Raw genomic sequence first — 54091 nt, 5'->3', positions numbered from 1 at the left:
AGAACGTAACGAAAGCGACAACCAATATGGCCATCCACGGTGTCAGATCATAACCCACGAACAAACCCCACCGCACCGCCTACGAGCGCCGCTGCGATGATGTTCCATCCCGCCGGTAGCCAACCCAAAGTCAACACACTCACACATGCAGCGATGCCCGCCGGTAGGATAGAGGACCACTGTCTCAGTCTTTGCGTCATTACCGTTGCAAAGAAACATACCATCACAACGTCGAACCCAAAGGATTGTAGTGACCCTGCGTAGGTGCCTGCATAGGTGCCGATGCCCGTTCCCAAGATCCAATTCAGCCACAAGATCAATCCACCACCTAGGAGGATACCGACGTCTCTTTCACCCGATTGCAATGCCCGTTGACTGTCGGTGAAATTTGGGTCGCTAAGCAACCCAAGTGCCAAACATCTCTTAAACAAGGGCAAGTGGTTCAGCCAGGGAGAGAGAGCAGCGCCAGTGATCACATGGCGACCATTGATGGCAAAAATCACCAAAGCTATGGAGAACAGATTTGACGGATGCGGCCAGAAATCAAGCGATGCAAACTGGGCAGCGCCTGAGAAAACTGCCGCACTCATTACAAGTGCCTGTGGACCGGTCAGCCCTTGTTCAATCGCGGCAACTCCAAAGCCAATACCAAATGGAATGACAAAAAGGGACAAAGGCGCGAGTCGCTTGACGCCAGACAAAACCCCTATCCACGTCAGCGTGACGCCGTCGGCAGGGTGGGGTGTGTCTGGCAGCTTCGATCTTACCATAAATTAGCTGTCTATTTACCAATCAGAACGCTGCGACGTTCCATCATGACAACATCACGCCAACGACCGGCGTGTGGTCCATAGGTCATCCGCCCTAGCCTGGACCGGACCCCAAGGCGCTTAAAACCACAAGCCTCGTGTAAGGACAGGCTTGCCTTGTTTTCGGGAAATATTTGCGCGACCAGCGTCCAATAGCCCTGCTCCTCAGCTCTTGAAACGAGTGCTAATAGCAATTCCCGGCCCAAACCCTTCCCTTGCTTCTCTCTCGATACATAAATTGAGACCTCGCCTACCCCTTTATAGACATCGCGGGCGGAAGTCGGGCTGACCCCAGCCCACCCCGCGACATGTCCACCATCCATTGCCAAAAGAGAAATCCCGCGTCCCGTCTCGTAGGCTTTTTCAAAACTACTCCAATCATGGGGCTTCTCTCGAAACGTGGCATGACCCGTTGCTAGACCTTCAGCGTCTATCCGGGTGATTGAAGGGGCATCACCCTCGTTTGCGCCGCGCAGCTCTGTCATGCCCAAAGCGCCACGACAGCCAGCAGGAGGGCCAAACCGACGCAGGCTTGCAAAACCGCTCCACCGGTCAGAATTCGGATTGCACGCGCCTCGCTTGTTTCATGTTCAAGGGCATCGCGCCGGACCAGCCAATAGTAGCTGTCATTGGGCAGGATGGCGATGAAGGAACCAAGGCAAATGGCAAACACAGCTGCAACGGGTTCCGCACCGCTCGCGACTACGATAGGGGCGGCCACAGGGGCGACTGCTGCAAAAGTGGCCATCGACGATCCTTGAGCGAGCTTAAAGATCACCGTCAAAGCAAATAGTGCCAGCAGGGTTACAAGCCCGCTTCCATTTGGCACAAGGCGATCCAGAGGGACCAACATGGTCAATACCCCACCAAAGGCGCTTGCTGCGCCGATCACCAGCAAGAGAGACCCAGTGCGCCGCACGGCGCTGTCCAAACATTCGCGCCTTGCAGTTACGGGTGTTTGCAACAGCGCCAGGATCGCGGCGCATAGCAGCGCGCCTTTCGGCATCAGGAGAAAGTCGATGATACCGTTGCCAGTCTGCCCAACCACACCTCCAACAAGCAACAATGCGGCCATCACCGAAAATGGGGCGAAAGTCAGGAAAAGCCCCGCCTTCTTTTGCTCAGTCGCTGCCACAAAGCCGCTTTCCGCCGGTTTGTAGGCAAATCGCGCCCAGATGACACCAGCCATCCATACCGGCACCGTCAGCATCACCCCAGCTAAGAGCAGTGTGATTGGCGGCACCGCTTCTGTCACTGCCGCGCCCAATCCGGCGGCGACAATTAGCGGCCCCGCCGGGTAGAGCAGTTTGAACCCTGCATATGCCCCAAAGGCTAGTTCTAGCTTGTAGCGCCCTGCCGCGGGTGAAAGTGCTGCATATGCTGTATCAGGACAAATCATCCCTGCCCCTGCAACGGGCGATGCAAATGCCGTTGCGCGTCCCGCGGCTTCGGAGGCGACGTTCTGCCGGGACAATGCGGCAGCCAGCGTAAATGACGGCAAAAGGATCAGTGCAAACTCACCCAATGCGCGTCCAAAACCCACATTGTAGGCGGCGACCAAGTCGGCCGACGCCATGCCGCTGCCCAATCCGAGTATCAACGTCAGTACGACCATCCAAACAACGAGTGGGAGGTCGGGGACCCAATGAGAACGACTGGAGGTTTCGGCGTGTGTAGTTGCAGCATCAGTCATTGGTCAGCGAACCTTTCAAAAGTATCCGCAGTCATGGTAGTAGATCGAAAGTCTATGACAAAATGAGAAGAATCCGACCCTATCATGCGTATAAGTCATGCACGGCCTTCACTGCGTTCTTTGCAGGTTTTTGAATCTGCCGCCCGATGTGGCGGCTTCACCGCAGCAGGTGCGGAATTGGGAATTACGCAAAGCGGCGTGTCACGACAGGTCGCCGACCTGGAAGCGATCTTGGGTGTTTCGCTCTTTGTTCGAAACGGCGCAAGGCTCAGGGTGACGCCTGCAGGACAGCGGCTGGCAAACCAGCTTGCTGAAGCCTTCTCAGCCACCTGGACAGCAGTTAGCGAAGCTGCTCATTCAGATCATGTGGTAACCTTGTCTATGTTACCATCGGTTGCCGCACGCTGGCTCGCTCCACGTCTTGAACGGTTCATGACAGCCCATCCAGAAATTGACTTGCGCATCACCGCATCTCGGCATTTGGTCGATTTCGCGGTCGAAGGTGTTGACGCTGCAATTCGTTACTGCCCTGCGCCTCCGTCGAACCTCGATGCGGTCAAACTAGCGGATGAGACAATCAGCCCAGTCTGTACAGCAGAATATGCTCATAAACACGGCATAAGCCATCCAGATGATTTGTCGCGCGCGACTTTGCTTCATGGGGATCTGCCGGAAAACTGGGAGGCATGGTTTCGAGAGGCCGATTGCGCCATCCCGCCTCAGGCGGGACCGCGATTGGGAGATGACACCGCAATTCTACAGGCGGTTCTAAACCACCAGGGTGTGGCCCTGGGGCGGTCCTTGCTTGTTGCAGATGAAATTGCCAATAGCCGCCTGATCATGCCTTTCGACGTGACTTTGAAGGCAAGCTATGGGTACTGGTTTGTGCGCCCAAAAGAAACGCCAAACGTCGCGCTGACTGCCGTGCAGAACTGGGTTGGCGAGGCGTTTGGAGAAGCATGATGACCCCACATCATGCCAACCATTGGTTCATAAAGCGCTTAGTCAACATTCATTCTATAGACGACGAAATTGGTATCCCTGCCGACTTGATCATAGAGGCGCCGCGCCACGGTGTTTTCTGCCTGCGTATGCCAGTATACATCACCGACCCGCCTGAATCGGCATAATTGTGCAACGCCATCGATCAAAGCGCGCGCAACGCCCAAGCCGCGGGCATCCGGCACAGTAAAGAGGTCCTGCATGTAGCACGTCTTTTGCAACTGAATCAGGTTGTCATGAAAGGCGACATGGGCAAGGCCCACCAGTTTCCCGCCCACCGACGCAACCAACCCGTCTATCGAACTTTCAGGGTCCAGAATGCGTTTCCAGGTCGCATCGATCACGTCCTGCGGCAGCGCGGTATCACCCTTCCGGCCATAAAAGGCGTTGTATTGCGCCCAAAGGTCCATCCACGCACCTTTATCAGCGGAAACAGGTCGAGCAACGTCGACAGTTTTAGGGGTGGCTTTCGACATCATAGTCCTTTCATGTCACTTATGCCGCTCAATATCAGTGAAACGCCAATCACCCCGAATACGCCAGCAAACACCACCTCGGTAACGCACCAAATCCTTTGATTGGCAGCAACAGCGGCTCGCATTGAAAACAAGATGCCATAGAAACCATAGACCATGAAAGCCGCGATCGAGAAAACCGGGCTTAACCCTGCCACCTGCCAGGCGGTCAGACCGGATCCAAACAAAAACGTTGCTATAGCTGCCCACATCAGCGCGGCGGCGGGGTTGGTCAGGACAACCAACGCGCCATGCCGAAAGCAAACCCATGCCTTCGCACCGTGATGGAAATGATCAAACGCCACCTGTTCTTGACGTAGTACAGCCCGAAGACTCTTAAGCGTCAGCCATAAGAAGTAGCTCCCCCCGAGCACTTTCATGGTGCCCAGCAACACTGGGGCAGTCTGCAAAAGCACACCAAAACCGCAGGCGACCAATATCGTCCACATGAACACACCTGCTGAAATGCCCGCTGCTACGTGCAGGGCCGCAAGGCGGCCTCTGTTCAGCGCAGCAGATGCAACTGCAGCAAGGCTCGGACCGGGCATGGCGAGGGTTACAACGACGCTTGCAAGCGCGAGGATGACAACTTCAAACGGATCAGCAGGGTCAAGCATCACGTGCCGCTTGCCGCAAAGGTGGGCATGATTTGAGCGCAGGATCGTCTCAATAAACCGCGCATCACGATTATTGGCGAGAAAAACACCGACGTGATGACGATGATCTGGCGAAACCCTAGATCCTGATCGACGTTTCTGAATTGGCAGCTCACGTTTCAAGGATCAGTCGATTAAGATCAAACAGAAAATGCTGCCCACGATCAGTAAGCAACCGATAAGCTCTGGCCGGTTAATCGCTTCTTTGAAGACTAAAACGCTCGATCCAAAGGCAAACAACATCTCAACCTGCGCAACCACCTTCACCAGAGCCGCTTCTTTCAAGGTAAACGCCGCAAACCAGCACAGCGTGGCAGTCGCGCCCACAAAGCCGACCATCAAAGAGGTCTTCCACGCAGCGATCACATGGATGATCTCTTTGCGGTTCATAAAGAGCAGCATCAGAATGGTCTGAAAGACAATTCCGACGAAGAGCGTTGTGGCGGCCTGAATGACAAAATCCTCGGATCCCACACTGCGCGCGGCTGTTTGAAAGCCAATCGCCGCGAGGGCGAACAAGGTACCAGAACCCAAACCAATCAGTGCGGTCTTGCCAGCATCGGAAGACATAAGTTGTTGGCGAGAGATCCCAGTACGCGCAACGGAAATCAAAGCCAAGCCAACAACCGCCATGAGTATCGCGAGCATCGACGACAGGCTGAACTGAACGCCGAATAACACGAAGGCAAACAGGGCCGTTTGGACAGGTTCGGTGCGTGCATAGGCATTGCCGACAGCAAAATTACGCAAGGAAAAGAGATGTATCAAAAGGAAAGTGGCCAAGATCTGTGAAATCGCAGCGATCACCACCCAAACCGCAAATCTGCTGTTCAAGTGAGGCAGGCCCGCATCAAATCCCCAAATCAACAACACCCAATAGAGGGCTGCAAATGGCACGCCAAATCCAAAGCGTACAAAGGTAGCTCCGGTTGTTCCCATCACGCCTTTGAGATGTTTCTGAAGCGTGGATCTCAAATTTTGAAGGAACGCGGCCGTAATGGTGATGGGGATCCAAAGTTCCATAGTGTCGCAGATGTCTCACTAAAAGGATGAGTGGCAACGGCACCGATAGCCGATTGGACGAAGCGCGATCCGAAATGCCGAACGCAATCGGTCGAAGGTTGTTACCGAGAGAAAACCGCCGTCAGGACGGCAGTATCAAGTGTGTTTGCCCGGGTCAAAAAACCAACCAAAGCCGCACTGGCGTTTTCATCAAGGTCAAGTTTTTCAACACCAAGCGCATGTACCCGGAACTGGTAGCGGTGCACGGCCCCCTCTGGCGGACATGCGCCACCGAAACCTGCCGTTCCAAAATCTGTTCGACTTTGAATTGTGCCATCGGGCATCCCACCGTCTTCGGTTCCAGCGCCTTGTTTCAATGATGTCACCTCTGCGGGGATGTTGAATGCGACCCAATGCCACCAGCCTGAGCCTGTTGGCGCATCAGGATCGTACAGGGTCACGACATAGCTTTGTGTCCCTTCTGGTGCGCCGCGCCACTCCAGCGCTGGGGACATATTGCCGCCGTCACACCCAAAGCCCTGCAAAACAAACTGCTTATCCAGTTGCTGGCCTTCCGCAATATCAGGGCTATTGAGTTCAAAAGAGCCTTCCGCATGTGCTGGCACGCAAAGCATTGCAAAAAGCGCTGCACCCAAAAAACTTGTCTTCATCGCTATGTCTCCGAAACAACGTCTGTAGATCAGTTAGAGACAAAGCGTTGCGAAAGGTATTGCGCGAGGCGGTCAATTTTTTACGCTATGCGCTCAATTTTCCCGAGCGTACCAGCAGGTTTCTGGGAGAAACTGCAAAGCGCGCTTTGAAGGCTTCATTGAACCGAGATTGAGAACTAAAGCCACTTGCGAATGCGATCTCTGACAAGGAACGATCTGTGGTTTGAATGAGCATTAGCGCTTTTGATAACCGTGCATCACGGAGCTCCTGGGAGAAGCGTGTATTCTCTTTGCTCAGCTTCCGTCTCAGGGTCGACTCGCTCAATCCAAGCGCCTGCGCTGCGTCCTCAGACCTCCATGCCCTTTCAAGATCAGCCTCAAGCAAGTCTCGTAGTCGGGCAGTCACGGCAGAGGGTGATGTCGGTTCAAGAGCTACTCCCGCCTCTTGCATCCAGATGGTCAACTCTTTGAACCGGTGCAGGAGGATACGGTCCGATACGGTACCGTTAGTCAGGACGCCGACCAGTCTGGAGAAAGCGTAGCTGAATTCCTCATGCATTGCCCCAGCTCTGGATTTGCACGACAGATCATCGACTTGCGCGTCTTTCCGACAGTTAAGCATGGCCGCTTCGTTGATCACGAAACCCTCAGCCCGGTAAAGCCCCTCATCGTCCACAAGGTTCGACACAGTTAACCGCTCTCCACGGCGTAAATATGCAAACTCCCCCGACCTAACCCGAGTCTTCTCTCCGGCTTCGTCAATGATGACCTTTTCGCCGGAACAAATCCTGAGCAGCAGAAAATGCGAGGTATGGAGCTGCCGAAACGTTGCACTGCTAGACTGCTGCACCTCGAGGTATTTGATCTGAGCTTTGGTTTGCGTTGGATTCGTCATGAAATGTTTTGTCGTTGTCCCAAGTCACTTTGGCAAGTCAGCAGTCTAAGTCACGGGGGCTTGTGGTTCTTGGAAGAGAGTCTTTCGGTGTGCGACTTCTACCTTGGTTGCTGCGTGCGGTGGGCGCAACGATATCCTGCGGACACTCCCGCGATCGAGCCACATGAGCTCAAGAAGATGGCGAACCTTACAGTTACCCTGACTGCGCTCCAAGAGCGCGCTTCTGTAAAACACGCGATGACGAAGGAGGGTTTACCGGGAAGTGCATTTGTCGGCGTGCATACCGAAGATGCAGTGCCTCGCGTTCTTGAAGCTGCAGGCAAAGGAATGCCTTAGAGATTGAAACTACGGTGTTGATTGCCGTAACTTGCGTAAGCGGTCATACGTTCACTGTGGCCCCCATCCCTCAAAAGGGGAAAAGTCTTCTAGAACGATGTTTTGCTGTATGGAACCGTGAGTAGGTGATCGAGGCAATCTCTATTCGCCTGTAATCTGCAAGAACCGTCCATATTCTTCACTTACCTCGCGCGCCTCCTCGAAGGCCCGCGCTCTCTCTTCTTCAAGGCACCTAAAGTAACTCTGGATGTCCGCGATGTACGTTTCGAAATCGCGACCGATCAAATCGCGGTATTCCTGAACGTCTTGGGGATCAGTCGGAACAAAAGGTCTCTCCGGCGCGTAGCAGGTTTGCCCATATGCCTGCCCCGCGAGCAAAATCAACAAAAGTACAGGGTTAAGAATGTAGCGCTTCGTCCGGTTGAGCATGTTCAACGTCCTTCAATGCTTGAGAAATCCTTGGCTGCGTGCGTAATACTGTGCGCGGGTTAAAGCACATTCGAGGTACAACGCCGTATCTTGCGCACATAACCGTATTATTGTAACTATGGTGCATCGAAGCAATAGCCTCGGTGCGCCCAAAGACAGAAAGAGCGCAGCCGTGGACATGGATCTAGAAAAAGAAGCGCCAAATGTGGTTACAGAAGCCGGTTTCCGCGACCTCATCGAGTCCGGATATCACGTCGAAGTCGTTTGCAAAGAAGATGCATACCGAAAGAATTCGGTATGGCATGGCATCTGGATACTCCGCGCCGTTAACGATGACGGCGTCGAGAAACAGCTTGTCACTGCGCGTGCCCGCACCGGCGGCGACTACATTAAGGTCAGAAAGTTCAAGACTGTCACCGGGCTTGTCTCTTTCCTCATCGACCTCGGCTTCTCCGTTATCGCGTTCCCAGTTTATGAAGGTCAGCGTTGGACCTTTACGCTATCTCAAGAGGAAGACGGCGACAGCAACGGCTAGCGCCTTCCTACTGCTGATTGCGCCTCACACCGCAACAGCACAAATGATCTTCACGATGGAATCCGATGGCTCTCTTGTGCCATCGCAATCTCAAGACCGTTTCGCAAGAAATTACAATGACGGTATTGGGCAAGGTGACGCAAACGCGCCCTTGAGCATCTTTGGCGACGGCGAAGCTGCTGAGACTGAAGGTGACGCATCTACAACCGAAGACGGCTCATTCCGCGTCGCTGCTGTTGCGCCCCGTGTCGCCGTTCCCCGCCCCGATATCCTCGCTGCAATAGATGACACCGCCTTGCGGTATGGAAGCCACCGAGGCTTGCGCGCCGCCGGTCTCACGGTGACTGAATGGCGGTTGCTGTTCCGCTCAAACATCGAAATCGAAAGCGCCTACAATGTGAGCGCCCGGTCGCATGTCGGCGCGATTGGCCTTGGTCAGCTCATGCCGGGAACCGCCGAAGACCTTGGCGTCGATCCCTTTGACTGGCGGGCAAATCTTGACGGCTCCGCGCGATACCTGGTCGCACAGCTTGAGACCTTCGGTGACGCGCGGCTCGCTCTGGCCGCCTACAACGCCGGTCCCGATGCCGTCAGGCAATACCGGGGCATCCCCCCTTACCGTGAAACGCAAAGCCACGTTCAGCGGGTGCTGGCCGTGTTCAACAGGCTAGAAGGAGAAAACTCATGAGGCCGCTACCACTACTGATGACCGTCTTGACGGTCTTCGTCGTCATGGCCGAACCGGCTATGGCGCAATCTATCGACCTGTCGCCTATCCAAAACCTCTTGCAGGGCATCGTTGATGCCCTGACCGGCCCGCTTGGTGTCGTGATTGCCACGCTGGCCGTCATCGGCGTCTTTCTGAGCTGGTTCTTCAACATCATCGACCTGCGCCAAGCCCTATGGGTTCTGGTTGGTATTGCGGGTGTCGCCGCAGCGCCGACGATCGTTGCAGCAGTATTTGCTTAAGGGGGTGTAGCGTGGCTGAAAGATCACCTTTGTTCCTAGGCCTCGTCCGCCCTCCAAAGCTGTTTGGTTTGCCGATCATGTATGCCGTTGTCTGGCTGTTCGGCTCCGTGCTGCTGTTTGTGTGGATACAGAGCTTCCTGGTGCTTGGCATAGCGGCAATTCTGTATCCGGTGCTTTGGAAGGCGGCGGATTGGGACCCTCGGTTCATCGACGTTGCGATGACCAGCCTTCAGGAAACGCCCCCTACCAGAAACAGGAAAATCCATGGCGGAGATAGCTATGCCCCGTGATGGTTTGGATGAGCGCACGCTGATGCCCAAGTGGTTTCAGCACGAAAAGCAACTGGCGCACATGCTTCCCTATGTGAGCCTCGTTGATAATCGGACCGTGCGCACACGGGTTAACGAGTTGTTCCAGTGCATCCGCATCACCGGAATCAACAGCTACACGACCGATGACGACTATCTCGATGGCATTCGAGCGAGCTTCGCCCGGATCGTTGCCCAGCTTGGCGAAGAATTCAGCTACTACGTCCACAAGGTCTCAAAAGGGATCAGTGTCGATGTTGAGCCCATCGAAGGCGATACATTCGCCGCGATAGTCGACAAACAATGGCGCGGCAAATTGTCAAATGGAGGATTGCGCGACAAGACACTGACGCTGACGATCATCCATCGCCCGCCGTCTAAGAGCTTCTTGAAGTTCATGCGGCGGCCATCGCCAGAACGCTTGCGGGAAGAAACCGCCAAGCGGATGCGTCGTCTCAATGAAGCGGTTGGCATTTACATGTCTGGCTTAGCACACCTTAAACCCTCTGTGTTGTCGGCTGAGAAAGGCGAATTGGTTGGGTTCCTCGGTGCCTTGAATACAGGTCAGGAACTCCCGCTCCATCACACGTCGAAATTCGGCTTTTTGGCGTCTTCTGCCTCCAACACACGGGCCACATTCTTCGGTGATCATTTTGAGTTAAGCGAAGGTGTTGCGGGCCGACGCTTTGGCAAAAGCTACAGCATCAAGGACTATTCTGAGCAGACCAACTGCATCATGTTCGACCAGCTCAATCTGCCGGTCGATATGATCGTCACGCACTCGTTCACGCCGGTGAACACCAACATGACTATTTCGCGGATCAAACGGCAGGTGAAGCAAATGCAAGCGGCCGATGACGCCGCAGTGTCTCTACGCGAGAGCCTTCTCTTTCTCGCTGATGATCTGGAAGCGAAACGCGCCAGCATGGGCGATCATCATATGGTGGTGACGGTCTTCGCTGAAACCCGTGAGGAACTGGAAACACTCGGCGCGGAAATCGTGAATGCGGCCGCATCCGAAGGCGTCACAATGGTGAGTGATCGCTTTGGCGCGAATACGCATTATTTCAGTCAGCACCCTGGCAACCAACCCAAACGGCTGCGCGCCAGCACCGTGACGAACCGCAACTTTGCCGACTTTGCTGCGTTCCACCGGACACAGCTCGGCAAGGCAGGTCGCGAAGTGCCTTGGGGCAAGGTTATCTCGATCTTCCCGACGCCAGAAAAGAGCGCCTATCGCTTCTCCTACCACGAGGCCGGTTCGCCAGAGAAAGAGCCCACCAGCGGTCACACCTTGATCATGGGTCGTCCCGGCTCGGGTAAGTCGGTCATCTCTGCGTTCCTCATGACACAGGCTGTCCGTGCTGATGCGCGTGTGTTTGTCTTTGACTACCGGCAGGGCATGGAAATGGCCGTGCGGGCCAATGAGGGCCGCTACACCACGATCCAAGGGGGTATGCCGACAGGTCTCAATCCGCTTTGGACCGAAGTGGACAAACGCGGCGTCGCGTGGCTGGCAGACTGGTTCGGCTCCCTGCTCTACCGCGAAGACAAGCCGCTGACGCCTGCCCAGACCAATCGTATCATGGAATGCGTTCGTCAGAATGCGCAGGCAACAGACCCAGGCTTGCGCGATTGGCAGAACTTCGCGTCCCTTTTCATGTCGATGGACGATGACGGCGATCTGAACCAGCGGGTTCTCGAATGGGCGGAAAAAGGCCGCTTCGGCTGGATTTTCGGCCATAGCCTCGAAGATACCTTCTCGCTGGATGGCAGTTTGGTGGGCTTCGATCTGACCGGAATCCTCGACAGTGAAAGCGAAAAGGAACGGATGGCCGTTCTCAGCTATTTGTTCCGCCGTATCGAACGGAAGATCGAAGATCGCCGCCCCACAATCATCATCATTGATGAGGCATGGAAGGCGCTCGACAACGAGTATTTCGCAGAGCGGCTTTCGCAATGGCTGGTGACAGCGCGGAAGCAAAACACTGTGGCCGTGATGATGACGCAATATGCCAGCCAGCTTGAAAGGACCCGCACCGGCAAGACCATCGTTGAGGCGGTACCGACGCAGGTTCTTCTTCCGAACATTCGGGCCAATGCATCGGACTATCAGATGCTCAATCTCTACCAGAAAGAGCTGGATACGCTTCTCAGCACCGGAACGAATTCACGCTTGGCTCTCATTCGAGATGACCAAGGCTCAGTCGTGGTGGACGCAGACCTTGGCGCTCTTGGCGACAACCTGACCATCCTCGGTGGGATGGAAGCAGGTGAAAAACTCGTCGGCTCCGATTACCGGGATCGGCCAGACTTTTGGAGGCTCAAATAATGCGCAAACTTACCTGTTTCCTGGCGCTGTGTCTGATCGCAGGTTGCTCGAACTATCAAGAGCCACAAGCCAACTGCTTCAGCTTCGTGTCACGCGGTCCTGCACCAATGGACTGCAATTTTGAGGCACTGGACGCCCCTGATTTGGAATATATTGCCAATGAATAGGCTCACCTTCGCAGCGGTATTATTGATCGGGGTATCCACCGGCGCGCTCGCCCAGGGCGTGCCGGTTGTGGACTCCGGGCTAACGGCGCGTGACCTGATTGAAACGGCGGACCGGGAGGCAGACCTTGCGGTCCAAGGTGACACGCTCGCGGTCGAAGAGGCGATAACGGAAATTGAGCGGGAACAGCTTGCTGTTCTCGATGCAATTCTTGACGCGCAGACCAGCTTTGAAGCTGGCGGCGTTGCGATATCGGGCATGGTCTCTGACCTTGAAGGTGGCAGCGGGAATGCTGACAGGTCTGTAGAGGCGGTCTACGGGACCGCTGACCTCGACCCTAACCCTGCTGGCGACCAGATGTTCGGCGACGCAGCCGAAAACATTGAACAGCTCATCATCCGGGTAGCGCAGGAAACCCATGGTCATCCTGGCGTCTCAGCGGCGGGTCTTTCGGTCGTGCAGTGGCGCGCCCTGATCCAAGCCCTCATCTGGCAGGAAAGTCGGTTTGTCATCCGCGCCGAAAGCCCTGTCGGGGCTTACGGTCTCACGCAGATTATGCCGGGGACGGCGGGCGATTTGGGCATCTTTCCTGAGTATCGCACAATCCCTTACCTGCAGGTTGAAGGTGGCGCACGTTATCTCGCGCAACAGCTCAATCGCTTTGATGGAAACATCATCTTCGCGCTTGCGGCATACAACGCGGGACCAGGACGCGTGATCGAGTACGGCGGCGTGCCGCCTTTCCAGGAGACGCAGCATTACGTCACGGTCATTCCGCAGAAATACAACGAGTATCTGGCGCGGATCGGCGGGATTGAAGCACTTGGCACTATCGACCCTGCCCTACTGGCAAACTCGAACCTCTCGATGATGGGTTCAGGGGCTGCGTTCTATGGCAGCAATTCCCCGACCGCGATCCGCCAAGCGGCACTTCGCGTGCGGGATATCGTAACACGCATCGGCTCCACCACCGATGTGCAAGAGTCCATGGCATTGAACACCTATGCCCGGGCTGAACTCGTCCGCCTCATTGCAGCAATGACAAGACTGCAAGCCGCGCGGACCCAACCCCTTAGTGCTGAGCAACTGCGACTGGCTGCTGCCCGGATGCAAGAACAAGAATTCATGAACTTCACCATAGAGGACTTAGATTAATGCGCACTTCAACGCTTCTCACCAACTTCGTCCGCAAGACCCTTCGGACTTCCGCAGTCGCATTGCTTCTGCCGCTCGGCGTAGCTGCCCCCGTCACCATGATTGCATCCCCTGCCCTCGCGCAGGGTGTGCCTGTGGTGGACACGCAAAACATTGCACAGAACATCCAGCAACTTCGCCAGATGATCGAAGACGAGCTTCTGCAGAACGAACAGCTTGTGCAGCTTCGTGAACAGCTCACCACCCTGACTGATCAACTGGCACAGCTTCAGGAAACCTATGCAGCTCTGACCCGGCTTGCCGAGTTGCCTGAAATCATCGGCACTGAAATGGAAGACGAACTCAACGGGATCCTTGATCAAGAGTTTGGCGATATCCAATCCACCATCGCGGCGATCCGCAATGGCGACTTCTCAGGTCTCAGCGGATCAGGCGCGAGCGAAATTGAAACCCAGATGGACCGCGTTCTCGCGGACCTGGGCTTTGATGAGGACACGCTTAGCGAAATGGCTTCCAGCGGCAACGCGGGCGCGGAACGAATTGCGACACAAGCCACCACTGGTGCCCTCGTCTCGGCGGCTGCGCAAAACAGCTACGACGATGCAGGCCAGTCACTTGAGCGTGTGGACCGCCTTGTCAGCCTGATTGATGACATGGACGAACTCAAAGAGAGCGTCGATTTGAACACACGCGTGACGGCTGAATTGGCCATTGCACTCGTTGCCATGTGGCAACTGGAAGCCGTTCAGACCGTCAGTGACGGCACCGGCGGTGTCATCGACGCAGCCACCATCGCCGAAGAACAGAACTTCATGGAGTTCACCATTCCTGACCTCGGCGACTAACACTAGAGGTAGCGATTTTGGACGATGAGAAAGAAATCATTGAGGAAGAACTGGTTTACGGCGCATTGCGCCGCGAACGGTTGTGGCAAAAGCTCGGTCTAACCGGGCTGGCATTTGGTGTGCTCGGTTGCCTGGGTGCCGTGGCAGTTGCCATCCTCGATGTAGACCCGCCCCCCGTGGTCGTGCCCTACGATCCTGAGACGGGATTTGCATTGCCTGAAGTCTCTGTTGACGCAAGCACTGTCACTGCCAATCAGGCGGTGATTGAGGCGGAAATCTTCCGCTATGTAACAGATCGCGAGGTCTACAACCAGCTAGACAACGATGTGCGTATCAACAGCGTTTTGCAGCGTTCCGATGGACGTGCGGAGGCCTCCGTGCGTGCCCAATGGAACAGCGCAAACCCGCAATATCCCCCAACGGTCTACGGCAGCAATTCCACTCTGGATGTTGAAATCCTGAGTGTGAACCTGATCGGAGAGAACCGCGCGACCGTCCGGTTACGCAAGCGGCTCACCTCCATTCAAGGCGTTCAAGGCGGCCTGTTCACGGCGACGTTGCTCTTCGAGTTCCGGCCCGAAGAAGCGCGGACGATTGATCAGGTCTGGACGAACCCCTTTGGCTTCACCGTGATCGAATACTCGATCCGTTCAGACAGATTGGAGAATTAAGATGCGTCGATTTGGACTTGCATTGCTATGTCTGTTTGTTGTGGCTTCCACGGCATTTGCAGAGAACACGCCTCGGCGCGGCCCGAATGACAGCCGGGTCCGTATTGCCACCTATGTCGATCAACAGGTTTATCGCCTGAATGTGTCGCTCACCCACGTGACAACTGTGGAATTCGGCGAAGGCGAAACGATCCGCTCGATTCTGGCCGGTGATACTGAAGGCTTCGAACTGGACGGCGTGCCCGGTGGGCAAGCCTTCGCGATTAAACCTCTTGCGCGTGGGGTTCATACCAACGTCACGGTCTACACCAATCGGCGCAGTTACTATTTCAACGTACAGGAAGTGTCTTCGCCAACCTTCTACGTGGTGCAATTCCGTTATCCTGAAGACGAACGCCGCCCTGCAAACGCAATTGCTTCGCAAGCTCCAAACTACAACTACGGGGCCAACTCGCGCACGGAAATCACACCCACGCGCGTCTGGGATGACGGAACATTTACGTACTTTCAGTTTGATCGAAACGCGCCAATCCCGGCGATATTCCGTTACTCAAACGGGCGTGAGCGGACAGTCAACACGCAGCAAACCGAACCGGGGGTGATCCGGGTTTCAGGCGTCAACGCTCAATGGGTGCTGCGGCTCGGTGATGAAATCGTCTGCATCGAAGAAAACACTCCGACGACAGGGGGCACGTCATGACCGATGATCCAAATCAAGCAGACGTAAGTGAACGTCTCGCACGTCTCGAAGCTGGCAATGGCGGTGGCCCGGTGACGGCCACCCGCCGCTCTCCGCTCATGGCACTTCTTGTCGTGGCACTAATCGGTCTGGCCGGGGCTATTTTCTACCTTCTCAATCAGCCGGAAGAGGAAGTTGTCTTACCAACGGCAACGCCCGACGAATTCCAACCGGAAGGTGATGGGTTTGGAACAATCGAACCGTTTGTTCCACCCGAGCCGGAAACGCGCATTGTCGAGGCCGAACCTGCACCTGTAGAGCCAAGCGCCGAATTGCTGGCGCAGATCGCGGCGCTCCAAGCGCAGATAGAAGCTATCCAAAATGCACCCGAACCCGTGGTTGAAGACGACACGTCGGCGGCTGAGGCAATGAATGCGCTGACAGACCAGCTTGCTCAACTGCAAGCGGCCTCGGAAGCTGCACAACAACAATTTGCTGACGAATTGGCGGCGCGGGATCGTCAGCTTCAGGAACTTCGCATGGACCTTGATCTGGCGCGTCTGGAAGCCCAAGCACCCTCCCCTGCCCCGGCTGGCCCGACTGAACAAGAATTGCGCTTGCGGGAAGAAGAACGCCTGCGTCGCGAGGAAGAAGCGCGGCGGCTCGCTGAATTGCAGCAACGGGCCGAACAAGAGCGTGCGTTCCAAGAGCGTCGTATCCAATCCCCCACAATCGCCTTTGGCGGTACCACGGGTGGCCTCGGTGGAGATGGCGCAGAACTCGCTGAACGCACCTTTGGTGATGTAACCGATTTCGTGCTGAATGGCGCTCTGCCGTCTACCGTCACGCAATCTGAGGTCATCGCGAACCCTGCGAATACGGTTATTCAAGGGACCGTCATCCAAGCGGCCCTTGAAACCGCCATTTCAAGCGAGTTGGCGGGTCAGGTGCGTGCAATCACGTCTGAAAACGTCTACAGCTTTGACGGCACGCGGCTGCTGATCCCTGCCGGGTCGAGGCTTATTGGCCGTTATCGTTCTGGCGTGGAAATCGCGCAAAGCCGCATCACGGTCGCGTGGGACCGGATCATCTTACCGACCAACCAGACCGTGCAAATCAGTTCATTTGGTGCTGACGAACTCGGCCGATCTGGAACCACGGGCTTTGTGGACACGCGCTTTGCAGAGCGCTTCGGTTCTGCTGCACTCATCTCTCTCATTTCCGCTGCGCCAAGCGTCGCGGCAAATCAAACTGAGGATGAGATTGCAGAAGATGTCCTTGAAGACATTGGCGATGATTTGGCCGACGCTACGGACAGCGTCGTAGGCGAATACCTTTCGATCGGACCAGTGATCTATGTCGATCAAGGCGCTCGGATCACTGTCATGGTGGACCGGGACTTGGAGATTTTCTGAACCAATGTCCCTTAGCTACCTCCAATCCTCCATAGACCGGCTTGATGATGCCAAACGCGATGATGTCATTGAAATATGCATCAACCCGGATGGCTCGTAAGCGTGCGGCCACGCTGCTCTGACGCCTCATAGAGTGGGTTGATAGTGTCCACTAACGATAGTGGACATCTTGAGGGCAGATATGGCGGGTAAGAAGGGTCAAAAGAAGCGGTTTTGGTCTGATGAGGAGAAGGTGTCGATCTGTGCGCAAACATGTGCGCCGGGGGTATCGGTAGCGCAGGTCGCGCGGCGGTACGCGATGAACACCAACCTGATCCACAAATGGCTACGTGATCCCAAGTTTGCACCTGATCCGGAGATCATCGAAGACGAGGTTGGTGAAGCGCCATGTTTTCTGCCTGTGGAGATTGTTGACCGGCCAGGTGCTGAAGAACCGGTTCCCGCGCTTGCGGCAAATGCCACATCCGGCCATAGCGCGATTGAGATCGACATCGCGGGCGGTCATCAGCTGAGGATTGTCGGTAGCTACGATCCCGAAGCATTGGCTCGGCTCATCCGAGGTCTTTCTGCATGATCCCTGTCCCGGCGAACACGCGCGTCTGGCTGGCTGCCGGTGTGACCGACATGCGTCGTGGGTTCACGACGTTGGCTGCGCAGGCTGAACAGACATTGAAGCAAGATCCGTTTACCGGGCATCTGTTTGTCTTTCGTGGACGGCGAGGTGATCTGATCAAGATTATCTGGTGGGACGGGCAAGGTGCATGTCTGTTCAGCAAGCGCCTGGAGAAAGGTCGGTTTGTTTGGCCGTCGGCGAAAGAGGGCAAGATCGCTCTGACCGCGGCCCAGTTGGCGATGCTGCTCGAAGGGATCGATTGGCGTTTACCACAACGCAGCTGGACACCGCTCAAGGCAGGATAAATGCGCGTGTGGGATTCCCGCCGGATCGTTGTTTTGCTATAGTCTGGCCATGCTGGACGTCGATAAATCACTGCCGAAAGACCCTGATGAACTCAGGCAGTTCACGGCGATTTTGCTGGCCGAGGTGAGGTCGCAGGCTGTTTTGATCGAGAAGTTGCGGCATCAATTGGCCGGTCAACGCCAATGCCGCTTTGGGTCGTCATCAGAAAGCATTGAACAACTACAACTGGCCTTGGAAACAAGCGAGATCGCGGTTGCCAAGATGACCGTGAAGCTACGCCTTCCCGATGAGGAGCCAAGAGACAAACCAAAACGCCGCCCGATCCCCGATCACATCCCGCGCATGGAAGTTGAGCTGACCACCGGTGATGATGATTGCGCTCAGTGCGGTGGTGGCTTGCGCCGTCTGGGCGAGGATGTGACCGAAGAGCTTGAGTATGTTCCTGGACGCTTCATCGTGAACCGCATTGTGCGTCCACGCTTTGCATGTTCTGGCTGTGAGGCCTTCACACAAGCAGCGTTACCTTCGCGCCCAATCGAACGGGGCCGTCCCGGCCCGGGCCTGCTGGCCCATGTTCTGGTCAACAAATACGCTGACCACCTGCCGCTGTATCGCCAAAGCGGCATCTTCGAGCGCGACGGGATCGACATTGACCGTTCAACGCTGGCCGACTGGGTTGGCAAATCCACAGCTCTGTTGGAACCACTGGCTGATGCCATCGGGCGGCATGTGTTGGCTGGACAGGCTATCTTTGCAGACGACACGCCGGTAAAGATGTTGGCCCCCGGCACTGGCAAAACAGCGACAGCGCGTTTGTGGGCTTACGGTCGAGATGAACGGCCCTGGGGCGGCGATGCCCCTCCCGCCAGTTGGTATCAGTTCTCGCCGGATCGCAAAGGGCAGCACCCCAAGGATCATCTCGCAAAATATCGGGGCTGGATGCACGCGGACGGCTATGCCGGGTTCGAAGATCTCTATCGTTCCGGCGACATCCACGAGGTCGCCTGTATGGCGCATGTCAGACGCAAGTTCGTAGATGTTCATCGCGCCCAAGGCTCTGCCATCGCCAATGAGGCCATCCAGCGCATCGCGCAGCTCTACGCGGTCGAGAAAGAGGCACGCGGGTCACCACCAGATCGACGCGCCGGTCTCCGACAGGCGCATGCAAAACCGATCTTCGATGATCTGGAAGTCTGGCTACACACCCAACTCCCAAGTATCTCTGGCAAATCGCCGCTTGCGGGTGCGATCCGCTACGCTCTGACGCGCATGGCGCGGCTCCGGCCATATCTCGACCACGGCATCCTGGAGTTGGACAACAACACCGCCGAACGGGCCATGCGGTCTGTTGCAATCGGGCGCAAAAACTACCTGTTCGTTGGATCACAAACCGGCGGCCGCGCTGCCGCCATCGCCTACACCTTGATCGAAACGGCCAAACTGAACCGCATCGATCCGCAGGCTTGGCTGGCCGACACCTTGGCACGCATCCCAGACTACAAAATCAACCGCGTCGATGACCTGCTGCCATGGAAAACTGCCTCATAGGGCGGTCAGACCGGACGCTTACGATGGCTCTTGCTGGGGCGAGTTTCAAGGTGACCATTTCATGCGTCGTCTTGAGCAAACTCTGACTGAGGATCAGATCAAAGACCTCGGAAACCAGATCGCATCCGACGCCTCCACTCCCCTCTCTAAGGACCGGCCTATCGTGTCGGTCTCGATCACCTATCGGGATCGGCCGATCAGGGCGCAGGTCATCACGCCGCCTGCTGTGAACCGTGGCATGTCGATCAGTCTACGCTTTTTCTCAAGCCTGGCACTTGATTCAATCGAATTGGGCTTCCTTTATGGGAAAGAGCGCAAGCTGGAAGAGCTACGGCAAGAAAAGAACCGCCAGCTTCGACGGGTTGTTGCAAGCGGCGACATTGACGCTGCCATCCTTCACTGCGTCGAAAACAAGCTCAACATGATCGTCTCCGGCGGCACGTCTACCGGTAAGACCGTGGCGGCCCGTAAGATCCTTTCCTATGTCAGCGACGAAGAAAGGATCCTCACGATTGAGGAAGCGTCAGAACTACTGCCGACACAGCCAAATGCTGTCACCCTCATCTCAAACCGGGATGCGAGCCACCAAACTGCTGATATCTTGTTGACCGCCACTCTGCGGATGCGTCCAGATCGCATTATCCTGGGTGAGGTGCGCGGAAAAGAGGCGATGACGTTCCTTGAGGCCATCAACACCGGCCATGGCGGTTCGATGACGACGCTTCACGCCGAAACGCCCCAATTGGCGGTCCAACGCCTAGCCATCGCTGCACTAAAGACAGAAGTCCCGATACCTTACCGCGATATGATAGATTACATCGAAAGCTCTATCGACGTGATCATCCAGGCGGGCCGTGAAGACGGCAAGCGTGGGATTACGGAATTCTATTTGCCTGGAACAGAACTAGGAAAGGAGGCTGACAAATGAAAAGCTATGCACCCAAAATCCTCACTTTCACACCAAGCAAAAAATTCAGCTATCAAGATATGGAAGATGAGATTGCAAAGTACACTCTCAATGGCTGGAAGATCATCTCCATGACGCACTTTCAGGGCTATCAGCCCGTTTATACGGTGCTTTTGCAGTACGAGTTCTCTGAACAAGAAATGCAAGAAAACGCGGAGAACCGAGCATGAAAAAACGAGCGTACATTCTCGCTGCTGCCATCGCCACATCGCCCGCCATCACATCTGCTCAGGGTCTAGTTCCCACTATCGAAAGCGAGTTCGACTTTTGCCAAGATCGACCGGTCGAACCCGAGTGGATGTCAGAGCTGCCGTCCCGAGAGAAATACAAGCGTCTCGTGATCCAGACGATCTATCGCGCTCAGGGTCTAGAAAGGGTGGTCGAAGCCCAGGAGTGTTCTTGCGAGACACGCTTTCCGCCTTGGGACGCTGCTGTCCAACACTTCAACGACAATTTTCTCGGTGGAGATCGGAATGCGCTGAGAGAAGCGGAAGAAGAACACTTGGACCGTTTCAATGAGTTGCGTTCAACAGCACGAGAAATCTGTGAAGCTGAGGGCCTCTGGTAGCATAGGAGCAAAGTATGAGCGTCGTTTCTTTCATTGTAGATGAGGCCCAAGGCTTTCTGGATGACGCAGCCGAAACCCAATTTGGTGCCATTGCCGCGACCGTAGGCACAGTCACCACAGTGGCGGTCACTCTGGTTCTCATCCTCGTCTGCATCAACATGGTATTCCAATACCGATCTATGGACGGTCGCGCAGCGTTTTGGTTAGGTGTAAAGATTGTCTTAATCGGAATATTCGCCCAAAACTGGACCCAATTCAACGCCCTCTCTACCGCTATACTAAGCGGCATCGACAGCATCGCAGGATCGCTTATCACGGCTGTCGGTGGCGGCGCGCCAGGGCCCTCGGGTACCTATGCCGAAGAATTTGACAGGATGATCGCTCGCTTTGGCGATTACTTGAACGCAGCCGGTGAAGAACTGAACTGGATGGCCGGTGCCATTCTTTCCAACCTGGGAGTCTTCCTGCTCTCGCTTCTCGGGGCGCTCGCTGCTTTCCTTATGGTCGCATCCCGTCTGATGATCGCACTTCTTCTCGGTCTCGCCCCAATCATGATCTTCTTGACGCTGTTTGATGTGACGAAGGATTACTTTGCTCGATGGCTAACCGCTGTGGTCTCTTTCGCAATGTATCCCATCATTATTGCGGGTGTATTCTCGACTATCACGGGCGTCTCCGCCTCCTTGCTCGGCGAGCTTGGTGATCCCACCGCTGCACCCAACATCGGCGCACTCGTGCCGTTCTTCATGATGGTACTGATGGCGAAAGGATTCATCCTTGCGACGCCGTTCATTGTTCGCGCCGTTTCAGGCAACATAATGATGCCCGCCATCTCTGGTGGACTTGGAGGTACCTATGCGTTTGGCCGCGCTGCTTTCGGCTCCGCCCAAGCACGAAACCGCTACCTAATGGGCAATGCAAGCGGTGCTGAATATGCCGCGCTCCGCGCTCGCTCGATGGTGGGAATTGATCCAATGCCTGTTCGCAACAGCTACGGCCAGCCGGCGCAACAACAACCGGCGAATACCACTGGCCCTTCTAATCCGAATGCGGGCACCGCTCCCGACTATCAGGCCCAGATGGACCGCAACCGGCGCATCGGTCGATAATCCTGCCTGCCTAATACACTCGACGATCCGCAAAGCGGGCCGTCATTCCTTCCAAGAAAGGCCTGCTATGGACCTAGGACAGATTGTAGTCGACCAATACCTTATCTTGCTCCACGGCATGCCGCTCTCGCTGATCACAACGTCCGGATTGGCTACATGGGAGAACGAAGGTCAGAGTTTTTCGTGCCACTACGATCAGATTACGCACGAGGGAGAACACCTCGGAAAGTTCCGTTGTCTTTATCAGAAGGAAGGATCGCCTGAGATTTTCCTGCTCGTGGAACCTCCTTCATCGCCCGAAGGTTTCAGCGTGATCCTGCTCGATCACCCTCCGCGTACGTTGCATTGAGCGCCGAAGCCCCTACTCTCTCATGCCACCCTGACCATTGGAATCAACACCGCGTTCCTCATTGAACTCGCGCAACTCGCGTAGTTCATCCTAGGTCACCTTTCATGCTTTAACGGCGCTGCCTTCATCGCGATAACCCAACTTCTCGGTGCCCTCAGATGTAACACGCTCCCATTCACCGTCCTCGCCTCGCTGGACACGCGCATGTCCGTTGGCGAGGTCCTGAGCAAACTGCCGCTCCTGCTCTGCAGCAAAGGGCGGAACAGGATTGATCGCTCCGTCTGTATCTTCGACTGCGGGCATACTGTCCCTCAACTGCTCCAAGCCATCCATCATGCCGCCAAGCTCGGCGACATCGGCATCCGTTGGAGTTTCAAGGCTCAACTCCACTTGCGTGGCAAGGTCCATCTCGATCTGGCGCTGCTGATCCGCATCGACGGCGACAATGGTTTTTGCCCGTTTCCGCTTCGACGTGCGAATTGTAGGCCGACTTGTGTCCTCCAATGCTGCTCTTTGAATGGACTCGCGCTTTGGCGCAGGCCGATCAACAGGCTCAATTGGCAGCTTCCCTTGCTCGGGCAGTGCAGCCGGCGTCGCAGCCTGTGGCGATGCAGGCGCCGGTACCCGCGGCTCAGGCGCGGGTGCCGGCGTTTCAACCGCGGCCGCGACCTCTGGCTTGTCTTCGTGCTCGGCCTCGTCCGGCGCAGGCAGCGATGTGGCGACCTCCTTCTCTGGGAAAGGAAGATCCCCGGTCTGCTCTCCGTGAATGCGCTTGAAATACGGATCGTTGAAATACTCAATGCGCCTTGCCCGGACCGGCATTTGCGCGTCGATCACCATAACGATTTCTTCAAGCGGCAAACGCCTGGCTTCGTCCTCCGGAAGCAATGAGACTTCCTCCGTCCTCACCGACTGGCTGCGACCCTCGAACGGGTTCTTGCCAATCGCGCGGGACCGCGTGACCACACTCTTCGTCGTCTTACCCACGGCCTTACTCAATTCTTCGACTGTCTTTTCATCCGATGGCGTGAGGTAGAGCTTCACACCGGCGTTGCCCTGTAGGGCGCGGCGGGTGTTCTCGCCATAGATTTCGTCCAGCGCCGGGATCGTCTGAGTGACGATGGCCAGGTGCCCCTTATAGGACCGCAACGTCTCGATGCTCTCAACCACGATGGGCATTTTGCCAAGGCGGTTGAACTCATCGAGCATGATCATGACGGGCCATGGTTCATCCGGCCCCGGCTCCTTGTCCTGCATCGACGCCAGAAGGTCCGAGAAAAACAATCGTATCAGTGGTGCCAGAGGTTTTAGCATCAGGGGCTGCACGACCAAATAGACGCTAAACGGCTCCTTCCTGATCTTGCGGAAATCAAAGTCGGACACCTGTGTCGCGACGTCGATGGCTGGGTTCTGCCATTGGTCCAGGCCCGATGTCATCAAGAGAGAGACATAGGATGTTAGCGTGTCGTTGTTGGTCGATGCAAGCCGAGTGAAAATCAGCTTTGCGGCCTCGTTCTCAACCTCAACACCGCGCGCCATATATTCCTTCTGCTTGTTCCCGCCCGATGCGGCGATGCGGTAGATTTCGCCAAGCGTGGGGTTCTTACGCTGGAAGGCTAACAGACCGGCAGCAACGAACAGGTCGATACCGCCTTTCAAAAGCCCCTGAACACGGTCGTTCTCGTTCTGCAAGAACAGCGACGCAAGAAGCTGCAACTCCATCTGTTGCTGCGACGGGTCCTTTAGCTCAGAAATGCGCAAAAGCGGGTTGTAGCGATGCGTTCGCCGGTCTTCGAAGTCAGTAGGTGCAAAACGGAAGATCCTGTCGCCATTCCCGTGCCGATGCCGTGCCGTCGCCTCGAAGCACTCGCCTTTCACATCCAGCACCACGGCTGAACCCTCCCACGTCAAAAGATTGGGAATGACAAAGCCTGTCGTTTTACCACGCCCCGTCGGTGCGACGATCAGGGCGTGGGGGAACTTCTTTGCGACCAAATACTTGCCTCTGCGCTTCGGCTTGGTGAGCTTCCCAAGGATGAAGCCTGTGCCTGGCTTGCCAAAAAACCCGTTCTTCGACATTTCACCCATCTTCTGCCAATGGGTCAGCCCGAATTTCGTCAGCGCCGACCCCGACACCGCAATGCTCATTAACAAGCCACCAATCCCGAAACCGGCCATAATGAGGTTCACAAGGCGGAAGTCGTCCGGGCGATAGTCACGTAGAGAGAAGTAGTTTTCAGCCAGATGGAAAAAGTCGATGTCCGCCTGAAAGCCCAAATCCTTGAATGTCAGGACAGCAGAAGACACAACATAGCCAATGGCGATAGCCACCAGCGTCAATAGAAACACGCCAAATGCGATGCGACCCTTACCCATGGACTGGCCCTCCTTCGCGCTCAGAGTCGACCAACCGGTCTTTCTGCAATTCGTATTGCTCTTCCGCAATCTCCTGTACGACCTCTCGATAGGCTTCCGAATTCGCCGTTGCAGCGTCTGATTGAAGATAGGCTTTCGCCGCGTAGAGCCGGTCTAGCCTCTCGTCGGACACGTTCTCCAAGGCGTCACTGTCGCCGTCACGCAGGCGCTCGATCTGCTCGTCATCAAGCTCTTGCTCGATCTGCTCACGATAGCTGAGACGCTGTTCGTCTGTTGCCAGCGACGGCGACACATCGTCGGACCTCTCATGCTCGACCACGCGTCGGATTTCTTCATTCTCGATGCGATTTTCCGCATACTCACGGACGGACTCCCTGTCCCTTGCTTCACTCGCGATTTCATACGTCCGGCCAAGGCCACGGGCCAAATGGTCCGGCATGTCGGGGTAGCGGGCGCGGAAGTCATCGGCGACGGCTGTTGAAACGTCGCCACGGGTATCGCGGACGGCCGAAACCCGATCCACTTCGCGACTGATTTGCTCAACGCGCTCGCGGTCCTCGATCTTCGCGCCGAAGGGAAGATCCGAATATGGCAGAACCCGCTCCGCTGCCAACTCCGGTCTTTGACTGAAGTATTCTTCACGCTCTTGCAGTATGCGAGCGCGCGCAGTCTGTTCGATAGCACCACTCGCGGCCATAGCTTCCGCGCGGTCATAGCGTTGATCGAAACTCTCTGTGTCTGAGTTTTTAGCCATGATTTCGTCACGCACCCGCGAACTCATCCGATCCAAGCTGGTTTGATCAATCTCCATCGCACGCAAGCCACGCTCCGCCGTGACGCTACCCTGAACGCGGGTCATGTCTGCATCGAACCGCTCCAACCGCTCCGCCTCAAAGCGATCAGCCATTGCACGCTCACCCTCTGGGTCATTCGTTTGCCAGTCTTGGAATTCACGGGTGTCCTCACGAACCAACCCGTCACGCATCTGGATGCCATAGCGATCCGCTGTATCATGCAACAACACATCCGCCCGCTGCGCCTCATCGGCAGTAAGCTGGCCGCTCTGGCGCGCAGCAGATAGCGCGGAAAACTCTGTCGCAAGCGCCACGCGCTGTTGGACGCTTGCCCCATTGACTTCAAGCCGGTCACGCTCGATCACCAGTTGCTCAAACCGGTCATCGGCATAGGCCCGGTCACCGTCGTTTGCACCTTCCCGCACATTCGTCTCAATCTCAGACACCAGCTCGCGCCGTTCTGCCGTTGAAATACCATCGGCCTCGGCCCGCGCGATCCCGTTGTCCAGCCTGCGCGCGTATAGCGCCTGCTCACGGGCTGTCGCGGTTTCAGCAGCTTCAATCTCTGCCTCTCGCAACTCCTGCTCGTTATTCAAACGGAAGCTGGTCTCATAGGTATCACCCAAGCCTCGGGCGACGTGATCCGGCATGTCGGCGTAGCGGTCCTTGAAATCAGACGCGACGGCCTCGGAAATACTCTGATTGGCTGGCGCACGGTCAAGGATGACCTCAATCTCCCGATCAAGCCGATCTGCTAGCTGCTGATCCGTGATGCGGCCCCTGCCCTCTTCGTCGGTGCGATAGACCGCGCCAGGATCAGACAGAATTTCAGGCCGCGTTTCGAGATAGGATTGTTGCTCTGCCTCGATCCGGTCGAACGTACGGTTTTCAATCTCGACGGCACGAGCCTCAAGCTGTGCCTCGTTGACCCCCTGCCCTCGCAACTCCTGCCGGATCGCACGCGCCGCGTCGTCAAACTGCTCTTGATCGAAGTGGAAACGAATTTCCCGCGCTTCCTCAATCACACCGTCATCACGCAGCACCTCTGCACGCTCTAGCGTCACGCCTAACTCAACATGCACTTGGTTCAACCGCTCGCGCGCCGCTTCAAGATCGACCTTGCGCTCAAGGTTCAAACCCTGCGCCTCTGCCACCTTCGCAAGATCATCGGCCACCCACTGACGTTCAAGGGCTGCATTCGGTGCGCCGGTCTCGATCCGGTTCACGACTGTCTCAGCGTTAATCCCAGTGCCGCGCAGGGCATTGTCGATCTGCGCCCGCGTCGTCCCGTCATGCAAGCGACCAGCAAGCTCGCTATTGATGTTCATCTCTGAATAGATGCCGCCCTCGGACGGCTTTTGCTCAAGCGTCGCAGATCGAAGCCCAAGGGGCTGCATACGCCGAACACCCGCCTGAAGCTGGTTCAACTCGCGCTCCTTCTGCGCCCTCTTTCCTTCAGGAAGACCCGCAATCCGCGCCTGCACTTCTCCTACAGTGTCGGCATACCGGCTTCTCAGATCGTCAAAGTCTTCAACGGCTCCCATGTATACATCTCCATCTTGTTCGACTTGTGATCCCTTACCCAAAAGCGCGGCGGCCTTTTGGAGGGCTTGCGCAATTTCTTCTCGACTGTCCTGAGACGCCTCTACGGCAAGCGAATGATAAACAATCCTCGTGCTGGCAATCTCGGCCAACGTGCGGGCCAAATCTCTGCCGACACGCTCGCGCGGCGCTGGCTCACGAATGACGCCCTTCTCAGCGTCTTCCTTGACCGCATAGATCTCTCTCGTTCTCGGTGGATAGTGTACCTCACCGCGATCTATTCGGCGCGTAGCCTCCAGCTTTACGCCATATTTTTCAGCCTCTTGGACCATCGCGAGGCGGAAATCGTCATAGTTAAAGCGATGATCCCGGCCCAGGTAGAAAAACTCACCCTCCTGCGACCGCCTGTTCAACACAATGTGGGCGTGCGGGTGGTCTCGATCTTTGTGAACGGCAATCACATAGTCAAAGTGGCCCTCGTCCGTCTCAAAGAACCGCTCACACACATCCGACGCAGTGTCGCGAACGTCCTCAGACTTCGTGCCTTTAGGGAACGACATGAGCATGTGCGTTGTGTTTCCCATCTTGGGCCGGAAACCACTGTCCCATCGCTCCGCAAACCGATCCGTGAGCTTCTTGATGTCCTTGTCTTCGAACTTCGTCTTGCCGTCGAATGTCCCGCGGCTATCCACGAAATGTGAGAGCTTGTTGTCGCGCGTGATGTAGGAAAGCTGATTGCTCAGCTGGCCCTTGATGTGCGTCCCGCCGTTCTTAATCGCTTTAAACACCGCCGCTCGATGTCCCCGCGCCGCCCGGTAAAGCTGACCAGCCTTCTTACTGTTCAATCCCTGCATAGAACCGCGAACACGGTCCCAACCTTCGCGGAAAACCTCGCCTGTGACAGCCTCGACTGCGCTATTCCGTGCCAAAAGCAAACTCCCTCAACACATCATCGACCGTCACGGCCATGACAGAATTCCGACGTCTGACCAGTAAATCAATCTGGTCGCCCATCTCCAAAATCATACCCGCAAGCGAGCGGACTTCCTCATACTGCCTGTCAGACCAGGGCGCGGGCATCCCCCGTTTCTTCGCTTCATTCATCCGACGCGCAATCTGGGTGATGTTGTTTCCGACACGATTGAGCGCCGCACGGAAGCTCATAAGGTCGCTGGAAAGATGTTCATCCGGCACGAAAATGCCACTGGACGCCTGCATCAACGCTCGCAATCCATCCGCTCGACTACCGAAACCATGCTTCGCAAGTACCGCATCGAACGCGTTCATTTCGTCTGGGGTCACTGTGACGCTTGCCGCAGCGGTTCGAATGCCCGTGTCACGGCGTCGATCTTTTTCCCGTTTGATCGTGTAGTCGATTGTTCGCCTTGTCACACCAAAACGCTGCGCAAGGTGCTGCTTCCCAACGCCTTTTGCCGCTTCGCCGGCAATCACGAGGCGTTCAGATTCAGTGAGGATGCGACCTTTGGGCATAAGAACAAAGAACCCCTATTTCCTGCCATCATCATAACTGATGTTGTTACAATAATGCGGTCGTGAATACAATGCCTTATTATTGTAATGTTATCTGTTATTCCGTTTCTCGCCGAGCTTCATAGAAGCAAGGCCGTCGAGGCCACGGCGAGACCAGCCCAAAAACCGAAGATGACGGCCGAAAGTCCAAAAATGGTCCACACAGGGCCTCAACTCGTCTTCGGCCACTCTACTCTATAAAAACGCGAGTTCGGGCTGTATGGTCGCTCTGTGCCGCTCCAGGAGCGCATTTCGACTTCAACCGCAGTCCGCGACACCGAGCTGCCACTGCCAAACCGCCCAAATGGTTAGTAAGATGCCTGAACAACATACACTGCACACTATGCACTGCACCTCCGCTACTATGCCTGATACCTTGAACATGTTACATCTTACCTAATGCACTATACCTTCAACACTGTGCCTTCGACACTGTGCCTTTTACACTGCGCCTCCGACACTGGCCCGCGTTCCGCTTACCTCAGACACTGCTTCACTGGCAACCAACACTATGCCGCTGACCTCTGTCACTGCACCTCTGCACTTATACACTACACAGTAGTTACTGCACACTTGACACTGTACCGCGTTCCGCTGACAACCTACACTAAACAACCAACACTGAGGCAAAGCAGATGGCAAATGAAGACATGAAGGTCGTCGCGGTAATGAGCCGGAAGGGCGGTGCCGGAAAAACGACACTGATCCGCGCACTCGCAAGTGCCGCCATGCGCGACGGAAAGCGCTGCATCATCTTTGACACCGACCCACAACAAGGAATGATGAATTGGGCCACAACGCTGGGGATCAATGATCCTCTTTTGGTCGTCGAGCATTTAGAATTTTCAGACGAGCTTGGCACAAGAACTGACCAAGCCTACGAAGCTGGTGATGTTGACTACATTTTTGTGGATACGATGGGCGCGGCAGGGGCCTGGGCCGATGATCTGGCTGCTGCTAGTGACGTTATCATCCTTCCAATGAAACTAAGCATGGATGATTGGAAAAGCACCAACGACACATTCGAATGGTACAAAGGCCTTGCCGACCGCGCCGAAGACCCCGAAGCGCTCCCATCCTTTCACGTCGTCCTTTCTGATGTACCCGCCAAGCAGAGCAAAACCGAACTCGAATTCGAAGACCGGGCGTTTGATGAATTTCCAGTTGTTTCGCATTTCTTCATGTCACGCAAACAGCACCGCGAAGCATCGAAAGAAGGATTGTTACACACAATCGCTCAAACCAAACGCAGTGGGATTAATCCGCTTGGCCGCATACATGCCAAGTATTTTGACGAAGCCTTAGACGAAGCTGCCGCCATCCTCAAAGAAGTAACGGAGGCCACATAATGCCCCGCAAGCAACGAACGGCCATCAAGGGTAGTGACCCGAAGTATCACTCAAACCTACCGAGAAAGTCTGATCAACCGTCCGAGACCACACCTACAGCTATCGCAGCCAAAGCCCAGGCCGCCCCAAAGAAGATCGAGAGCGACCAAGGCCTAAAACGCCATAGCAAGACCGAAGCGCCCGCACCAAAGCCCAATGCCACACGAAAGCCCAAGGTAAAGTCTCACGAACCCGCAACACCGGCGCAATCCGGCGCTACGCGGGAGGTTCATCTAACGGCAGCAATCACACGCGCGCACGGCGCTGCAATAGACGACCTTGCCGCAAAAGGGATCGACCGCAAAGTTCCAATCCGCTTAGCAGGGCGCAAAGCCGTCCAGCTCTTCGACCCAAAACGTGAGTTCATCGAGAAGCCGGATGCTGACCGCCTACCAATCCGCGACGGCTACCAGACAACAAAACGGATCAACACGGACTTGATTGATCATCTGCGCGCCGAGAATGATCCATATGGGCTATCTTCTGACACGGCGATGTTACGAGGGCAGTTTGAACCGTTATTCTGGAAATGCTTGGAAGAAGTTCTGCAAGAGCTATCCCGAGAATAACTACAGAAACACCGCGTGAAACGCGGTATTGCATTGAATAAAGACAACACGCCTTCCGCTTCGCTCTAGGCGCGTCGGCACTTTTCCTTTTCTTGATCCGCCTGCCATCCGGTCCCGGCTCTCAACAGGGGTTGTGATGTCGCGCAAGCGCGCCAGCCTCCGGACAGAAAATCGGCTCCCCCACGCTTTGCGCGGTCCCCCAATTTTTTGCCCTCTGGCCCCCTGTCTTCGATCCGTCTCCGGACGCAGGACGGGCTGCGCCCTCTCTGCTCTGTCCAGTCGAATGGCATGAGGCCATTCGGCTAGTCAGTTCAGCCGAGGCTTCGCCACTGGCGGAAGGGGGCGCAAAACCCAACCGCATCGCGAAAGGATTTGATCATGATGCGAAAACGGAAGATTGAAGGAAAAGCCGTAGCCCGCATTCTCGATGCCAAAACGCGGGATATCATAGGATATCTTTATGAATGGAACACCGGGGCGCGAACACCGAAATGGAAAGATGATATCGTGCGAGAGGACGTGATTTACGATTATGACTGATATGTTCTCCATGCGCAGCGAGGATGACGCCGTCGATGTCGGCGTTGTCTACTCGCCATCACCCGAAACCCTCCGGGTGTTTGGGGCGTCTTACATGCTGAATAAAGAGACCTCTAGCACGTTGAAGATCCTCGACCCGCAGGGCACTTTATTTGCCACCTTTGATATCTGGCAAAGTAAGTGGGTTCTCGCCGCTGAACGAGACGCGTGACCTTCCAATTTCGCTGAAAAAATGCTAAATTGGCTCCGAAAGGACGTCAGCCAATGCGTTTCAAAAACCGCCTTGTTTTTATGCTCATCGCTGCCCTTGCCGCGACACCCGCCGTGGCATGGGAACATGATTTTACGCGCGGTCTTGATCTATATTCCACCACAGACAATGGGGCCACCATCCGCCTCGTCTGCGATCCCAACCGTGTCTATGGCGGGACCGAAAGCATGGTTCTGATCGTGTTGGGGGGAGACTCCGATTTGACCACAATGGCCACGCTCGCCTTTCCCGACGGTCAGACGATCACCGCACCACTTGTCCATGGAAGGTTGGCAAAGCGTGACCTGGCTGAAAACGTCTGGCATCCGATCCTTGAGGGCCTGCGCAACACGCAACGTGTTGAGTTAACCGTAGGGGACACAACCCGGGCAATGAACCTGGGCGACGCGCCAGCCTTCACCTGCATCTGAAAAACAAGCCTCCGCTGCAACGGTAGGGCAGGGGCCTAAGCGACCTCTGCAATCTCTCCAGCTTTCTCCATGAGATAATCCGCAGATCGCTGCGCCGCCGCCGCTGCTTTGACAATAGCACGCTTGTCGTCGCGCATTACTTTCAACCACGACTGAACGTAAGCCGCGCTGTCCTCGATGTGGCCCGGTTGAAAACCAAGCTGCGCACCCACCATTGCCGATGATATTTCGGCAACAAGTTCTTCCATCGCATAGACCGCATTCCCAAACTTGGACCCGGCCTTATCCTTCGTACGGTCGCACCGGCGCTTGTGACCTGTGGCATGGGACAACTCATGAAAAAGCGTTGAATAGAACAACTCTGCCGCCTTGAACTTCGGCAGTTCGGGCATGTGAACCTTATCCAAAGACGGGACATAGCATGCCCGGTCCCCACCTTCCGCATAGCCCATGCCCATACTCTCGACCATGTTGGCGGCAATGTGCGAAAGCTGCTCAATAGGCCGCGTTGCCAGCGGCTCGGCCTCGTCAGGTGTCGGGAATTGATCGTCCAGCCCGTCGATTTGCTGCACATTGAACACGCGATAGGCTTTCAGATACCCCCGCGTCTTGGCCTCCATCCCGCCTTCCGGTGCTTCGTCCTTCGCTTCGAACGTGCCATATTTGACCACAAGCGATGACTTCTCGCCCTTGCGCACCATTCCACCCAAGTCCTTTGCCTGCTTGAACGTCATCCAGACTGGATTGCGATAGCCTTGCGCCCATGCTTTTAGGTTCAACAGAACATGGTTGATCCCGCGATAGCTGTCTCCGGTGACCCGCAATGGCAGGGCAGCGGCGTTCTTCTGCCACGGGCATTCCCACGGCTTCACACCTTGTTCCAGTGCCTCAATGATCTGGTTTGTGACTTCCGTATAGACATCATATTTCGACATGACGGTTCTCCTTTGCGGTGTCGCTTGGGTCTGTTGCCCAATGGATCGGGGTTAAGGGACAGCGCGAATGCGCCTGCTCCTGAAACCTCGAATGCGATGAAAGGAAGGATTGGGAGGAATTGAGCGAAATCGACGGACTGGCGCGGGCAGGAGGCGCAGCCGACAACACGGGTCTGTCTATTTCGCTTAAATCCGGCGGCATCCCTGCCGCCAACGTCCCGCAGTGGCGTTCGGCTTGTCCGAACCCCAAGGGACCAGGTTGGGCGTGATCGCAGATCGCATTGCCCTCTGGATCAACGCTATGTGTTCTGCTTATGTTCTCCGCAATGGGGAGTAAATCACCACACCGCTACGACATCATGGATCGGGAATTCCCTGTCCGTCTCAGCGTGCGCGCAGACCCCGCGACAAACGAGCTGACCCGACAATGGCTGCAACGCCATGTCGGGACCGGGAACTATGCCAGCAAACCCCATACACTATGGTCAGCGAGCAAAGCACATTGCATCTATTTCCGTTCGCTGCACGCCGCGACCAGCTTCATCTTGGGATGCCCGCATATCCAGCTTATTGGGGAACCGTATCGTGGTCCGTATAGGTAGGGAGGGGCTGTCTGCCCCCGCGCCCTTCGGGCGCTCCCCCGAGGATATTTTTGGCAAGATGAAAGCCCATGAATTCATGGCTGACCTAAGCGACGATCAAATCCTAGCTGGGGCGCAACAGGCCGAACGGCTCGGATGGATCAACCTGCAAGCGGCCCTCGACTAGCCCATCATCGGTGTGACGATCCTTGAAGCCGGACAAGCCTACCTCGACGACATGGAGGTCTGGCCTTAGCGCCAAAACCCAGGGGAGGGATGCTGACGCATCTCAACAATGAAGGCGGCGGCGAGGATAGAACCAAAGATGATCGCAGATGTCATGGGGCAGCTCCAAATGTTTGGATGACAATCCGGCATTAAGCGCGAATGCGCTTGCCGGGATTGGGACCAAACTTGGGCGCTTAGTTTGAATTGTCAGGACCATCTCAAGCGTTGGTGCAAAAGCGTGATCATCGGCGAAGCTCGCCGTGATCGCGTCGAAACAAAGACGGACGGTGTGAATTCGACACGGCTATGGTACACTGGACCTATGAGGAACCCCCTTCGATCTTTGCTTGAACTTCGCCAGCGAGTGGTCGCTCAAAGAAACGCGCATGAGGACTGGCAGGGGCGTGTTGTTGAACCAATCCTCGCCAGCGGCCACGATCAACTGCTGACAGAAGCCTATCGACACAGAACCCGCGCGGTTCTTTCGTCGTTGCTGATTGGCTGTTTCGTGGTCATTGCCATGTTGGCCTATGTGATGTGGGACATTTCATGGCTCACAAATCGGGCATTCTATATGGTGTTAGCCGTGTGCGCCTTCGGCACATTTTGGACGGTGCGCGAGACTATGCACCAAGTCAGATCGCACCTAGAAAAAATGCGCCAATGGCTCGATCATAACGAGGCGTTTTATCGGGGCTAAGAAGGTTTGGCAGTGTCTAGGGCGAACTCATCAACCATAACGGCGACAAGCTGCTTGCCGTCGTTGATCCGCCATCGAACAACGCCGACGACGCCCTGAAAATCGTCTATGTGAATTTCATCTCCCACCCGTGGCAATGCCCCCAGAATGTCGAGACGGGTTGCATGGATCAACTCGTGGTCGTCGCCTCGCGGCGTGTAGAAGTTCACAAGCATAGCGGATGCCTCTTTGATAGCGGGGAAGGGGCTTTCGGCCCCCGGTGCTGCACGCCTCCTCGAAAGGATGTTTTATGCGATAAGGCCTTGTCTCAAGGGCTTATCAGTTTGTTAGGCCATTGGCTTCCAATAGATGCAATAGCCGGTCGGCACATTGATGCCGGAACTGGCAAAGCTGCCAACCGGTAGATCGCGCCAGTCGCCTACGGCCTCGTCGTGATCAGCCGAAGGCGAGCGCACGGCCCCGTCAATTTCACTTGCGCGTCGCGGCATCCCTGCCGCCGACGTCCCGCTGTGACGTTTGGCCTGACCGAACCCCAAGGGACCAGGAAATACCGGATCTGTTGAACGTCAGATGGCTTTGACCTTTACGTCACGCTCCGACCCAATTTCATGAAAATCGGCAAAGCTGACCTTCACGCTGATCGCAGCGAAAGAGGAAGAAGAGCCCTGACCTACCAAAATGCCGCACCATGGCGAAGGTCTGCTTTTGCACTTAGCCATTTGACTAAATGAACCGTCTGACCTTCGCCTTGTAGTCCTTAAACGCTGATCCATATTGCTCTTTAAGCCACGGCTCTTCGGCGAAGGGCGCAGCTATGAGAACGATAATTCCAGCTAAGCCGACAAGTGCAGCCCCTGACGATGCACAAAGCATCATCCAGCCGATAATCATTGCGATATCCGCCACGTATTGTGGATTGCGGGAATAGCGGTACATACCTCTTGTTCGAAGCGATCCTTTTGCACCGCCAGTCTGGGCAACACCAAACTTTGCAGCTTCTGACCAAACAACCACGTTTCCCGCGACAATCAGGAAAACGCCTACGCCAAACCGCAAGAAAATTGGGATTGGCAGGCTTCCCCATTCCATAACGCCGAGGGCAATCAGGATCCCAAAGAGGGTGAATGTCGGAACCCAAACCAGAATAGGGGTGGCCATGGTATAGCGCTTTGGCGGCCAAAACCGGCGGTTAGGATATGCGATGGACCAGAGCATCGTTGCAAACGTAGCTGCTGCAATCATAAGGCCGGTGAAGACTAAGACAGACGGCATCATACAGCCTCATGTTCATTCTGGGTCATTTCGCGTCGCTCTTTCAAGGCTTGGCGTACGATTTGGAAGGCAGATGACAGGAACAATCCGGCCATGATGGTTGCCACGATAAGGTCAGGCCAACCCGTTGCCGTGCCCCACACACCAAGTGCTGCAAGCATCACGGCGACGTTCCCAATGGCGTCATTGCGCGAACACAGCCAGACCGACCGGACGTTGGCATCCCCATCTTTGTAACGAGCCAACAGCAAGACGCTCGCCAGATTGGTGAGCAGCGCAAGAAAGCCGACAAAGCCCATGATCTCTGCGGTGGGCACGCCAGCATAGAAGACGTGGTAAACCGTCGATCCGAACACCCAAAGGCCCATCAACAGAAGGCTGACGCCTTTGAACAGAGCCGCATTCGTTCGCGCGCGAAGCGAGGCCCCGATGACCGCAAGAGAAATTCCGTAGGTCAGCGCATCGCCCGCAAAGTCGAGCGCGTCGGCCTGCAAAGCTTGAGACTTGGCCAGATGGCCTGCTGTCATCTCGACAAAAAACATTGTCGCGTTGAGGGCAATTACGATCCAGAGCCGTCTTTTGTAATCATCTGAAACGCCGTCAAACTTCGCGTCATGTCCGCAACAACCAGCCATCACACGGCCTCCTTTTCCATCGAAATGGACTTGGCAGGCACAAGGTTTTTGTCCCCACCGGGTATCGTCGGGACACGTCCCGCACGCATCTGCGCAACCCGTCTGTTCATCCAATGTCGAATGACCAGTCGATAGACTAGCCCGCGAAATCCAGTAAGTTGCCGATGGTCTGCATAGAACGTATCTGGGCTATCAAAGACCCCAAAATCCCGATTGATCCCCGTCTTTTGGATATAAGTGCTTTGACCGCTCCAAGCGACGTTCGGCGCTTGCAGGCAATCGGTCCCAGCTCCGTAGGCGCAAAGCGAAGAACGCTCTGGAAACGCGGCTTGAAGCGCCGTCAAAACGCCCTGATCCAGAATGAAGCCCTCAAGCTCTAACCATTCTCCGCGATACTGTACCTCTACCCATGAGTGGATGATGTTGCGTGGCGCAAGCGGATAAACCAGCTCTGGCACCACGCCACGTTGCAACCCTTTGTCGATAGTAAAGCCGCGAAACCGACAAGGGATGCCCAAGGCGCGCAGCAACGCCATGAGCAACGTGCCCTTGGTGTTGCACTGCCCGTAACCATCCGCCAGCACCTTTGAGGCGGGCAAGGCATCGTCAGAATTGTAGCCGAACAAGACGTCGTCGCGCACAAAGTCATAGGCTGCGCCGATACGTTCGCCTTTTGCCAGCGCTGCCCATCCGCGTTGTGCGATGAGCGCCTTTATGGCGGGGTTCTGGTAGTCTAGGAGCGGCGTTTCAGTTAAATAATTGTGGGACATTTTGAACTCTTCTTTTGTCGTTCCAACTCATATACAATCTCTAGTAGCTAGAGGTTCAAGAGGTTTCTTTATGTTTTCTATCGGCGAGCTTTCAAAGCGCACGAAGGTCAAGGTGCCGACCATACGCTACTATGAAGAAATGGGGCTTTTGCCCGAAGCTGAGCGCACATCAGGCAATCAGCGGCGATACGACAAAGCAGGGTTGGAGCGGCTGAGTTTCATCCGACATGCCCGCGATCTTGGGTTCTCCATTGAAGCGATTTCGTCATTGATTGAACTGCAAGATCACCCAGATCGGTCGTGCGAGGCTGCAACTGACATTGCCACATCTCAACTCGAACAGGTACGTGCCAAGATTAAACGTCTCAGAACGCTTGAGAAGGAACTCAGTCGGATATCAAAGGGCTGCGACGGTGAAGGCGTGTCGGAAGACTGCTATGTATTAGCGTCACTGGCCGACCACGATTTGTGCCACCGCGAGCACTAAAATCCAGTTTTTCTGTCGAACGAAAACGACTATGCTAGTCACGTCTTTTCGCCAGTTCCCGGTAAAGTGCCGGAGCAGATACACCGATCTGGTTGGCCACATTGATCCACTCTCCTTTGGCCGGTTCGCCGTATAAATCCAACCAAGCGTCCAGCCGTTCAGCCACCCGCCGCAATCGCAGGATTTCAATTCGCGTCCGTTGCGCCTGCACTTCCTTGGCATGTGTCTCAATGAGACTTAGGGCTGCGTCTGGGTAGTCTCGGATTTCGGCCAGAAACGTTGCGCGCGGCAGGCTGGCAATTTCGGCGTCTGTACGTGCAACTGCATCACAGTGATAAGTATCTGCAAACAAGGATGCTTCGGCCAAAGCCATATCAGCATTGGCGATATGCAGCGTCAGCGCGATGCCATCCGTCATTGGACGCTCCAGCGCGACCGTCCCGGATCGCACCAGATACATAGACAGCACACGGTCTCCCTGGCGAAACACCGGTCCACCTTTCGCAACCTTACGGACAGGTGCGGCGTCGAAAATATCAAGCCACTGCAACATGATAGAAATCATATAGCTGATAAAGCGTCGCGGATAGTCTGTAATTGTAAATTGAAAGGCAGGCGAACATGCGAACAAAGATAATTCTCACTGCAACGGTTTTGATTGGCGGCGCGGCATTCGCAATCGCGCAAACCAGTCATACAGGGCACAGTGATGGCATGGATCATTCTGCGCATCAGCAGGAACAGGCAATGACTGGTGCTGCTTTGTCCGAACCCGGCCAAGGCGCTTTTGCGGCTCTTTCCGAACTCGTGCGCGTGTTGGAAGCCGACCCGAACACGGATTGGGCGCAAGTTGATCTGGCCGGGCTGCGGGCGCATTTGGTCGATATGGACCGCTTGGTCATGGACGCAGTTGTCATTGAAACTGACCTACCGGACGGGATCAGTGCAATCGCCACAGGCGATGCGGACACTATCGCCACGCTTCGGCGTATGGTTCCTGCCCACGCCGCACAGCTTGCCCGCGATGATCGCTGGACGGTCGACGCAACAGAAACGAATGATGGGATCGAGCTGAGGGTGACCAGTGAAATTCCGGCTGTTGTGGCCCGGATCAAAGGTCTTGGATTTTTTGGACTGATGGCGAGCCAGGATCATCACCGCGAGCATCACTTTATGATGGCACAGGGAAAAGATGCCCACGGTCATTGAACTGCCAAGATAGCAAGTCACAGACATGCGACTTGCCAAATCACGTATACCCCGTATAGGTATATTGCATGTACTTGGTCCGTATCCTTCTGGTCGTCCTAGTGACGTTTTCCACCTCGCTCACCAATGCGATGGACGCAGGACACATGCCAGTTTCAGACCATGATCACGCGACTGTTGAAGCGATGGAAGATGCCCGACCCTTGTGCTGTCAGGACAGCACGGAACGCGCGCAGACTTGTCATGCACTATTGGCTCTTCTTCCGACTTTGTCATTCAGTGGCGCTGCGCCCGTAGCGGGCGAGGATGTGTTTTGCAAATCCGGCGTGCTTTTGACCGGTTTTGAACCGTCTGGCCCTCTCGATCCGCCCCGCACAGTGTGATGCCTGCTGTGCCTTTCAATGGTGCGGCGCAGACTAGAAATCACATCAAAGCGGGCTCTGCCCGATGCCCAGATCCTTGGGCGCACCCTTTCGAGAGGAAAACCTTATGAAACCGATCAAAACACTTTTGGCCTTCACACCCGCCGCCGCACTCACATTTGGGTTGGCGTCCTTTGGCTGGGCTGGCATGGCTCATGCGGACGACCACGGGGCCATGTCCCATCACGGCACCATGCACGTCACAAAAAGCCCCACCTGTGGATGTTGCGGCGCATGGGTCGGACTAGCCCGCCAAGAAGGCTATGACATCAAAGTGACTGACACAGCAGATTTGACGTCCGTTAAGCTGGATGCAGATATCCCTGGCAATATGTGGGCCTGTCATACCGCGACGGTTCACGGCTACGTCGTTGAAGGCCACGTGCCGTTTGAAGCTTTGGCAAAGCTTCTGGACGAACGCCCCGACATCACTGGAATTGCTGTGCCCGGTATGCCCAGTGGCTCTCCCGGCATGGGGAATGATCCGACTGCGCGCTATGACGTGATCGCCTTTGGTGGCGATGCGGGCGATGGCGAGGTCTTCTATCAGGCCGGTCTGTGAACCGGATCGCTTTAACAGCTGTTGGCGGAGCGGCCCTATTTGGGGCCGCTCTCTATACATTTAGCAATGTTACGGGTGAAACCGACCGCGTCGTCTTGCGCTACGACGATCACGCAACCATCGCGCTCGGTACCAGCGTCTATGAGGTAAACTGTGCCTCCTGCCATGGTGCCAATCTAGAAGGTCAGCCCAACTGGCGGTCTGCTGGTGAGGACGGGCGGCTTCCGGCCCCGCCTCACGATGAGACTGGACACACGTGGCACCATGACGGTGACACGCTGTTTCAGCTGACCAAATACGGCGTTGGTGCGTTGATCAATGATCCTGACTACGCCTCCAACATGCCGATCTACGAGGGTGTCCTGAGCGATGAAGAGATCATCGCTGTGCTAAGCTATATCAAATCAACTTGGCCGGAGGAAATCCGTGCCAGTCATAATGAAATGGAAAACAGACAATGAGACAGATGACCTTTGCGCTTCTCGTGCTGGCCGCAACTACAATCGGGGCCTTTGCACACTCAAAGGCCGAACAAACCACACCTGCCAATGAAGCGACGGTCGCAACGGTTGAAGCTATTGAAATGCGCTTTGATGATCCAATGCGCGTGACCGCAATCACGCTGACCGGACCGGATGGTGACGTAAACATCGAGCAAGAAACCGGCATGGACGCGGTGACAGAATTCCGTGCGCTGCCACCTGCCGACCTGCCGGACGGAGCCTATACCGTTGATTGGCGCGGCCTGTCTTCGGACGGCCATCCAATGCAGGGCACGTTCGGTTTCACAATAGCTGACTGACATGGAAGGTCTGGCACCAATCGACGGATGGGCCATAGCGGCGATCATTTCGAAGGCGGCGGGCTATGGCGCTGCGCTTCTTGCAATGGGCGGGCCACTATTTGTTTTGGTTTTTCCAAGCTCATCCGCTGATGTGCGGCAACTGGCTCGGAAAGTCGCTGTTGTCGCAGCTATGATCGGGCTTGCGGTGCTGGCTCTGCGCTTTGGTATTCGTGCAGCCCGCATATCCGGAATGGGTCTGCCGGGAGCCGTCGATCCGATGATGCTTGGCTTCGTCTGGGACAGCCCACTTGGGGCGGCTGCGATCTGGCGCGGCGCGGGCGAACTGTTGGTCGTGGCATTGCTGATCAGAGGTATTGTCGGCCTCTCGGCCGGGCTGATCGGTGCGCTACTGATCGCTGTGTCCTACACGTTTGTGGGTCATTCTCTTGGTGATCCCCGCTGGCTGCTTGCGTCATTGTTGACCCTGCATTTGCTGGCAGTAGCGTTTTGGATCGGCGCACTGTTCCCTTTACGGCACGCGGTCGGCCAGCCGGACGGAGCAAGGCTGCTTCATCAGTTTGGAAATATCGCCAGTTTTACGGTCGCATTGCTCATAGCTGTTGGCCTGATTTTTGCATGGCTGATGACCGGATCACTCTTGAACCTGCTTTCGACCGCTTACGGTTGGACACTTCTTGCCAAGCTCGGCGTCGTGTCTGGGCTGATGGCCTTGGCCGCGCTCAACAAATGGCGGTTCGTTCCGGCACTCGCCTCTGGCGTACCCGCAGCCGTGCCCCATCTGCGCCGCTCTATTCAGGTCGAGGCTGTAGCTGTTCTGCTCATCTTGCTGGCAACGGCAACGCTCACTTCAATCACCACGCCGCCGGTCAACCTGTGAAGAGGAATTTTCATAGCACAAAACAGGTGGGTCGCGCTCTAGCACGGACAAATCCTGGAATGAAAAGCTACTTTGACGCCTTCTGCAAAAGCCCGATCAGCTCGTCAAACTTGGCTCTCTGTTCCTCTGGGTCGCCGCTTTGAATAGCCGTCTCGACACAATTTACCGCATGGTTTTCGAGGATCAGTTTTTCAACACCAAGAATGGCGGACCGTATCGCCGCTGTCTGCGCCAGAATATCCATACAGTAGCGGTCGGCCTCGACCATACCTGCAACACCGCGCACTTGTCCTTCCAGCCGTGACAGCCGGTCCAGTGTCTTGTCTTTGTTGGCTTTCACGAGTGGCGCTCCCTCTTTTTGTATCCCTAAGATGACATTTGCTTTAGATACCCTATGGGGGTATATGTAATATTACTAAAGTTCAAGATCGTGAAAACGATACACCGGCTTTCACCAAAACGCATCAGGAGAGCTATCGTGCCAAAAATTACCCGTGACGTTGCCGATGTAACGACCGACCCCGCGGCATCTGCGACTGGTAAAACAGCCGTTCTCTATCGAATGGACTTGCCAAACCATCTGTGTCCGTCGGGACAAAAGGCACGCTGGCTCTTGGACCGCCACGGCTACGAGGTCGATGATCGTCTGTTCCGCGAACGATCTGAGGTTGATGCGTTCAAGGAAGCGCATGATGTACCTACCACCCCGCAGATATGGATCGACGGCGAGAGGGTTGGCGGCTACGACGCCCTGCGCGAAAAACTCACCAACTACGACCCGAAAGCCAAGACTTACAAACCGGTCCTCTACCTGTTTGCCGTGGCTGCTGCCACGGCGCTTGCGCTGTCCATTGGCTTCCTTGGGGCAATCACATGGCAAACGCTGGGCTGGTTCATTTCGGTTTCAATGATCCTATTAGGGATGCAGAAGCTCCGCGACATTGAGAGTTTCTCAACGATGTTTCTCAACTACGATCTGCTGGCGCGGAAGTGGGTGCCATATGCGTATGTCTATCCTTGGGTCGAGACTGCAGCAGGTATCCTAATGACCGGCATGTTGTTGACCTGGCTTGCGGCCCCTGCGGCGCTCTTTATCGCGACGGTCGGCGCAATCAGCGTTTTCAAAGCCGTTTACATCGATAAACGAGAATTGAAATGCGCCTGCGTGGGCGGTGGATCGAATGTACCTCTCGGATTTGTCAGCCTGACGGAAAACCTGATGATGATGGGGATGGCTATCGTGATGCTCGCTCGGATCGCAAGCTGATGGCAAAAACGACTGACTGGAAACGGCGGGCTTTACTGGCTGGCGGTGCCCTCGCTGTAGCAGGATGGGTGAAAGGCGTTCCGTATCTGGCATCGCTTGGACAGCCGGACTTCGCGTTCGAGGACATACCTGGTCTATCACCCTTCCGACGATTGCAGGGGGAAGGTGCGTCCACAGCGGGTGCGGCAATTTTTGCTGGTCTCGATCCCGGTGAACTTGATAACGACGCCGATGACGAACTAGAACAGTTCGTCAGGACGAACCCCTGCGCTGCCTTTTTTGGTGAAGAATCCAGCAACACCGTTCCAGTCGCGATGTTCTCCGACTTCGCCTGTCCGATCTGTCGCGTGATGGATGATCGTTTGACCGATCTTGCGGCGAGTGACCCTAATACCTTTCACATCGTCCGTCATCAGCTCCCACTTCTTGGCGTGGCGTCGGCGGTTGCCAGCCGTGCAGTGCTGGCAGCGGACCTTCAGGGCCAGTATCGTGAAATGCACGCGCGTCTGATCCGAACGCCCGCCGTCACCGATGAACGCTTCATCGCGGCCATTGCCAAAAATCTTGACCTCGATGCAGACAGACTGCTGGAAGACATGCAGTCAGATGCCATCGACCGCCGCTTGCGCCTGACAGCGGCCATTGCAGATGTCTTTGGATTTATCGGCACACCCGCCTTTGCAGTCGGTCGGACGGTGTTCATGGGGTCAATCCAGACTGGCTCACTACGAAAGCTGATCGCAGATGAGAACTCAAACCCATGTCTGATCGCGTAGATCTAGAACAAGGGCTGCGGTCCTTGGTTTTCGTTTTCCGATAGCAGACATTCGTGCGCGTGCAGCGAATTGGCGCTTCGTCCCGCATCTCTCCAATTTGTTCGCCTCGCAGCGAACGGCGGGGCAGGGGCCTCACCCGAGAATATTTTGGACAAGATGAAAGGCAGAATGAAACGCGGTAAGATACTCTTGGGTGGTAAGATCGGGTTCGAAAATGTGTAATCTCTATTCAAACACAACGGCAAGCGAAGCGATGCGGCAGTTGTTTATGGTGGACGCAAGCCGGGACCATTTGGGCAACGCACAACCGCGGCCTGGCATACATCCGAAAGGAACCGCGCCTGTCGTTGCCCTCAATGACGACGGCAACTGCGAGCTGGTAGAAATGTCATGGGGGTTTCGGACGCCAAAAGTGTCGAAACGGACCGGGAAACCGATCAAGCCCGCCGCATGGAACAATGCGCGCGATGACAAGCTGATGAAGTCAGGTCTTTGGAAGGCCAGCTTTTTAGCGCGGCGGTGCCTGGTCCCGGCGACGAGTTTCAACGAGACGAAGGGACAGAGGCCGGCGACGGATTACTGGTTTGCACTGGCGGGTGAAGGAGAGGATCGCCCGCCTTTTGCCATCGCGGGTCTCTGGCGTCGAGAGAACGAAGATCTTCTCGAACCAGAGCATCCGCGCCGTGTGCACACGATGGTCACAACCGAGGCGAATGATCTTGTGCGACCGATACATGCCAAAGGGCGAATGCCCGTGATCCTCAGACCGTACGACTATGAGACATGGCTTACGGGGTCGCATGATGAAGCGTTGGCGCTGATCAAGCCATTTCTGGCAGCGGAAATGCGGATCGTTCTGCAGGGCGTGGGTGTGAAGAGCGATGGCGGAGCTGAAGGCGACGCCTGACGAGCGCTGGCTATGGCTGCGCCTTGACCAGCTCGTCAGCGATAAGGCCAGTGATACTCGCATAGGCCAATGATCCGTCCGGTTGTTCCGCTCGGGCAAGCGACTTCGCAATTTCTTCAGGGCGATGGCCGTGCTGAAGCAAGATCGAGATGAGGACGCAAGCGTCTTGAATCTGGAACTCCAAAGCTGAGCCCGATTTGAAACCTGCCGAGTAGAAGACTTCGCGCGGGCGTCCTTCTTCGTTCGGATCGTAGCCCACGGACAGGTGGATCGTATGCCCTTCGGGCGTCTCGATGCGTCGCGTCACGGTCAGGCGGCGTTGGGGCAGATTGTGCCGTGGATCGGGTTTGTCTTTCATGAAGCTATCCTCGCATGTTTTGCGTGTTTGTCGCCGCAAAAAGCCGCCGCCCGGGAGGGAGGCGACGGAGTTTGCCGTGAGTGGCATTCGGGTCTTTGTGCCCGCTGCTCGATGTCTGGGTGGCGGGGGCGGCCTTGGCAGCCCCTTGGCTGGCCTTAGGCAGCCAGCGGGACCAGGCGGTATTCGCCTTCGGGGTCTTCGTCGCTGCGCAGGGCGTTCACGCGGACCTGCTGGCCGTTCACCATGACCGACAGAGAGAGGTAGTCGTTGCCCTTCTGGCTGGTCTGCTCCCAGGCCGATCCGATGCGGATCACGCGGTTGCGTGGGGTGCGGGTGGTGATTTCAAAGTCCGGGTGCGTTTCCTTGGCCTTGTGCGGGTTCTTCGTGAGCGTAATATCCACGTCGAAGGTCAGTGATGCGATCCAGCCGGTGATTGCGTCGTCGTCAGTGCGGGTGATTTTTCCGTCGATTGCCATTGGTCTTCTCCTTTGTTTCGATGGGGATAAACAAGGAGGGAGCGAATGAAGGATGCAGGCGGAAAAACGGAAGGTTCGCCCGAAGGGTGAAAGCCGAGCCGAAGGCGGTTTTTCTGCTTGCTGAAGCTCAAAAGGATCTCGTGATCTGAGCCGCAGGCGGAGATCTTCGAAGACGAGCTGAAGGAACATTCTTCAGGCGTTCCCTTCATCCCCATCAAAAGAGAAACGAAGGGGGTGACCGGTGGTGATCGACCAAATCACTCTGACGACATTTCGCAATGATCGGTGGTCGCCAGAACGGCTTCCTCTTGTGGATATCCATCTCGCGCACCCGCAGGGCCAAGGATGAGCGGCTGGACGGATCAGCACGCGGGTCCCGGCGATTCCGCGTCGCGTCAAAGGATCGGCAGGGCAGACCTGACACGGGAACGCGCCTTGGATTGAAGGTCAAAAACGGCCATACTGGACGCGCCTACACCCCTGCCAGTGAAGACCCATAACGGAGGTCCGTGATCCTGCCATGCTAAGACGGCCGAGAAAGAGACCAAACCGGTTCCGGCCCTGGAAAAGGCGGCGGATGCTAAGCGGGGCGCTGCTTCCTGTCGCGCTGCTCGTCCTTCTCGGGCTGTGGCTTTATGATCCTGACACGTTCACTCAAGCGACAGCGCGGGTGCAAACCTCCACGGTGGAAAGCGTCAATCCAAGCCGCATGACGGTCATAGACGGGGATACGGTGCGTCTGGCCAGTGAAACCATCCGCTTGGTGGGCTTTGACACACCGGAAACCTACCGCGCCCAATGCGCGGCGGAACGGGCGCGGGGCGATGCGGCGACGCAGCGGCTGCGCGAGTTGCTGGTTCAGGCGTCATCGGCACGATTGGCCTACCTGCCGCGCCGCGACCAATACGGGCGCGATCTGGCGCGGCTCATGCTAGATGGCCGGGACGTGGCTGATATCATGATCGCGGAAGGGCTGGCCCGGCTCTATAGCGGCGGACAGCGCCGGTCGTGGTGTTAGTTGGCCGGGGAGGTGTTCTCGCTCTGCCGGTTCTACACTGCGTGGATTGAAGGGTAAGGACGTGCCAGCCCGTAGCTGGCGCCGTCCTACTCGAAAAATCCATGAAAGCCCAAGAACCATGCGCGGTGCAGATCGGTCCCGGCCACCACCCGACGCGCCCACCGGGGCAGGGTGTGGCCAGTGTAGCCCCACAGGTACACGCGATGAAGCACGGCATTAGTCATCATGGCGTTTCACAATGTCCAACTGACCCTTTTTCCCGACCTCGATCAGCACTTCGAGAACTCTGTGTATGAAGGGCATACTGAACGCGCCGCAGTACCCGTTGGGATCAATGTAGAAGGATGTCTCAAGAAACTCGTGATTGTATTCATCCGCCATCACCCAAAGCGGCAGATCGGATGCAAGGCCCGCACGCCGCCGCTCGATTTGCGGAATCTCGATGGCGACCCGGTCTTCTTGGGGTCTTTTGCTGGTGATCGGAAGCCAGAAAAGATTGGTGCGACCGCTCTTGTCCATAAATGTGGTGACAAGTGCCGTCGGACGGCTTTTGCGGGCGTTCTCTTGGCCAGCTTCATGCTCGCGATGCCAGAGATAATCATAGTGCCAGACATCGCCTTTCTGTGGGCGTTTCATTCGTCAGCGGCTCCCTCGCTGCCTGCTCGACTCGCTTCCAGCATTGCCAGATGCTCCGCGGGCATATCTGCCGCCGAAAAAGCCCGGCGCTCATCTTTCTGAAACCGTTGTTCGTAGTCATGAATGCTCATCAGAACGTAACGAGGTTTTTTGTGCTTGGTGATGGCGATGGGTTCTTGGCTGGCCGCGTCCAGCACATCGCCGAGGGTCTGTTTCAGGTCTGTAGATGGGAAAGAACGCATAAATATCTCCTTTTGTCCAAAATAGACAAAACGGACGTAATAGACAAGGTCGGAATCTCGTTTTCCAAAAAAAGACCCCGCCGCATGATGCGAACGGGGTCAAGTTGATCCTCACCACAAGGATACGAAAATTGTCAGTCTGTGCGGTATTTGGTGATCTGCGTCATGGAAACAGCTCCAACTGGACGCCCGTCGCGCGTTCCAGGCGATTGCGTTCGACGCGTCCGGTGGGGTCGATGACCCAGTCTTTACCGACGCGCTCGATGCTGGCATCCTCGCCATGGTGTGCGACAAACAGGCAATCGGCGGCGATGCGGCGGGCCTTGTGCAGATCGGATGCGCGGTCGCCGCTCGGTCGGCGACACCAGACCCCGGGGGCTTTGCCGCACTCGGGACATCGGACGGCCAAGACCGGGTGTTTGTGGGCGGTGAAGTCAGGCATGGGCGTCCTCCTGTCGGGTATGGGGCAGGGCGCGAACGCCCTGCCGAGGCCTCATTCCATGCCTTCGGGCAACCACGCGTCGATCCGGGCCACTTGCGCCTCGGGGACGCCAAGGGCGCTGCGCAGGTCGGATTGCGTAAACAACGCTTCCAGCTTCGCGGCCTTCTCGCCCTTTTTCAGCTTGGCGAAGGTCGTGACGGTGGGGTGATCCTCGGCCAATTCCAGAAGATCGCGCCAAATCTCGACCATGTAGGGACCGCCCACGCGGCTGAAAAAGTTTGCCGCTGTCGGCGTCCAGACCTCGCGGGTGTTGGGCTTCGTCGTCTTTGCGACCAGCGCTTGCAGCTTCTCGTCACCGCCCTTGAATTGGGCGGCAAGAAACCGTACCAACTCGCCGCGCACATGCTCTGCGCCTTTCTTGCGGAAGGCACGGAAGGACGCGCCAATGTCTTTGGCATCCATCATGTTGCGCGGCGGGTTGGTCGTCAGCCGTTCGTCCAGCGCGTAACCTTCGGTCTCTGTGGAAGGCCAATTTGGCACTTCGGTGGTCGTGATCCCGAACGGGTCATTCCAATAGAGATGGTGGCTCAACTGATAGGCCAGAAGGTCGATCAGAAGGTCAGGATCGCGCAAGGCCGCGTGCTGGTGCGCTCCCTTGGTGACGCGGTTCAAGTCGTCGCGCAGCTTTTGCGAGATAGGCGACTTCGGACCATTGCTGCCGCTGCTGCCGTGCATCGACTTGGCGAGGACACCGGCCTTAATCGCGGCCTTCTTGTCGTCGGGCTTGACCAGTGCGCCGCTGACCTGTTGCACCCCATTGCCATCGACATAGACGTAAAGGCCCGCTTGGGCGCGCTGTTCGTCGGAATATTCCCCGTCGATGATCGCTTGCAGTGCGGCCAATTCAGCCTCGCCTTCTGCGTCCAGCACATCGCTATTTGCCAGTTCGGCCAATGCGTCATAGCGCTCTGCTTCTTCCTCGGACAACTGGCCTTCTTCGGCATAGACCCGGCCAAACTTCTCAAGGCCCATGCTGTAGTGGCAAAGGTAGTGGTCGTGGATGGCTTCAACCCATTTCCAGCCTTCGGCCTGCACTGTCTCGATGGCCTCGGTCAGCTTGGCCTCGAAAAGATCGTCCAGCAACGCCACATCATCAAAGAACGTCTGATCTTGGAACAGATCAGCGGTCTTGCGCCCTCCGGCCTCGTCATAGCCTGCCTCGGTGACATAGGTCACGCGGCGGTCACTGCTGCGCACGGAATCCGGTTTGAGAGCCTGCTTGATCTGGTGATCGCTGTAGCTGCCATCCCGTGCCCGTTCCAGCACGTCAAGCGTGACTTTCATATCCGTGCTGACGGTGAAGGCGGCGGCGTTGGACAGACTGATTTCATTGGCTGCAAGCGCGTCCAGAACCGGATCGGGCAGGTGCGCAAGAGCGAGGCGGCGATAGATGTGCTTTTCATTGACCGCGAAGGCGCGGGCGATGGCTCCCACGGTGCCGCCTTTGGCTTCCATCTTGCCATAGGCGCGGATTTCCTCGGCGGGGTGCAGATCGCGGCGGGCCACGTTCTCCATATTCGCCCATGCCTCGGCGGTTTCCGCATCAGGGGCCAGCATGACCATCGGGTTCGCCAGTTCGGGGTGCGTTTTGGCCAGATCGGAGTGCTTTGCGTCCAGATATTTCAGGGCACGCAACCGGCGTCCGCCTGCCACAATCTCGGCGGTGTCTTTCTTGCCTGCCAGCCCTGCGATGGACTGGATCATGCCAGCACCATAGAGGCTTTCGGCCAGTTCAATCACGTCCGCTTCCGGCACGTCTTGGCGTGGGTTCATGGGGGACAGGGACAGCTTTGCGAGTGGAAAGCGGGCCTCTGTCGCGATGATTTTAGTTTGCTTCGTCATTGGGACATTCCTTGTTTTGTGGTGTTGATTTTGGTAGGGATGCCTCACCCCTGATGGGGTGAGGCGAGGCCGCTTAGGCGGCATTCGTTGGTTCACTCGAACCGATGGCGGTCGGCGCCAAATTGTTTCAGAAAGGCGAGGCCGTTCGCGTGCTTGCTCGGACCAATGGCGCAAGCTCGCTCACTGACGGAGCGACCTCCCTTTCTCACAAGCGCGATAGCTTCGCGTTTGCGCTGTTCGATACCTGCTCTGGTCATGTGTTCACCTCCTCTCCGGCGCAGGCAGCGCCTATGGCGCACCCCTTTGCGGGATGGCCAATTTCAGTAGTCACTTGGGAAAAGGATCGTCAGAACGCGGCGCGTCTCTGCGAGCGATGTAGGATGCGGCGAACCGCCCTCATAAGCGCGGTCGTACAGGTCGATCTTCCACCAGACCTTTTTGCCTGACACGTCCATGAACCCCATTTCGTGGGTTCCAAACGGGTCGTTTTCTTCTGTGAAATCGTCATATGCCGCGACGGCGGCAATGCAGGTCAGGACAAAATCCATCCCCTCGGCGTCAACCGCTTGGGTCCAGACCCATTTGCCTTGACCACCGCCAGCCTGTTCTTTGCGAAAGGCATCGTTTTGTTCAGCAATGCGGGCACACTCCCGCATCCGATCTTCATCCGTATCAGCCATCCTTGGCCTCCTTGTGGTGATGCGGTCGGGTCTTGTGACCTCTTTCCGCCAGTGGCGAAGCCTTGGCTGGTCTTTTCAGACCGAATGGGCCTCCCATTCGGCTGGACAGAGCAGGTGAGGGCGCAGCCCGATCTGCGTCCCATGGAGTTGGCGTCAACGGGGCGGAACAGAGGGTGGTGCGGCCCGCAGCGCAGCGAGGACACGGCCTCTGTGGAGCCGACGCGGGAACCGCGGCGCTTGCCTGTTTACGCCGGCGCCAGGGGATGGCAGGCGGACAAACCATTTGGAAAAATGTCGACGGACCTAGAGCGAAGCGGAGGGGCCGGCGTCCGCTGTATCCTTGATCCCGCGCTTAAAACGGGATCCCCGCTGTCTCTTCTCGCGGCCTTTGGCGTATGAGGCCGGGACGGCCGTGCAATCGCATCTGATCGCAGCTGCCTTGTTTCTGGAAAGATGAAAGGTGACGCATCGCGGGATTGGCGTTCCCGTGGCAAAGCCCCGGCAAGCAGAAAAACGGTTTCCAGGGGAGCCTCCGATTTTCAGCCTGCGCCGCACCCTCGTTCGATGCGTTTGCCCACCTTCATCGAAACAAGGAGCAATCAGATGACCCATTACACTCTCACCGTCCCCGTCAAATACGATGACAATGGCACTGAAAAGACCACCTATCGCCGGGTTGGCGCGGTGTTCGAGAACACAAAGCGGGACACGGGTGAAACCTTCCTGACCCTCAAGCTCGATTTTCCCGTTGGTGTCACCGAACTGGTCGCTTTCCAGCCATCGGCAAAAGGCGATGTCACGGAGTAAGCAGATCGGGTCGCCTCCAGGCGGCCCGCCTCTCGCGTCTGAGTGTGGGGGCCGTCTGCCCCCGCGCCCTGCGGGCGCTCCCCCGAGGATATTTTGGGCAAGATGAAAGCCGGAAAAAGTGCTTGGAGTTGTTACAATACCGTATTATTGTGTGGCAGGAAACAGGCTGGGAAGCCGATGATCCTGCAAGGTGAAAACGCAAGTTTCACTGGAGAGCCGGGGCCCTGTGGCTCCGGTTTTCGCATCGCACGAGGCGGCTCATGAAGGTTTTGCTCATCATCGTTATCTTCAATGTTGAGACCGGCTCCGAAGTCGAAACGAACATGAATTTTAGCAGTGAGGCCGACTGTCGTGCGGCGGCGTTGGCAGCGTTTCAGCAGATTGATGCCGCGGTTGAGGTGCGCGCGATGGACATTCCCGCGGGGCAGGAGATGCTCGAAGGGACAATGATAGCTTACGGGGCTGAGGGAGGTGAAATTGGCCTTTATGCCTGCAATACCCTAAGGTCACCCACAGGCTGAAAGAGTGAGCAGGTTAATGCCGCGATGCAGTCTTCGCGCGTATCAGACAAAAGCAAATCGAAAAGTATGGGCGCATACTGACCTTCAAAGAGGCGTTGGATGCGCTCCAAAAACAGCGGGATGAACGCTGAAGCGGCCGCCAGGCCGCTCGGGCGAAGATCGTTACCCGGATGGGCGGAGACATTCAGGCTCCGGTCGGGTCCCCGACTAGAGCTGGTCGCCGCAAGCGACGCCCCCCTCAGACTGATGAGGTTAAGAAAACCTTTGTCTATCGAGCGGTCATAAAAGCGGAATCCGCAGCGCTTCATCTGGACAAATCGACTTGGAAGTGCTACCTAACTCTCGGAGGCTTTGCTGGCGACGGCATTGCCTTTTTTTATTTTTCGGCTGCCGCGCGCAGGTCGTTGATGATCTTGAACCCATAATTTGTGTATCCACCGGGTGTATGTTGCGTGAACCGAAGCCGCATGACCTTCAAGCACAGCTCATCAAGCTCCGGGCGACGCGCTTCAGTCATACCATTCAACCGAACACCCCAGCTCAACAGATAAGCGATCAAATCCGCAACCTGAACCATTGTCGTCATGTCGCTATGCACAAAGAACGGCTCCGGAATGATCAAACGGGATCGTGTACGGCCCTTGTTCGTTTTCAGGAAATATTCTGAGACCTGATTGAGCAGAATATGGCTGGCACTCTTGTCCAACTCATCAAAGACCACATACCCCATCGGGTCTTCGGGCTGGCTGTTCAGAAAGTAGAAAAACCGCTCGAAGAGATAGGCGTAATCCTTCCGCAGCATCCCGCCTGCAGGTCGCGGCGCGGCCTGGGGAACAATGGAGGCGAACGCTTGGGCACCTGCTGCACGCGACAGATCGAGCGCACGGGCGACATAGGCGAGTTTCGCTTGCGCGAGCGCGGTCAGACGGTCACGGCTGACCGCGCTCCCATCCATCAGGATTTCGCGGGACAGCGCCTGTCGTTCGTCTGCCGGGAAGGGTGGCAGTTGCGCGGCATGGGCAAAAACCTTCTTCTTGAGCAGCTTTTGGGCTTTTGCCTCGTTGCCATAGGCCTCAAAGAGACGCACGCCGAAAATCTCTTCCTGGGCGTCAGACAAATCCCGGATCAACCGCCAAAGTTTGCGATCTTCGATCGCGATGCCGGCCAGCACTTCGTAGGGGGATTGGCGTTGGTCCTGGCCAGATTCGTCGATAAATAATGCCCAGCTCAACGCAACACCTTCCGTCCTGATTGGTCCACCAGAATGGCACGGTCTCTGCCGAAGTGAAAGCTGAGGCGCCGAAAAGCCCCGTCGTTTGAGGTATTTGCGGCCACTACAGGCGACCTCGCGGCCATTGACCCGCACAATCGGTCGTCAGCTGGACGACAGAGACGGTAAATCGGCCCTGCACGCGCGGCTTCAGCGGAAAAAACGCTCACAAGCCACGCCTCCGATGCAGGCCGATCAGGCTGCCGATGACATTGAGTTTGCCCCGATTGTGCGCCTTGATCATGCCGCGCAGCGCCCCGCCCGGGTTCATCACCGGTGACGTTGGGTGATCTCGGTTGGCGTCGAGCAACAGAACGCAGATGGCGGCGCGGGCGCGCCCCATCCGGTCGCAGGCGGCGGCCCAGGCTGAGATGTTGATCCCGAGGGGCCCGATCCGGGCGGCGGCCGCTTCGATAAACGCGTATTCGTCGCGTTCGTGACGGCGCACCTCCATTTCCATTTTGAACTCCTGGCTCGAAAGGGAGACTGCGTGACCGAGGCCGTAGTGACCCGAAAATAGCCCTTGAAGCGCCAAGGTTTCCGCTTCAAGCTCTCTTTCTTTGCAATCGACGGGGCCGGTAGGCCCTGGCGCTGGATAATCTTGCGCGGGCTTGCCCGCGCTCAACTTATCCACGTGAGTGTTACAAGTTTCAGAAAGTATCTGGTGAATGTCCTCTTGTATAAAGCACCGGAAGGTTTCTTCCGGTTCACAAGAGGAATCACTATGGTTATCTATCCAATCGACCAATCTTGTGCACAGGTCGGTTGCGGCCTCAACGTGCTCAGAAAGGCGGGCTTCACCAAGTGTCAGCAGCGTATCCGTGCGGGGCCAGCTGGCACGTTCCAGGATCATGGCCTGAACATCCTCTGACGCCTGATCTTGCTCAGAGAGGCGCACCAGTTCGTCGCGGAACGTTGCCCATCGGACGCTCCGGGTCGCTTTGAGCTGTTTCATCCGCTCAAATTGCGCTTTGCGGGCTTCGCGCAGATCGAGAAACTCTGTGAAGCGTTCAATGAGGGGCGTCAGCACAAGGCCGAGGCCTGCACTGCCATATCGGCTCCCGTTTGCCAGAGTTCGGCGTTGAAGGAGGCCGTACTTCTGAAGGGAACGTTCATGGGTGCGCAGCTGGCGTGTCGAGATCCGAAGGCGCTGTGCAAAAGTTTCTTGGCGGCCATAGAAGATTGGCTCCTTGTCTGGATCGACCCATGCTTCGTGGTCTGTGCTGCCAATCAGCCGCGTGAGGATGTCCGTGAGGCGGGGGCTGAGCCCCAGATCACGGCCGATATCTGCCATCAGCGCAATCACATCACGCCTGGAAAATCCCTGTGGGAGGGAGGGGAACG

67 protein-coding genes and 1 pseudogene (1 of these 68 cut by a window edge) are annotated in these 54091 nt (G+C 56.3%); 38 read left to right on the top strand and 30 right to left on the bottom strand.

The genetic code is table 11. From position 1 onward, the window contains the following. The 4 genes from ROLI_RS22960 to ROLI_RS22945 form a co-directional block, all read right to left on the bottom strand. A protein-coding gene (locus ROLI_RS22960; protein ID WP_187430194.1) for an AzlD domain-containing protein crosses the window boundary here: on the bottom strand, positions 1-58 show its start. The gene continues 248 nt to the left of window position 1, outside the view; the window shows 58 of its 306 coding nt (coding positions 1-58); it begins with the start codon at positions 56-58; the stop codon falls past the left edge of the window. After that, positions 48-701, bottom strand: a complete 654-nt coding sequence (locus ROLI_RS22955) for an AzlC family ABC transporter permease (protein WP_187430195.1) — start codon at positions 699-701, stop codon at positions 48-50. Before ROLI_RS22955 ends, ROLI_RS22960 begins: the two co-directional genes overlap by 11 nt. An 80-nt stretch (positions 702-781) precedes the next feature. After that, the gene (locus ROLI_RS22950) at positions 782-1294 is read right to left on the bottom strand and encodes a GNAT family N-acetyltransferase (RefSeq protein WP_187430196.1); all 513 of its coding nucleotides are present in this window, start codon (positions 1292-1294) and stop codon (positions 782-784) included. After that, positions 1291-2385 (bottom strand): permease, encoded by a 1095-nt coding sequence (locus tag ROLI_RS22945; protein WP_187430197.1) that lies wholly within the window; start codon positions 2383-2385, stop codon positions 1291-1293. Before ROLI_RS22945 ends, ROLI_RS22950 begins: the two co-directional genes overlap by 4 nt. A gap of 201 nt (positions 2386-2586) precedes the next feature. Here ROLI_RS22945 and ROLI_RS22940 point away from each other — a divergent pair, with 201 nt between their 5' ends. Further along, the gene (locus tag ROLI_RS22940) at positions 2587-3465 is read left to right on the top strand and encodes a LysR substrate-binding domain-containing protein (protein WP_222869519.1); all 879 of its coding nucleotides are present in this window, start codon (positions 2587-2589) and stop codon (positions 3463-3465) included. Between the two features lie 38 nt (positions 3466-3503). On the opposite strand, the gene ROLI_RS22935 is transcribed toward ROLI_RS22940, so the two are convergent. The 6 genes from ROLI_RS22935 to ROLI_RS22910 form a co-directional block, all read right to left on the bottom strand. After that, the gene (locus tag ROLI_RS22935) at positions 3504-3980 is read right to left on the bottom strand and encodes a GNAT family N-acetyltransferase (RefSeq protein ID WP_187430214.1); all 477 of its coding nucleotides are present in this window, start codon (positions 3978-3980) and stop codon (positions 3504-3506) included. Next, positions 3980-4798 carry a LysE family translocator gene (locus ROLI_RS22930; RefSeq protein WP_187430199.1) on the bottom strand — a complete coding sequence of 273 codons (819 nt, stop codon included), beginning with the start codon at positions 4796-4798 and terminating at the stop codon, positions 3980-3982. The genes ROLI_RS22935 and ROLI_RS22930 overlap by 1 nt, the downstream gene beginning before the upstream one ends. A gap of 3 nt (positions 4799-4801) precedes the next feature. Beyond that, on the bottom strand, positions 4802-5698 hold the full coding sequence (locus tag ROLI_RS22925; protein ID WP_187430200.1) for a DMT family transporter: 897 nt from the start codon (positions 5696-5698) through the stop codon (positions 4802-4804). Positions 5699-5799: 101 nt separating this feature from the next. Beyond that, positions 5800-6348, bottom strand: coding sequence for a YbhB/YbcL family Raf kinase inhibitor-like protein (locus ROLI_RS22920; protein ID WP_187430201.1), 549 nt, complete (start codon positions 6346-6348; stop codon positions 5800-5802). 85 nt (positions 6349-6433) lie between these two features. Further along, positions 6434-7243, bottom strand: coding sequence for a helix-turn-helix transcriptional regulator (locus ROLI_RS22915; protein ID WP_187430202.1), 810 nt, complete (start codon positions 7241-7243; stop codon positions 6434-6436). Between the two features lie 477 nt (positions 7244-7720). After that, entirely contained in the window at positions 7721-8008 is a 288-nt protein-coding gene (locus tag ROLI_RS22910; protein ID WP_187430203.1) for a hypothetical protein, read from the bottom strand. 178 nt (positions 8009-8186) lie between these two features. Here ROLI_RS22910 and ROLI_RS22905 point away from each other — a divergent pair, with 178 nt between their 5' ends. From ROLI_RS22905 to ROLI_RS22825, 17 genes and pseudogenes are all read left to right on the top strand, one after another. Beyond that, positions 8187-8543 carry a hypothetical protein gene (locus tag ROLI_RS22905; RefSeq protein WP_187430215.1) on the top strand — a complete coding sequence of 119 codons (357 nt, stop codon included), beginning with the start codon at positions 8187-8189 and terminating at the stop codon, positions 8541-8543. A gap of 43 nt (positions 8544-8586) precedes the next feature. Beyond that, entirely contained in the window at positions 8587-9231 is a 645-nt protein-coding gene (locus tag ROLI_RS22900; RefSeq protein WP_025051202.1) for a lytic transglycosylase domain-containing protein, read from the top strand. Continuing rightward, positions 9228-9512 (top strand): TrbC/VirB2 family protein, encoded by a 285-nt coding sequence (locus ROLI_RS22895; RefSeq protein WP_025051201.1) that lies wholly within the window; start codon positions 9228-9230, stop codon positions 9510-9512. Before ROLI_RS22900 ends, ROLI_RS22895 begins: the two co-directional genes overlap by 4 nt. Before the next feature lie 11 nt (positions 9513-9523). Next, entirely contained in the window at positions 9524-9802 is a 279-nt protein-coding gene (locus tag ROLI_RS22890) for a type IV secretion system protein VirB3 (RefSeq protein WP_187430204.1), read from the top strand. After that, entirely contained in the window at positions 9792-12152 is a 2361-nt protein-coding gene (locus tag ROLI_RS22885) for a type IV secretion system protein B4 (protein WP_187430216.1), read from the top strand. The genes ROLI_RS22890 and ROLI_RS22885 overlap by 11 nt, the downstream gene beginning before the upstream one ends. Before the next feature lie 225 nt (positions 12153-12377). Next, positions 12378-13472: a lytic transglycosylase domain-containing protein gene (locus ROLI_RS22880; RefSeq protein WP_316247448.1), complete on the top strand. Its 1095-nt coding sequence runs from the start codon at positions 12378-12380 to the stop codon at positions 13470-13472. 98 nt (positions 13473-13570) lie between these two features. Then, positions 13571-14317 (top strand): type IV secretion system protein, encoded by a 747-nt coding sequence (locus ROLI_RS22875; protein ID WP_262386519.1) that lies wholly within the window; start codon positions 13571-13573, stop codon positions 14315-14317. Between the two features lie 17 nt (positions 14318-14334). Continuing rightward, positions 14335-14988 (top strand): virB8 family protein, encoded by a 654-nt coding sequence (locus tag ROLI_RS22870; protein ID WP_187430207.1) that lies wholly within the window; start codon positions 14335-14337, stop codon positions 14986-14988. Position 14989: 1 nt separating this feature from the next. Continuing rightward, positions 14990-15688, top strand: a complete 699-nt coding sequence (locus ROLI_RS22865) for a TrbG/VirB9 family P-type conjugative transfer protein (RefSeq protein ID WP_187430208.1) — start codon at positions 14990-14992, stop codon at positions 15686-15688. After that, entirely contained in the window at positions 15685-17082 is a 1398-nt protein-coding gene (locus ROLI_RS22860) for a TrbI/VirB10 family protein (protein WP_187430209.1), read from the top strand. Before ROLI_RS22865 ends, ROLI_RS22860 begins: the two co-directional genes overlap by 4 nt. A 181-nt stretch (positions 17083-17263) precedes the next feature. Then, positions 17264-17656: an IS66-like element accessory protein TnpA gene (tnpA, locus tag ROLI_RS22855; protein ID WP_187431418.1), complete on the top strand. Its 393-nt coding sequence runs from the start codon at positions 17264-17266 to the stop codon at positions 17654-17656. Further along, complete coding sequence (gene tnpB / locus ROLI_RS22850; protein ID WP_085828814.1) at positions 17653-18000, top strand: IS66 family insertion sequence element accessory protein TnpB; 348 nt, start codon at positions 17653-17655, stop codon at positions 17998-18000. Before tnpA ends, tnpB begins: the two co-directional genes overlap by 4 nt. Positions 18001-18049: 49 nt before the next feature. After that, positions 18050-19549 carry an IS66 family transposase gene (gene tnpC / locus ROLI_RS22845; RefSeq protein ID WP_187431419.1) on the top strand — a complete coding sequence of 500 codons (1500 nt, stop codon included), beginning with the start codon at positions 18050-18052 and terminating at the stop codon, positions 19547-19549. A 22-nt stretch (positions 19550-19571) separates the two neighbouring features. Continuing rightward, positions 19572-20477 (top strand): annotated as a pseudogene (locus ROLI_RS22840) (ATPase, T2SS/T4P/T4SS family); the annotation flags it as partial. After that, the gene (locus tag ROLI_RS22835; protein ID WP_187430132.1) at positions 20474-20686 is read left to right on the top strand and encodes a hypothetical protein; all 213 of its coding nucleotides are present in this window, start codon (positions 20474-20476) and stop codon (positions 20684-20686) included. The pseudogene ROLI_RS22840 and the gene ROLI_RS22835, both read left to right, overlap by 4 nt. Next, positions 20683-21084: a hypothetical protein gene (locus ROLI_RS22830; protein ID WP_187430133.1), complete on the top strand. Its 402-nt coding sequence runs from the start codon at positions 20683-20685 to the stop codon at positions 21082-21084. The genes ROLI_RS22835 and ROLI_RS22830 overlap by 4 nt, the downstream gene beginning before the upstream one ends. A 14-nt stretch (positions 21085-21098) precedes the next feature. After that, a complete protein-coding gene (locus tag ROLI_RS22825; protein WP_187430134.1) occupies positions 21099-22193 on the top strand; it encodes a type IV secretion system protein in 1095 nt (364 codons plus the stop codon). 451 nt (positions 22194-22644) lie between these two features. Here ROLI_RS22825 and ROLI_RS22820 read toward each other — a convergent pair whose 3' ends face one another. Genes ROLI_RS22820 through ROLI_RS22810 form a run of 3 tightly spaced genes read right to left on the bottom strand, consistent with a single transcriptional unit; the run spans position 22645 to position 28745 of the window. Next, positions 22645-24918, bottom strand: a complete 2274-nt coding sequence (locus tag ROLI_RS22820) for a type IV secretory system conjugative DNA transfer family protein (RefSeq protein ID WP_187430135.1) — start codon at positions 24916-24918, stop codon at positions 22645-22647. Then, the gene (locus ROLI_RS22815; protein WP_187430136.1) at positions 24911-28183 is read right to left on the bottom strand and encodes a relaxase/mobilization nuclease domain-containing protein; all 3273 of its coding nucleotides are present in this window, start codon (positions 28181-28183) and stop codon (positions 24911-24913) included. The genes ROLI_RS22820 and ROLI_RS22815 overlap by 8 nt, the downstream gene beginning before the upstream one ends. Continuing rightward, a complete protein-coding gene (locus ROLI_RS22810) occupies positions 28170-28745 on the bottom strand; it encodes a transposase (protein WP_187430137.1) in 576 nt (191 codons plus the stop codon). Before ROLI_RS22810 ends, ROLI_RS22815 begins: the two co-directional genes overlap by 14 nt. Positions 28746-29419: 674 nt before the next feature. Here ROLI_RS22810 and ROLI_RS22805 point away from each other — a divergent pair. From ROLI_RS22805 to ROLI_RS22785, 5 genes are all read left to right on the top strand, one after another. After that, positions 29420-30133: a ParA family protein gene (locus tag ROLI_RS22805; protein WP_187430138.1), complete on the top strand. Its 714-nt coding sequence runs from the start codon at positions 29420-29422 to the stop codon at positions 30131-30133. Further along, on the top strand, positions 30133-30741 hold the full coding sequence (locus ROLI_RS22800; RefSeq protein ID WP_187430139.1) for a hypothetical protein: 609 nt from the start codon (positions 30133-30135) through the stop codon (positions 30739-30741). Before ROLI_RS22805 ends, ROLI_RS22800 begins: the two co-directional genes overlap by 1 nt. Positions 30742-31119: 378 nt before the next feature. Then, complete coding sequence (locus tag ROLI_RS22795) at positions 31120-31281, top strand: hypothetical protein (protein ID WP_187430140.1); 162 nt, start codon at positions 31120-31122, stop codon at positions 31279-31281. Continuing rightward, the gene (locus ROLI_RS22790; protein ID WP_187430141.1) at positions 31274-31492 is read left to right on the top strand and encodes a hypothetical protein; all 219 of its coding nucleotides are present in this window, start codon (positions 31274-31276) and stop codon (positions 31490-31492) included. Before ROLI_RS22795 ends, ROLI_RS22790 begins: the two co-directional genes overlap by 8 nt. Before the next feature lie 53 nt (positions 31493-31545). Then, positions 31546-31962, top strand: coding sequence for a hypothetical protein (locus ROLI_RS22785; RefSeq protein WP_187430142.1), 417 nt, complete (start codon positions 31546-31548; stop codon positions 31960-31962). A gap of 35 nt (positions 31963-31997) precedes the next feature. Here ROLI_RS22785 and ROLI_RS22780 read toward each other — a convergent pair whose 3' ends face one another. Further along, positions 31998-32897 (bottom strand): ArdC family protein, encoded by a 900-nt coding sequence (locus ROLI_RS22780; RefSeq protein WP_187430143.1) that lies wholly within the window; start codon positions 32895-32897, stop codon positions 31998-32000. A 119-nt stretch (positions 32898-33016) separates the two neighbouring features. On the opposite strand from ROLI_RS22780, the gene ROLI_RS22775 reads away from it, so the two are divergent. The 3 genes from ROLI_RS22775 (at position 33017) to ROLI_RS22765 (ending at position 34406) form a co-directional block, all read left to right on the top strand. Then, the gene (locus ROLI_RS22775) at positions 33017-33166 is read left to right on the top strand and encodes a hypothetical protein (RefSeq protein ID WP_187430144.1); all 150 of its coding nucleotides are present in this window, start codon (positions 33017-33019) and stop codon (positions 33164-33166) included. 316 nt (positions 33167-33482) lie between these two features. Next, complete coding sequence (locus ROLI_RS22770) at positions 33483-33665, top strand: hypothetical protein (RefSeq protein ID WP_187430145.1); 183 nt, start codon at positions 33483-33485, stop codon at positions 33663-33665. 384 nt (positions 33666-34049) lie between these two features. Next, a complete protein-coding gene (locus ROLI_RS22765; RefSeq protein ID WP_187430146.1) occupies positions 34050-34406 on the top strand; it encodes a hypothetical protein in 357 nt (118 codons plus the stop codon). On the opposite strand, the gene ROLI_RS22760 is transcribed toward ROLI_RS22765, so the two are convergent. From ROLI_RS22760 to ROLI_RS22740, 5 genes are all read right to left on the bottom strand, one after another. After that, positions 34403-34621 (bottom strand): hypothetical protein, encoded by a 219-nt coding sequence (locus ROLI_RS22760; protein WP_187430147.1) that lies wholly within the window; start codon positions 34619-34621, stop codon positions 34403-34405. The genes ROLI_RS22765 and ROLI_RS22760 overlap by 4 nt on opposite strands. A gap of 111 nt (positions 34622-34732) precedes the next feature. Next, positions 34733-34894 (bottom strand): hypothetical protein, encoded by a 162-nt coding sequence (locus ROLI_RS22755; RefSeq protein WP_187430148.1) that lies wholly within the window; start codon positions 34892-34894, stop codon positions 34733-34735. 235 nt (positions 34895-35129) lie between these two features. Further along, a complete protein-coding gene (locus tag ROLI_RS22750; RefSeq protein WP_338469279.1) occupies positions 35130-35564 on the bottom strand; it encodes a PEMT/PEM2 methyltransferase family protein in 435 nt (144 codons plus the stop codon). A 113-nt stretch (positions 35565-35677) separates the two neighbouring features. Next, complete coding sequence (locus ROLI_RS22745) at positions 35678-36313, bottom strand: cation transporter (protein ID WP_187430150.1); 636 nt, start codon at positions 36311-36313, stop codon at positions 35678-35680. After that, positions 36313-37083 carry a transglutaminase family protein gene (locus ROLI_RS22740; protein ID WP_187430151.1) on the bottom strand — a complete coding sequence of 257 codons (771 nt, stop codon included), beginning with the start codon at positions 37081-37083 and terminating at the stop codon, positions 36313-36315. The genes ROLI_RS22745 and ROLI_RS22740 overlap by 1 nt, the downstream gene beginning before the upstream one ends. A gap of 70 nt (positions 37084-37153) precedes the next feature. Between ROLI_RS22740 and ROLI_RS22735 the strand changes: the two genes are divergently transcribed. Further along, positions 37154-37570 carry a helix-turn-helix domain-containing protein gene (locus ROLI_RS22735; protein ID WP_187430152.1) on the top strand — a complete coding sequence of 139 codons (417 nt, stop codon included), beginning with the start codon at positions 37154-37156 and terminating at the stop codon, positions 37568-37570. A gap of 34 nt (positions 37571-37604) precedes the next feature. Here the strand turns inward: ROLI_RS22735 and ROLI_RS22730 are convergent, their stop codons facing one another. Next, positions 37605-38123 (bottom strand): Crp/Fnr family transcriptional regulator, encoded by a 519-nt coding sequence (locus tag ROLI_RS22730; protein ID WP_187430153.1) that lies wholly within the window; start codon positions 38121-38123, stop codon positions 37605-37607. A 68-nt stretch (positions 38124-38191) separates the two neighbouring features. On the opposite strand from ROLI_RS22730, the gene ROLI_RS22725 reads away from it, so the two are divergent. From ROLI_RS22725 to ROLI_RS22705, 5 genes are all read left to right on the top strand, one after another. Continuing rightward, positions 38192-38779, top strand: a complete 588-nt coding sequence (locus ROLI_RS22725; protein ID WP_222869516.1) for a hypothetical protein — start codon at positions 38192-38194, stop codon at positions 38777-38779. A gap of 489 nt (positions 38780-39268) precedes the next feature. Continuing rightward, a complete protein-coding gene (locus ROLI_RS22720) occupies positions 39269-39763 on the top strand; it encodes a DUF411 domain-containing protein (RefSeq protein ID WP_187430156.1) in 495 nt (164 codons plus the stop codon). Continuing rightward, on the top strand, positions 39760-40224 hold the full coding sequence (locus ROLI_RS22715; protein WP_187430157.1) for a cytochrome c: 465 nt from the start codon (positions 39760-39762) through the stop codon (positions 40222-40224). The genes ROLI_RS22720 and ROLI_RS22715 overlap by 4 nt, the downstream gene beginning before the upstream one ends. Continuing rightward, the gene (locus ROLI_RS22710) at positions 40221-40565 is read left to right on the top strand and encodes a copper resistance CopC family protein (RefSeq protein ID WP_187430158.1); all 345 of its coding nucleotides are present in this window, start codon (positions 40221-40223) and stop codon (positions 40563-40565) included. The genes ROLI_RS22715 and ROLI_RS22710 overlap by 4 nt, the downstream gene beginning before the upstream one ends. Before the next feature lies 1 nt (position 40566). Beyond that, a complete protein-coding gene (locus ROLI_RS22705) occupies positions 40567-41445 on the top strand; it encodes a CopD family protein (protein ID WP_187430159.1) in 879 nt (292 codons plus the stop codon). A 67-nt stretch (positions 41446-41512) separates the two neighbouring features. Here ROLI_RS22705 and ROLI_RS22700 read toward each other — a convergent pair whose 3' ends face one another. After that, positions 41513-41785 (bottom strand): metal-sensitive transcriptional regulator, encoded by a 273-nt coding sequence (locus ROLI_RS22700; protein ID WP_187430160.1) that lies wholly within the window; start codon positions 41783-41785, stop codon positions 41513-41515. Between the two features lie 222 nt (positions 41786-42007). On the opposite strand from ROLI_RS22700, the gene ROLI_RS22695 reads away from it, so the two are divergent. The 3 genes from ROLI_RS22695 to ROLI_RS22685 all read left to right on the top strand — a co-directional run bounded on the left by ROLI_RS22695 (position 42008) and on the right by ROLI_RS22685 (position 44395). Continuing rightward, positions 42008-42712 carry a glutaredoxin family protein gene (locus tag ROLI_RS22695; protein ID WP_262386516.1) on the top strand — a complete coding sequence of 235 codons (705 nt, stop codon included), beginning with the start codon at positions 42008-42010 and terminating at the stop codon, positions 42710-42712. After that, positions 42712-43488, top strand: a complete 777-nt coding sequence (locus ROLI_RS22690) for a DsbA family protein (RefSeq protein ID WP_187430162.1) — start codon at positions 42712-42714, stop codon at positions 43486-43488. The genes ROLI_RS22695 and ROLI_RS22690 overlap by 1 nt, the downstream gene beginning before the upstream one ends. A gap of 214 nt (positions 43489-43702) precedes the next feature. Next, positions 43703-44395 (top strand): SOS response-associated peptidase, encoded by a 693-nt coding sequence (locus tag ROLI_RS22685; RefSeq protein ID WP_187430163.1) that lies wholly within the window; start codon positions 43703-43705, stop codon positions 44393-44395. A 10-nt stretch (positions 44396-44405) separates the two neighbouring features. Here the strand turns inward: ROLI_RS22685 and ROLI_RS22680 are convergent, their stop codons facing one another. Further along, positions 44406-44753 carry a hypothetical protein gene (locus tag ROLI_RS22680; protein ID WP_187430164.1) on the bottom strand — a complete coding sequence of 116 codons (348 nt, stop codon included), beginning with the start codon at positions 44751-44753 and terminating at the stop codon, positions 44406-44408. Between the two features lie 155 nt (positions 44754-44908). Continuing rightward, positions 44909-45229 carry a DUF736 domain-containing protein gene (locus tag ROLI_RS22675; RefSeq protein WP_262386511.1) on the bottom strand — a complete coding sequence of 107 codons (321 nt, stop codon included), beginning with the start codon at positions 45227-45229 and terminating at the stop codon, positions 44909-44911. A gap of 577 nt (positions 45230-45806) precedes the next feature. Here ROLI_RS22675 and ROLI_RS22670 point away from each other — a divergent pair. After that, positions 45807-46247: a thermonuclease family protein gene (locus tag ROLI_RS22670; RefSeq protein WP_187430166.1), complete on the top strand. Its 441-nt coding sequence runs from the start codon at positions 45807-45809 to the stop codon at positions 46245-46247. 216 nt (positions 46248-46463) lie between these two features. Here ROLI_RS22670 and ROLI_RS22665 read toward each other — a convergent pair whose 3' ends face one another. The 5 genes from ROLI_RS22665 to ROLI_RS22645 all read right to left on the bottom strand — a co-directional run bounded on the left by ROLI_RS22665 (position 46464) and on the right by ROLI_RS22645 (position 50149). Then, positions 46464-46883, bottom strand: a complete 420-nt coding sequence (locus tag ROLI_RS22665) for a hypothetical protein (protein WP_187430167.1) — start codon at positions 46881-46883, stop codon at positions 46464-46466. Continuing rightward, a complete protein-coding gene (locus ROLI_RS22660) occupies positions 46880-47125 on the bottom strand; it encodes a type II toxin-antitoxin system Phd/YefM family antitoxin (RefSeq protein ID WP_187430168.1) in 246 nt (81 codons plus the stop codon). Before ROLI_RS22660 ends, ROLI_RS22665 begins: the two co-directional genes overlap by 4 nt. A 163-nt stretch (positions 47126-47288) precedes the next feature. Then, on the bottom strand, positions 47289-47567 hold the full coding sequence (locus ROLI_RS22655) for a hypothetical protein (protein WP_187430169.1): 279 nt from the start codon (positions 47565-47567) through the stop codon (positions 47289-47291). A 51-nt stretch (positions 47568-47618) separates the two neighbouring features. After that, positions 47619-49469 carry a ParB/RepB/Spo0J family partition protein gene (locus ROLI_RS22650; protein WP_187430170.1) on the bottom strand — a complete coding sequence of 617 codons (1851 nt, stop codon included), beginning with the start codon at positions 49467-49469 and terminating at the stop codon, positions 47619-47621. A 320-nt stretch (positions 49470-49789) separates the two neighbouring features. After that, the gene (locus ROLI_RS22645; RefSeq protein WP_187430171.1) at positions 49790-50149 is read right to left on the bottom strand and encodes a DUF3768 domain-containing protein; all 360 of its coding nucleotides are present in this window, start codon (positions 50147-50149) and stop codon (positions 49790-49792) included. Between the two features lie 603 nt (positions 50150-50752). Between ROLI_RS22645 and ROLI_RS22640 the strand changes: the two genes are divergently transcribed. Both ROLI_RS22640 and ROLI_RS22635 read left to right on the top strand, forming a co-directional pair. Continuing rightward, positions 50753-50956 carry a hypothetical protein gene (locus ROLI_RS22640; protein WP_121027870.1) on the top strand — a complete coding sequence of 68 codons (204 nt, stop codon included), beginning with the start codon at positions 50753-50755 and terminating at the stop codon, positions 50954-50956. A 260-nt stretch (positions 50957-51216) separates the two neighbouring features. After that, on the top strand, positions 51217-51477 hold the full coding sequence (locus tag ROLI_RS22635; protein WP_187430172.1) for a hypothetical protein: 261 nt from the start codon (positions 51217-51219) through the stop codon (positions 51475-51477). A 376-nt stretch (positions 51478-51853) separates the two neighbouring features. Here ROLI_RS22635 and ROLI_RS22630 read toward each other — a convergent pair whose 3' ends face one another. Beyond that, positions 51854-52708, bottom strand: a complete 855-nt coding sequence (locus ROLI_RS22630; protein WP_187430173.1) for a DUF3800 domain-containing protein — start codon at positions 52706-52708, stop codon at positions 51854-51856. 205 nt (positions 52709-52913) lie between these two features. Further along, positions 52914-54041, bottom strand: coding sequence for a replication initiation protein RepC (gene repC, locus ROLI_RS22625; protein WP_222869517.1), 1128 nt, complete (start codon positions 54039-54041; stop codon positions 52914-52916). Positions 54042-54091: the final 50 nt, after the last annotated feature.

Origin of the sequence: Roseobacter fucihabitans (assembly GCF_014337925.2) — a bacterium.
In the GTDB taxonomy this organism is placed as follows: Bacteria; Pseudomonadota; Alphaproteobacteria; order Rhodobacterales; family Rhodobacteraceae; genus Roseobacter; species Roseobacter fucihabitans.
This window is presented reverse-complemented; position numbering and strand designations above follow the sequence as displayed.

What these genes read in the sequence shown, in the direction of transcription:
- ROLI_RS22705 (WP_187430159.1), top strand. Translation starts at nt 40,567, where the DNA reads ATGGAAGGTCTGGCACCAATCGACGGATGGGCCATAGCGGCGATCATT.
- tnpB (WP_085828814.1), top strand. Translation starts at nt 17,653, where the DNA reads ATGATCCCTGTCCCGGCGAACACGCGCGTCTGGCTGGCTGCCGGTGTG.
- ROLI_RS22910 (WP_187430203.1), bottom strand. Translation starts at nt 8,008, where the DNA reads ATGCTCAACCGGACGAAGCGCTACATTCTTAACCCTGTACTTTTGTTG.
- ROLI_RS22860 (WP_187430209.1), top strand. Translation starts at nt 15,685, where the DNA reads ATGACCGATGATCCAAATCAAGCAGACGTAAGTGAACGTCTCGCACGT.
- ROLI_RS22830 (WP_187430133.1), top strand. Translation starts at nt 20,683, where the DNA reads ATGAAAAAACGAGCGTACATTCTCGCTGCTGCCATCGCCACATCGCCC.
- ROLI_RS22950 (WP_187430196.1), bottom strand. Translation starts at nt 1,294, where the DNA reads ATGACAGAGCTGCGCGGCGCAAACGAGGGTGATGCCCCTTCAATCACC.
- ROLI_RS22825 (WP_187430134.1), top strand. Translation starts at nt 21,099, where the DNA reads ATGAGCGTCGTTTCTTTCATTGTAGATGAGGCCCAAGGCTTTCTGGAT.
- ROLI_RS22755 (WP_187430148.1), bottom strand. Translation starts at nt 34,894, where the DNA reads ATGCCGCGACGCGCAAGTGAAATTGACGGGGCCGTGCGCTCGCCTTCG.
- ROLI_RS22905 (WP_187430215.1), top strand. Translation starts at nt 8,187, where the DNA reads ATGGATCTAGAAAAAGAAGCGCCAAATGTGGTTACAGAAGCCGGTTTC.
- ROLI_RS22920 (WP_187430201.1), bottom strand. Translation starts at nt 6,348, where the DNA reads ATGAAGACAAGTTTTTTGGGTGCAGCGCTTTTTGCAATGCTTTGCGTG.
- ROLI_RS22680 (WP_187430164.1), bottom strand. Translation starts at nt 44,753, where the DNA reads ATGAAAGACAAACCCGATCCACGGCACAATCTGCCCCAACGCCGCCTG.
- ROLI_RS22710 (WP_187430158.1), top strand. Translation starts at nt 40,221, where the DNA reads ATGAGACAGATGACCTTTGCGCTTCTCGTGCTGGCCGCAACTACAATC.
- ROLI_RS22635 (WP_187430172.1), top strand. Translation starts at nt 51,217, where the DNA reads ATGAAGGTTTTGCTCATCATCGTTATCTTCAATGTTGAGACCGGCTCC.
- repC (WP_222869517.1), bottom strand. Translation starts at nt 54,041, where the DNA reads ATGGCAGATATCGGCCGTGATCTGGGGCTCAGCCCCCGCCTCACGGAC.
- ROLI_RS22875 (WP_262386519.1), top strand. Translation starts at nt 13,571, where the DNA reads ATGATTGCATCCCCTGCCCTCGCGCAGGGTGTGCCTGTGGTGGACACG.
- ROLI_RS22735 (WP_187430152.1), top strand. Translation starts at nt 37,154, where the DNA reads ATGTTTTCTATCGGCGAGCTTTCAAAGCGCACGAAGGTCAAGGTGCCG.
- ROLI_RS22895 (WP_025051201.1), top strand. Translation starts at nt 9,228, where the DNA reads ATGAGGCCGCTACCACTACTGATGACCGTCTTGACGGTCTTCGTCGTC.
- ROLI_RS22900 (WP_025051202.1), top strand. Translation starts at nt 8,587, where the DNA reads ATGATCTTCACGATGGAATCCGATGGCTCTCTTGTGCCATCGCAATCT.
- ROLI_RS22740 (WP_187430151.1), bottom strand. Translation starts at nt 37,083, where the DNA reads ATGTCCCACAATTATTTAACTGAAACGCCGCTCCTAGACTACCAGAAC.
- tnpC (WP_187431419.1), top strand. Translation starts at nt 18,050, where the DNA reads ATGCTGGACGTCGATAAATCACTGCCGAAAGACCCTGATGAACTCAGG.
- ROLI_RS22885 (WP_187430216.1), top strand. Translation starts at nt 9,792, where the DNA reads ATGCCCCGTGATGGTTTGGATGAGCGCACGCTGATGCCCAAGTGGTTT.
- ROLI_RS22670 (WP_187430166.1), top strand. Translation starts at nt 45,807, where the DNA reads ATGCTAAGCGGGGCGCTGCTTCCTGTCGCGCTGCTCGTCCTTCTCGGG.
- ROLI_RS22865 (WP_187430208.1), top strand. Translation starts at nt 14,990, where the DNA reads ATGCGTCGATTTGGACTTGCATTGCTATGTCTGTTTGTTGTGGCTTCC.
- ROLI_RS22795 (WP_187430140.1), top strand. Translation starts at nt 31,120, where the DNA reads ATGATGCGAAAACGGAAGATTGAAGGAAAAGCCGTAGCCCGCATTCTC.
- ROLI_RS22730 (WP_187430153.1), bottom strand. Translation starts at nt 38,123, where the DNA reads ATGTTGCAGTGGCTTGATATTTTCGACGCCGCACCTGTCCGTAAGGTT.
- ROLI_RS22655 (WP_187430169.1), bottom strand. Translation starts at nt 47,567, where the DNA reads ATGCCTGACTTCACCGCCCACAAACACCCGGTCTTGGCCGTCCGATGT.
- ROLI_RS22645 (WP_187430171.1), bottom strand. Translation starts at nt 50,149, where the DNA reads ATGGCTGATACGGATGAAGATCGGATGCGGGAGTGTGCCCGCATTGCT.
- ROLI_RS22660 (WP_187430168.1), bottom strand. Translation starts at nt 47,125, where the DNA reads ATGCGTTCTTTCCCATCTACAGACCTGAAACAGACCCTCGGCGATGTG.
- ROLI_RS22785 (WP_187430142.1), top strand. Translation starts at nt 31,546, where the DNA reads ATGCGTTTCAAAAACCGCCTTGTTTTTATGCTCATCGCTGCCCTTGCC.
- ROLI_RS22690 (WP_187430162.1), top strand. Translation starts at nt 42,712, where the DNA reads ATGGCAAAAACGACTGACTGGAAACGGCGGGCTTTACTGGCTGGCGGT.
- ROLI_RS22945 (WP_187430197.1), bottom strand. Translation starts at nt 2,385, where the DNA reads ATGGCGTCGGCCGACTTGGTCGCCGCCTACAATGTGGGTTTTGGACGC.
- ROLI_RS22935 (WP_187430214.1), bottom strand. Translation starts at nt 3,980, where the DNA reads ATGTCGAAAGCCACCCCTAAAACTGTCGACGTTGCTCGACCTGTTTCC.
- ROLI_RS22790 (WP_187430141.1), top strand. Translation starts at nt 31,274, where the DNA reads ATGACTGATATGTTCTCCATGCGCAGCGAGGATGACGCCGTCGATGTC.
- ROLI_RS22750 (WP_338469279.1), bottom strand. Translation starts at nt 35,564, where the DNA reads ATGGCCACCCCTATTCTGGTTTGGGTTCCGACATTCACCCTCTTTGGG.
- ROLI_RS22685 (WP_187430163.1), top strand. Translation starts at nt 43,703, where the DNA reads ATGTGTAATCTCTATTCAAACACAACGGCAAGCGAAGCGATGCGGCAG.
- ROLI_RS22665 (WP_187430167.1), bottom strand. Translation starts at nt 46,883, where the DNA reads ATGAAACGCCCACAGAAAGGCGATGTCTGGCACTATGATTATCTCTGG.
- ROLI_RS22835 (WP_187430132.1), top strand. Translation starts at nt 20,474, where the DNA reads ATGAAAAGCTATGCACCCAAAATCCTCACTTTCACACCAAGCAAAAAA.
- ROLI_RS22760 (WP_187430147.1), bottom strand. Translation starts at nt 34,621, where the DNA reads ATGCTTGTGAACTTCTACACGCCGCGAGGCGACGACCACGAGTTGATC.
- ROLI_RS22800 (WP_187430139.1), top strand. Translation starts at nt 30,133, where the DNA reads ATGCCCCGCAAGCAACGAACGGCCATCAAGGGTAGTGACCCGAAGTAT.
- ROLI_RS22925 (WP_187430200.1), bottom strand. Translation starts at nt 5,698, where the DNA reads ATGGAACTTTGGATCCCCATCACCATTACGGCCGCGTTCCTTCAAAAT.
- ROLI_RS22725 (WP_222869516.1), top strand. Translation starts at nt 38,192, where the DNA reads ATGCGAACAAAGATAATTCTCACTGCAACGGTTTTGATTGGCGGCGCG.
- ROLI_RS22745 (WP_187430150.1), bottom strand. Translation starts at nt 36,313, where the DNA reads ATGGCTGGTTGTTGCGGACATGACGCGAAGTTTGACGGCGTTTCAGAT.
- ROLI_RS22915 (WP_187430202.1), bottom strand. Translation starts at nt 7,243, where the DNA reads ATGACGAATCCAACGCAAACCAAAGCTCAGATCAAATACCTCGAGGTG.
- ROLI_RS22820 (WP_187430135.1), bottom strand. Translation starts at nt 24,918, where the DNA reads ATGGGTAAGGGTCGCATCGCATTTGGCGTGTTTCTATTGACGCTGGTG.
- ROLI_RS22695 (WP_262386516.1), top strand. Translation starts at nt 42,008, where the DNA reads ATGGACTTGCCAAACCATCTGTGTCCGTCGGGACAAAAGGCACGCTGG.
- ROLI_RS22640 (WP_121027870.1), top strand. Translation starts at nt 50,753, where the DNA reads ATGACCCATTACACTCTCACCGTCCCCGTCAAATACGATGACAATGGC.
- ROLI_RS22780 (WP_187430143.1), bottom strand. Translation starts at nt 32,897, where the DNA reads ATGTCGAAATATGATGTCTATACGGAAGTCACAAACCAGATCATTGAG.
- ROLI_RS22940 (WP_222869519.1), top strand. Translation starts at nt 2,587, where the DNA reads ATGCGTATAAGTCATGCACGGCCTTCACTGCGTTCTTTGCAGGTTTTT.
- ROLI_RS22810 (WP_187430137.1), bottom strand. Translation starts at nt 28,745, where the DNA reads ATGCCCAAAGGTCGCATCCTCACTGAATCTGAACGCCTCGTGATTGCC.
- tnpA (WP_187431418.1), top strand. Translation starts at nt 17,264, where the DNA reads ATGGCGGGTAAGAAGGGTCAAAAGAAGCGGTTTTGGTCTGATGAGGAG.
- ROLI_RS22805 (WP_187430138.1), top strand. Translation starts at nt 29,420, where the DNA reads ATGGCAAATGAAGACATGAAGGTCGTCGCGGTAATGAGCCGGAAGGGC.
- ROLI_RS22650 (WP_187430170.1), bottom strand. Translation starts at nt 49,469, where the DNA reads ATGACGAAGCAAACTAAAATCATCGCGACAGAGGCCCGCTTTCCACTC.
- ROLI_RS22675 (WP_262386511.1), bottom strand. Translation starts at nt 45,229, where the DNA reads ATGGCAATCGACGGAAAAATCACCCGCACTGACGACGACGCAATCACC.
- ROLI_RS22720 (WP_187430156.1), top strand. Translation starts at nt 39,269, where the DNA reads ATGAAACCGATCAAAACACTTTTGGCCTTCACACCCGCCGCCGCACTC.